We start from the raw sequence: 56117 nt of genomic DNA, 5'->3' as shown, positions 1-56117 counted from the left end.
GCGAAGTTCACCCGCATCCCGGCGCTGTCGGACGTGCCGTTCGCAGTGCAGATGGAGCCGCACCTGATCGTCGAATTCTATTCGCGCTGATCGGAGTACGGCTCGGAGATATCAAAGGCCCCGGTTTTGCCGGGGCCTTTTTGTATGCGAGTATGGCGTCGTCTCAACGCCGAGCCTCGCCGCGGGCTTAAATCAATTCGGGTCAACATGCGCTTGCGCGACTGCCATAACTTTCATGATTTCCGCAGGCTGGCCCGGCGACGGCTGCCCGGTCCTATCTTCGATTACATCGATGGCGCGGCTGACGACGAGGTGACCCATCGCCGGAACACCGCAAGTTTCGAGCACTGTGACCTGGTACCCAACATCCTGCGCGGCGTCGAAAATATCGATCTGTCGGTGACGGTCCTAGGCCAGAAGCTGGCGATGCCGATCTATTGCTCTCCGACCGCACTGCAACGTCTATTCCACCATACCGGCGAACGCGCTGTCGCCGCCGCTGCGGCGAAGTACGGCACGATGTTCGGCGTATCCTCGCTCGGCACCGTAAGCCTCGAGGAACTGCGCCAGGCGCACGACACGCCGCAGGTCTATCAGTTCTACTATCACCGGGATCGCAGCCTCAACCGCACGATGATGCAACGCGCAAAAGAAGCCGGCGTCCAGGTCATGATGCTCACCGTGGACAGCATCACAGGCGGCAACCGCGAGCGGGACAAGCGCACCGGCTTTTCGATTCCATTTCGGCTGACGCTTGCCGGGATGTACCAGTTCGGGATCAAGCCGGCCTGGGGCATCAATTATCTCACGCATGAGCGGTTCAAGCTTCCGCAACTGGACCAGCACGTCGACATGGGCAGTGGCGCGCTGTCGATCTCTAAATATTTTACCGAGATGCTGGACCCTTCGATGAACTGGGACGATGTGGCTGAAATGGTCCGGCTATGGGACGGGCAATTCTGCCTGAAGGGCGTCATGTCGGTGGCAGACGCCAGGCGCGCCGTCGAGATCGGTTGCACCGGCATCGTGCTGTCCAATCATGGCGGCCGGCAGTTGGACGGTTCACGCGCGCCATTCGATCAATTGGCCGAAATCGTCGATGCTGTCGGCGATCGAATTGACGTGATCATGGACGGCGGAATTCAGCGGGGCACCCATGTCTTGAAGGCATTGTCGCTTGGAGCCAAGGCCGTAGGCGTTGGACGCTATTATCTCTATCCTCTCGCGGCGGCCGGCCAGGCCGGCGTCGAGCGGGCTCTCGACCTGATGCGGTCGGAACTCGAGCGGGGAATGAAGCTGATGGGATGCACTGCGATCAATCAGCTCTCTCGCGAAAATCTGCGGTTCAGATAATTTCTGTCCCGCCATCAAGTTGAAAAGAGACGAGAAACTGCCATGCACTACACCCCTGCCCCGCGCGATCCTAAGGCCGATCCGATCCGCATCAACCTGTTGTCGGATACGCAGACGCGACCGACGCCCGCGATGCGGGAGGCGATGGCGCGGGCGGAAGTCGGCGACGAGCAGATCGGCGACGATCCGACCGTGAATTTGCTTTGCGAGCGCGTGGCTGAGCTGCTCGGCAAGGAAGCCGCCGTGTTCATGCCCTCCGGCACCATGTGCAACGTCGCGGCCACCCTCGCCCATTGCCGGCCGGGCGATGAAATTCTGGCCCATGCCACCGCCCATATCATCGCCCGCGAAGGCGGCGCGCATGCAGCGCTGGGCGGATTCCAGATCACGCCGCTGCCGGGCGAGGACGGACAATTCACGCCGGAAACATTCCGCGCTGCGCTGCACCCGCGCTCGCGTTATCAGCCGCCGCAGGCCGTCGTCAGCGTCGAGCAAACCGCCAATATCGGCGGTGGCACGATTTGGAAGAAGGCGGCGCTGGACAAAATCGTGGAGATCGCCAAGGCGAACAGGCTCATCACCCATATGGATGGCGCGCGGCTGTTGAACGCTTGCGTCGCCACCAAAATATCGGCGCGCGACATGGCCGCAGGATGGGATTCCGCCTGGATCGATTTCTCAAAAGGCCTTGGTGCGCCGATCGGCGGCGTGATCGCGGGGTCGCGCGCCTTCATCGACGATGTCTGGCGCTGGAAGCAGCGCCTCGGCGGATCGATGCGGCAGGCCGGCATTTGCGCCGCGGCCTGCGTCTACGCGCTCGACCATCACGTCGACCGCCTCGCCGACGATCACGCCAATGCGCGTGCGCTGGCGCGAGGGCTGTCGCAGATCAACGGCATCGAGGTGCAAGAGCCTGAGACCAACCTGGTGTTCTTCAAGCCTGATAGAGCGGGCGTCGCGGGCGACAAGATGATCGAGGCCTTGCGCAAGCGCGGCGTGCTGCTCGCGATGATGGACGGCCGCATTCGCGCCTGCACGCATCTCGACGTTAGCGCTGCGATGGTCGAGGAGACGGTCGGGCTGGTGCGCGAGATCGTCCGCGGCGCGTGAGAGGCGTCAGCCCGAGCCGTGAACTCAGGCCACGGCAGGCGTGCGCGCCCGCCACAGCGCGCTGCCGAGCAGCAGATACACTGCGCCGGTCCACATCGCCTGCCAGTTCTGGAAGCCTTCGTTAAAGACGATATAGATCGCAGCCAGCGCGAACAGCCCGGCAAACACGGCTTCGGCAAGCGGCCGCTCGCCGGATTTCGAACCCTTGAGAAACGCCAATGTCCAGAACGGCACCACGGCCATGGTCAGGGCGGCGAACGGGAAATCGCGCCAGCGCGCGTCGAATACCAGACTGAGCGCGGTCTGCGCGGCAATGAGCGTCGTCACGATCAGCGTCACGCCCAGTATGTTGCTCATGAACAATGGGGTCAGGCCCTTGCGCGGCCCCAACACTTCAAGAAACGCCGGAAGCCCCCGCCCCGACATCAGCGCGTAGGTGGCCAGCAGCGGCGCTGTCACTGCAGCCGTCAGCAGAAAACCCTGAACTAGCCAACCGCCGAGCCCGTAGCTTTCCTGGAGCATCTTGTCGATGCTGATGCCCAGCAACATCCCGCCAGCGGTCGCGGATGCGGCGACCGCGGCCCACGATGCCAACGGCGGCAACGCCGGCTGGCGCTTCCGCGTGAACCAGGCAACGGCGAACACACAGAGGCAAAGAAGCAGCCCGCCTGCCATCTGCAGCTTCCAGAACGGGTAGTTGCTGATGGCGACGCCGGCCGGATATTTCAGCTTGCGTTCGGCCCCGTCGAACAGTCCCCAATAGCCACCTACCGTTCCTTCCCAGCGGCGCTTCCACGGCTCGTCATAGGCCTCGAACAGATTGACGCGAAAATTGTCGCGCCTTGCCCGTTCGAGAATCTCGGAAATGAAACGTGCCTGGTTGACGCGGGAAGCCAGCGCGCCGTCGCGCATCCGCCCGTGGCTTGGCCAACCGGTCTCACCGATCAAAATCTCTTTGCCCGGAAAGGCCGCGACGACCTGCTTGCGGACATCATCGACATGCGCGGCCGCATCCTCGGCGCGCGGAGGAACGTCTTCCCAATAGGGCAGGAAATGAGCGGTGACGAAATCGACATCGGCGCCAACTTCACGGTAACGCAGCCAGAATTCCCAGACATCGGCATAGGTCACCGGAATGTCCACGCGCGGCTTGACCGACTGGATCGTTTGGCGAAGGTCGCCGACGGTCATGTCGCCGCGCAGCAGCACTTCGCTGCCAACGATGAGCGCTGCGACCGTGCCGGGATGATCCTTCACCAGCGAGACCGCAATGTCGGCGAGTTGCGCGTTCTTCGCGCGATCACGCCCGATCCAAACGCCGAGCAGAACCTTCAATCCGACCCTGGATGCAAGCTCGGGCACCTTGTCCAGCCCGTTATCGATGGAATAAGTGCGGATGCATTGGGAGACCTTGGCAAGCTCCTTCAGATCCTCCGCGATCTGCTCCGGCTTGACGATAAGCGTCGGGTCATGCGGCGTCTGATCGTTGCGGAACGGCGCGTAGGAAACGCACTCCAGCTTCGATGCATCATCAATCGGCGCGCGCGTCAGCGCTACCGGCGTGGCCAGCCACCACCACACTGCGACAACGATGCCCAGCGATAGAAATAAAAGCGCCAGCGGCGTGCGAAAGCCGATTGGTCCTGCTCCCCTAATAGGACGAATAGACGAGCCTGTTTAGCCGTGCGCGACAGGCATGTCGACCCGCTGGTCCCGCCATGTGTACAATTGCGCGAGAGCACGGAAGCCGTGATATTAAGCTCCTTCAAAAGTGAGCTTTGTTTGCGCAAAATTATCGCGCCTGACGAGTGAAATGATGGCATTCAAGAGATTTTCCCGGCGACAATTTGGCAGACTTGCAGGCTGGTCGGCGTTTGGCATGTCGATGCTGTCAGCCAAGTCCAGCACGGCGCAATCGAATCACGCGACCGGAATACATCAAAAGGCCTTGAGCTTTCCGAACGGTTTTCTGTGGGGCACTGCCACCTCGGCCTATCAGGTCGAGGGCGCTGTCAACGAAGACGGCCGCGGGCCGTCGATCTGGGACCGCTTTGCCCACACGCCCGGCACCATCTCCGATCGCAGCAATGGCGACACCGCGACCGACCATTATCGTCTCTACAAGCAAGACGTCCAACTCATGAAGTCGCTGGGCACAAAAGCCTATCGATTCTCGATCGCATGGCCGCGCGCCTTCCCGAATGGGATAGGGTCGGCAAATCCACAGGGCCTCGATTTCTATCACCGCCTTATCGACGAGTTGTTGGCGAATGGCATCGAACCGTTTGCGACGCTGTATCATTGGGACCTGCCGCAAGCGCTGCAGGATCGCTTCGGCGGCTGGACTTCGCGCGATACCTCAAAGGCTTTCGCGGACTACGCCGCCCATGTCACTGCCCGCTTGAGTGATCGCGTGAAGCATTTCTTCACAATCAACGAATGCTCCAGGCTCGTTCATCTCGGCCACGGCCTCGGTGCCGACGCGCCAGGCCTCAAACTGCCTCAGTCAGGATTGAACCAGGTCCGTCACCACGTTGCGCTGGGACATGGTCTCGCGGTTCAGGCCATCCGCGCCCATGGGCGTGCCGGAACGAAGGTCGGTCCGGCGGAAAATGCCGTGAGCTGCATCCCTGCCATCGAAACATCAGCCAACATCCGCGCCGCCGAGACCGCGACGCGCGAACTCAACGCCGGCTATCTGACCGTGATGCTCGAAGGAAAATATACCGAGGCGTATCTGGCGAGGTCCGGCCAAGACGCACCGAAATTCACCGCCGATGATCTGCGCGTCATTTCATCCCCGATCGATTTCGTTGGGCTGAATGTCTATACACCCGACCATTATGTCGTTGCCGCCGACAACGAGCGCGGCTTCACGCTGGCGCCGTTTCCCACCTCGTTTCCGCACATGAAAGCGAGCTGGCTCAGGCCCGGCCCCGAGGCCATCTACTGGGTTCCGCGTCATGTCGCAAAACTGTGGAACGTGAAGTCGATCTATATCACCGAGAACGGAACGTCAGGAAGCGACCAGCCGGCGCCGGACGGCACCATCTACGACGTCGATCGCATCATGTATCTGCGCAATTATCTCACGCAATTGCAGCGCGCGACATCCGAGGGCGTGCCCGTGCTCGGATACTTCCTATGGAGCCTGATGGATAATTTCGAATGGTCTGATGGCTATGAGCAGCGCTTCGGTATCTACCACGTCGACTTCGATTCCAAGCGTCGTACGCCCAAGCTGAGCGCGTCGTTCTATCGCGAGACGATCGCCAAAAACGCGGTTGCGTAGTCAGCCGATTGTCAATCCTTGCGCAGACCCTTGCCGAGCGCCTCATACATGATCGTCTTCAGCGCCAGTTGAATTCGCCCGCCTTGCGTCGGAGCCTGCACCATGAAGACAACGAGCAAGTCGTCCTGCGGATCGACAAAATAGAAACTTCCGCCTGCGCCATCCCACCGGTATTCGCCGAGCGGCCATGTCGTGTTTGGCGGCGGTGAGGTACGCACGGCAAAGCCAAGACCGAAGCCGCTGGACGGTCCCGGAAAATAAAAGGGATCGTGAATAATCTTGGTTTCCGGACCGATCTGATCCGACGTCATTAGCGCGACTGTTTCGGGCTTCAGGTATCGCCTGCCGTCCAGTTCGCCGCCGTTCAGCAGCATTTGCAGGAATCGGGCATAGTCGGCGGCCGTCGAGACCAGACCCGCGCCACCGGATTCCCACCGCCGCGGCACTGTCGGGTCTCCGATTCCGGCCACTCGAAAACGATCAACGGGAAATGGCTGGGCGATGCGCGGCCATTTCGCTTCATCTGCGACATAGTATGCGGTCTCGGACATGCCGAGCGGATTGAACAGTCTCTGCTTCTCGAATTGAAATAGCGTCTGCCCCGAGACCACCTCGACGACGCGGCCGAGCACGTCGGTCGAGTGGCTGTAGTTCCAACGCGTTGCCGGCTGATCGGCGAGCGGCAGTGTCGCAATGCGGTCAGCGAATTCGGCGTTGTCGAAGTCGCCGGCGTACAATTGCGGATTGGCATAGAGTTTCTGCACGGCGGTTTCGCCGAAGAAACCGTAGGTGATACCCGACGTGTGCCGGAGCAGATCCTTGATCGTGATCGGGCGCTTCAGCGGCTCGAGCTTGAGCGGATACTTTCCGGCTTCATCGGAAAGATCGACACCGACTTTCGCATCCGCAAAGGAGCGAATGTATTTCGACACGGGATCATCGAGGGCCAGCTTGCCATCGTCGACCAGCATCATCGCGGCAACCGAGGTGACGGCCTTTGACATCGAATAGATCTGGAAAATCGTATCCCGTCTCATCGGCTGGCTAGACGCCGGGTCCCGCACGCCAAAACATTCGAAATAGACCGGCTTGCCGTGCTGCTGGATCAGAAGCACCGCGCCGGGAATCTTGCCGGTCGTGACCTCGTTGCGAACGTGGTCTCCAATCCGGTCAAGGGCCGCGCGCGAAAAAGTTGGCGCGGCCGGCGCTTTCGGCTCAGCCCGCGCCTCCTGCGGTTGGCCGCCGACCAGGGAAACCACAAGCGCCGCCACAGCAAGGCAACGCCCGATAGCGCCGTCAGTTCTCCAGCGCTTCATAGACCAACTGCTTCAGCGTCCGCTGGATGCGCTGGCGTTCCGTCGGCGTCTGCTCGAGCAGCACGAAGAACATGTCCTGCTTGCGGTCGACCACGAAATAGCAGCCGCTGGCGCCATCCCATTTCAATTCGCCCAGGGAGCCCGGCGGCGGCGGCTTGGCTTTACCGGGATCGGTGCGCACGGCAAGTCCGAGCCCAAAGCCGAAGCCGTCCCCGGGGAAGTAGAAATAATCCCGATCGACCCCCGACCCGGGACCGATATGGTCCGTCGTCATCAGCTTGAACGTCTCCGGCTTCAGATAGGTCTTGCCCTCGAACGTGCCGCCGTTGAGCAGCATCTGCGTAAAGCGCCGGTAGTCCGCCATGGTCGAGTACATGCCGCCGCTGGCAAACTCCATTTTCTTGACGTTGGTCGGATTGGTGTCGCGGCCGACACGGAAATTGCTGTCGTTCGGCACCGGCAGCGCGATCCGCTTCTGCTTCTCCGGATCGGTGATGTAGAAGCCGGTGTCGACCATGCCAAGCGGGTCGAGCAGCCTTTCGCGCATGATCGTGAACAGGGATTTTCCGGACGCGACTTCCATCACCCGCGCCAGCACGTCGGTGGAATGGCCGTATTGCCAGAGCGCGCCCGGCTGATTGTGTAGCGGCAGTTTGGCGATCCGCTCGGCGAATCCGGCCAGATCGAAGTCTCCGTCATAGATATTGGCGGCCGCATAGGCCTTGCGGACCAGGGTGTCGCCGTAGAAGCCATAGGTGATCCCCGACGTATGCAGCATCAGGTCGCGGACGGTCATCGGCCGGCTCAGTGGCACCAGCTCGAGCGTCTTGGTGCCATCCTCGGCCTTCTTCTCGACACCGACCTTCACATTCGCGAAGGACGGAATGTACTTTGAGACGGGATCGTCGAGCTTGATCGTGCCGTCCTCGACCAATTGCATGGCCACGACCGACGTGATCGCTTTCGTCATCGAGAACAGGCGGAAGATGGTCTTGTCGGTGATTGGCTTCTTGGACTCCACGTCCTGAACGCCGAAGGTTTCGTGATAGACCGGCTTACCGTGCTGCTGGATCAGGACGTTCGCACCGGCGATCTTGCCGGTCGCCACCTCGTTTTTGAAGAATTCGGTGATCTTCGCAAGCTTGTCCTTGTTGAAACGCGCGCCAGCGGGAATATCGAATGTGCCTTCGGCGCGGACTTGCGGCGCAACCGCTAGCATCAGCGCGCCGCAGGCAAGCGCGCGCAGCATTTGACGTAAGTTCATGGGAACCCCCCTCCGGAATTCGGAGAGGAGTGTAGCTGCGGCGTCAGTCGGCGCAAGGGCTGCCAAAGGCTGCCAGCGCCTCTTCATGCAACCGAGCGCTGTCGCGGGAGAAGCAGCAGAAGATAACCCTTTTCACGGCAGGCGCCGCGGCCAGCCCATCGACGACCGTTGCGACTGCGATGCCCGCCGCACGGTCGGCAGGGAAGCGATAGACGCCCGTAGAGATCGCGGGAAAGGCCAGAGATGAGAGCGCGTTGGCCTGACAGAGTTCGAGGGAGCGCCGATAGCAGGAAGCGAGCAGCCCGTCCTCCCCATCATTGCCGCCGTGCCAAACCGGCCCGACGGCGTGGATCACATGGCTGGCCGGCAACCGGTATCCTCGGGTGATCTTGGCGTCGCCGGTCGCGCAGCCATTCAGCATACGGCACTCGGCAAGCAGTTCAGGTCCGGCCGCCCGATGGATCGCGCCATCAACGCCGCCCCCGCCGAGCAACGACGAGTTCGCGGCGTTGACGATGGCGTCAACGCGCAGTGTCGTAATGTCGGCGACAATGACTTCCAGCCGCGCCTGGCCGACCTGGCGCGCGATGCCGCTCAGGCGGAAGCCGCCGCGTTGACGGTGACGCCCTTCTCGGCGAAGAGCTGCTGCAATTCACCGGCCTGGAACATCTCGCGGATGATGTCGCAGCCGCCGACGAATTCGCCCTTGACGTAGAGCTGCGGGATGGTCGGCCAGTTCGAATATTCCTTGATGCCGTTGCGAAGCTCGGCGGATTCCAGGACGTTCAGCCCCTTGTAGCCGACGCCGATGTGATCGAGGATCTGGACCACCTGTCCCGAGAAACCGCACTGCGGAAACTGCGGCGTGCCCTTCATGAACAGCACGACGTCGTTCGACTTCACTTCGTTGTCGATGAATTGTTCGATGCTCATATTTGCTTCCTTTTGGGGCTCAGCCCCCTGCGGCGTCGCATAACGGGCCGGCTCGTCCATGTAACCCGGATACTTGCGATATATGTAGCCCAAACCGTTGTGCATCCAAAGCAAAATGGCGAGGAGCTGGCATGCGCGGGGCCGGCTCGCGGCACCCTTGGGCGACCGCCGCTCATAGTCTGACGGCATCAATATCATAGCGGGGCAGGCTTTTTTCCCGCACCGGAACCCCTATCTAGGACGGACCGCCCGTCGGGAACCAGTTTGCCAGCCTAACGTTCTCTCTCCCTCGACCGGAGACACCAGTGACGAAACCAGTATCCGCCGCCGCGTTCGCCACCCCTGCCCCGTCACTTTTCTCGGATTCCGGCACCCTCGCCCAGAATTTGGTGGAGGCCTATCTGGCCGTCCGCGGCGAGACCGAGCGCCGGGCCGCTCCGTTGAGCCCCGAGGACCAGCTCATCCAGTCGATGCCGGACGCGAGCCCGGCCAAATGGCACCGCGCCCATACCACCTGGTTCTTCGAGCAATTCCTGCTCGGTGAGCACTGCGAGGGCTATCAGCCCTTCCACCCTGATTATGCCTTTCTGTTCAATTCCTATTATGTCAGCGCCGGACCGCGGCACGCCCGTCACCAGCGCGGCCATCTGACCCGCCCGAGCGCGGACGAAGTCACCGCCTATCGACGGCATGTCGATGCCGCCGTAGTCAAGTTCTTCCAGACCGCCGGCGAAGCGCGTCTCACAAAACTGCTCCCGCTGGTCGAGGTCGGCCTCAACCACGAGCAGCAGCATCAGGAATTGATGCTGACCGACATCCTGCACGCCTTTGCCCAGAACCCGATCCCGCCGGCCTACGATCCGTCCTGGCGCTTTCCGGCGTCGCACCGTTCGGCAGAGGAGTGGACCACCCTCAACGAGGGCATCCACACCGTAGGCCACGCCGACGACAGCTTCCATTTCGACAATGAAAAGCCCGCGCACCGCGCCCTGGTCGGCCCGGTCGGGCTGGCCCGCAACCTCGTGACCAATGCGGAATGGCTCGCCTTCATGCAGGACGGCGGCTACCGCACCGCCACGCTCTGGCTGATGGACGGCTTTGCCACGGCGACCGGCGAGGGCTGGCAGGCGCCCGGCCACTGGCGCCAGATCGACGGCGAATGGCGGATCATGACGCTCGGTGGGTTGCAGCCGATCGACCCGGCCGCCCCGGTCTGCCACGTCAGCTATTACGAGGCGGATGCGTTTGCGCGCTGGGCCGGCCGCCATCTGCCGACCGAGATGGAGTGGGAGGTCGCCGCCCGCGCCGGCCAGCTCAACGATGCCTTCGGCATCGTCTGGCAGTGGACCCGCAGCTCCTACTCCCCCTACCCCGGCTACCGCGCCATCGAGGGGGCGCTCGGGGAGTACAACGGCAAGTTCATGGTCAACCAGCTGGTGTTGCGCGGCTCCTCGCTTGCAACTCCGGCCGGCCACAGCCGCGTCACCTACCGAAACTTCTTCTACCCGCACCACCGCTGGCAATTCACGGGGTTACGCCTCGCCGATTACGCCTGAGATTTCCGATGAATCTAGCGCGCCGGAAAGCGCGTTCAGGAGAGTATCATGAATGTGCATGCCGCCGCTTTGGCCCACACGCTCCCGTTCGACGAACAGACCTCCGCGTTTGCCGGCGACGTGATCGGCGACCTCTCGCAATTCCCCAAGCGCCTGTCGCCGAAATATTTTTACGACGCCACGGGCTCCGAGCTATTCGAGCAGATCACGGTGCTGCCGGAATATTACCCCACCCGCACCGAGCTCGGCATCCTGCGCAGCCGCGGCGATGAAATCGCCGCACTCATTCCGAAAGGCGCGGCCCTGGTCGAGTTCGGCGCCGGCGCGACCACCAAGGTCCGTCTGCTATTGGAGCGCTGCGATTTCTCCGCCTATGTCCCGGTCGATATCTCAGGCGATTTCCTGAACGCGCAGGCCAGCGGCCTGCGCAAGGATTTTCCCGATCTCGGCGTTTATCCGGTTGCCGCCGATTTCACCGCGCCGTTCGAGTTGCCGGCCGAAATCGCCGACATGCCCAAGGTCGGTTTTTTTCCCGGATCGACGCTCGGCAATTTCGAGCCGCACGAAGCGCGCGCCTTCCTGCGCAGCGCGCGCGATATTTTGGGTAAGAGCGCACAGATGATCATCGGCGTCGACCTCGAGAAGAACGAGCGGGTGCTCTATGACGCCTATAACGACGCCGCCGGCGTCACCGCGCGATTCAATCTCAACGTTCTTGTCCGTATCAACCGCGAACTCGGCGGCAATTTCGACGTCTCCGCCTTCATGCACCGCTCGGTCTATAATCGCGAGCGCCATCGCATCGAGATGCACTTGATTTCCAAGAAGGCGCAGAGCGTGCGCATCTTGGGACGGAATTTTTCATTCCGTCCCGGCGAAAGCATCCATACCGAATCGAGCTACAAATACAGCTTCGACCGCTTCACCAAGTTGGCGCGCGAGTCGGGTTGGTCGGTGCGGGAATCCTGGACTGATCGCGACCAGATGTTCTCCGTTCACGCGCTGGTGGCGTCGGACTAAGGATTGCGGGCTTTGCAGCTCACGTCTTGCAGACGGACCGCCTGCGGTCCGGCCGCGGCCTGCGTGTCGGCGCAATCCGCGGAGCGACAGATATCCAATCATCGGACAATCGGTCTGCACCCAACAACCACGCGTGAATGATCCGCCACTTGTCCTGTCCGCGGGATTGGAAATCCAGCAGCGGAGATCCTGCGTCCTGCAGTTCGTGAAAGAACTTCAACGAGTCTTTTCCGGTCGGTCCGTCCGGTTCAATCGCCTGCGTCAATATCCAGCGGTCCCACTCTTCAATAATCCGTACTCTTGCTTCACTCTGTTTCATAGGCGCGTATTCCCAGCCACGGCTCCCCCGTGGGCACTGACTGATCGCGCTGGTCAAGTTTAATGGAAGATGCCTACGCCGCCGCGCGTCCCCGCACCTTGCCGGGCCCAGTATAACCAAACTTCTTAACAAGTATTCATCTTTATTACCCCGCCCGCAAAACGGTCCATCTGCGCTGTCGTTTCCCCATCGAAAGGTCCAATTTTTGACGCGGACTCAGCCGAGCCTCCGCGGCAGCATGGCTTGGGGTGAGTTCGTGCCAGGGGATATCAGTTATGGGGAACGCATATCCAGCGTCCGGCAACCACAGGCAACGTTCGGGATCATCGTCTGTTCACAATGATACGGACACCGGCTGGGACGAGGGAGCAGACACCGAGCGGGCAGCGCTTCGCGAGGAGAATGCGCGGCTTCGCGCTCTCGTCGTCCAACTGTCAAATCTCGTTCTCAGAAATGTCGTCGATCAGCACAACTCGCCGCAATGGGTGCCGGTCAGGCGGCCCAGGCTGGATTAAAAGTACTATTCTGCCGGATCGGATCGCAGCGAGACCGTTTCCCACACCGCGACCGCGATCATGATCGCGGTGGTCAGGATCGACAGCATCAGCGGCGACAGTTCGCTTGCGAACCAGGCGAGCACGCAGAGCGCGATGACGCCCGCCCCGTGGGAGAGCTGAACGAAGCCGCGGAAGCTGAACTTGAACAGGACGGTCCCGAATAGAAACAGCAACGGACCGCCGATCGCGCTGGTTACCGTCTTGAGGTCGGAATGTCCGCCCGGGTGTTTCAGCACGAGCTCGTCCGCCACCGCCGCAACAATGATGCCGGCCACGATCGGCAGGTGCAGATAGGTATAGGCCAGCCGTGCCAGCCTTCCCGGCTCGCTCGATTTTGAAAGCTGCTCGGAGCCGGCCTCGGCGCCGATGTGGAAATAGATCCACCACATGGCGATGCTGCCGATCAACGCCGAGACGAATGCCAGAACGTTTTCGGTCGTCCAGGCGAGTTCGGCAAAAGTCGCGCCGATGACGACGATGGATTCGCCGAGCGCGATGATGATGAACAGCCCGCAGCGCTCGGCCATATGGCCGCCTTCGATCATCCAGTCCGCGACCGAGGACGCGCCATAGCGGGGAATCCAGAACCGCACCGCCGGCGAAATATACTCGATGACAAGCGCGACGGCCCATAGCGCCAACCGCGACTGGCCTTCGACTAGCCCGCCGGCGATCCAGAAGATGGCCGATACCGACAGCCAGGCGGCGATCCGGATGGCATTCATGCGCGTCCGCGGGCGCGACGGCGGCGTCGACAACCACAGAAATATCGTCTTGCCGACCTGCATCCCCGCGTAGGCGATGGCAAACCACAAGCCGCGCTCGTCAAACGCCTTTGGAATCGAGGTCGATAGCACCAGCCCGCCCAGCATCATCGCAAACAGCAGGAGACGGACCGGAGTCTTTTCGGGATTGAGCCAGTTAGTGATCCAGGTAGTGAAGACCCATACCCACCAGACCGCGAGAAACAGCAGAGTGACCTGCAACGCACCCAGCGGCGTAAAATGAGCCAGCAGCGTGTGCGATATCTGCGTGATCGCAAAGACGAAGACGAGGTCGAAGAACAGCTCCGCGTAAGTGACGCGGCTATGCTGGTGCGGCACGATCGGACGAAACAGCGCGCCGTGTGCGTTGTCTGTCATCGATGCCCCGCCGCCCGTCCGGGGACTATCTCTCCGGCACTCCGGGTCCGCCAGGTACCCCGGTCTGCAGCGCCAGCGCATGCAGCAAGCCGCCCATCTGCCCCTTGAGCGACTGGTAGACGATCTGGTGCTGCTGCACGCGCGACTTGCCACGGAACGACTCCGAGATCACGGTCGCGGCGTAGTGGTCGCCATCGCCTGCGAGATCGCGGATCGTCACCTCGGCATCAGGGATAGCTGCCTTGATCATCGACTCGATATCGTGGGCATCCATCGGCATTCCAGCATGTCTCCTCAGGTGTTTCGAATCACGGCCGGCTCGCGCGACCGTGACGGCCAAACCTAGCGCGTACGCTCTTCTAGGTCACGCCTGGCGGCACTATATTCCGGGCCGAAGCGTTTGACACCGCGAGATCGCGTCGCGCCCGATCATTTCGGGCTGACCGAAAAAAGAGGCTCAAAATCATGAAATTGCCCGGTCCCGACCATCCGATCACGATTACCGCAAACCCCAAGCGCGTCCGGGTCTCGGCCAACGGCGTGGTCATTGCCGATACCACCCGCGCGCTGACCCTGAAGGAAGCCAGCTATCCGGCAGTGCAATATGTGCCGCGCGAGGACGCCAATATGGCGTTATTGTCCCGCACCGAGCGGACCACGCACTGCCCTTACAAGGGGGACGCGAACTATTTCAGCATCAACGCCAACGGCAAGAGCCTCGAAAATTCGATCTGGACCTATGAGACGCCCTTCCCGGCCATGGCCGAGATCGCCGGCCATCTGGCGTTCTATCCGGACAAGGTAACGATCGAGGAAGTGGCGTAGTAAGCGGCGAGGTCATTCCGGGGCGCGCGAAGCGCGAACTATGGTGCGCAATTGCGCACCTGAGAATCTCGAGATTCCCCAGGGTGCAATTGCACCCCTGAGGTCTGGCGCTTCGCGCCATCCCGGAATGACTGACGTGCGTAGCTAAGCTCTGAATATCGTGAGCCCGAGAATCAGCAGAACGAGGAAGATCACGACGAAAACATAAAACAGGAAGCGGGCGATGTCGGCGGACGCCTCCGAAATGCCGGTGAAGCCGAGAATGCCGGCAACGATCGACACCAGAAAGAAGATCAGCGCCCATTTGAGAATTGTCATTGCTTGCTCCGCGACTTCCGGGGCCATGCCAGCGGCGGCCCTTAAATTCACCTGACCTAACGGCGGGTTGCCCCGTCGGTTCCGATACGACGTGGAGATGCGAATTCGCCGGCGCCCGATTGGGCCTTGCTGAATCGGGTTCGGACGGCAACAATTGACCAACATAGCCTGGCGGGGAGGCCCTCATGACATCGATTTCCACCGTGGGGCATGCCGACGTGAGCGCAGTGCCCCAAGCCAAATCGCGAAACCTTTCGCTTGATCGCGCCCGCACCTTCCTGACGCTGGTGGTGCTGCTCCACCATGCCGTCATCCCCTATACTTATTTCGGTCATACCGATCCGAAGTACTTCTTCGGCTTCGACATGATCGTGCTCGCCACTGATAGTTTCTTCATGGCGATGTTCTTCTTCCTGTCGGGGCTGTTCGCCTGGTCCGGCATCGCCCGGAAGGGACCGTTGAGCTATCTGGCAGATCGCCTGCTTCGGCTTGGCCTGCCGTTCGTGATCTGCGCCTTCACGGTTATTCCGCTCGCCTACTACGCGATCTCCCTGCGGCACCATCCCGAGATCGGCTTTTCCGAGTACTGGTGGAATATGATCACGAAGGGCCCGTGGCCGAGCGGGCCGATCTGGTTCCTTTGGGTCCTGCTCAGTTTCGACGTGGTGGCCTGCATCTTGTATCGGCTGTCACCCAACATGCTCGATCCGATCAACCGTCTCTCGCTGTACGGTCGTCGCCGCCCTGCAGTGTTCTTCGCGGTCATGCTTGCTGTCACCGCTGCATTCTACATTCCCGGGCTGATTCGCTACGGACATAGCAGCTGGTTCGAGTTCGGCCCGTTCTCGGTTCAGCACGGGCGCGTGATGCTCTATGCGAGCTACTTCTTTTTCGGTGCCGGCATCGGCGTTGCGCAAATGGATCGCGGGCTGCTCGCGGCTGACGGCCGGATGGCGAAGGTCAGCTGGGACTGGATGGTGCTGGCGATCGTTCCGTATTGCCTCTTGTGGGTGCTGATCTTCATCAAGCGCGAAATACTGGGCAACCCGTCGCCATTGCCGAACTGGTATGAGGCGCTTTATGCTATCTGCTTCACTGTCTTCAGCGTGGCCATCATGTTTCTGATCCTGGCCATTTTCCAGAGGTTCAGGCAATCAGGCTCAGCCAAGCTACTCGATCCGATGCAGGCGGACGCCTACGGCATGTTCCTGGTGCACTACCCGATCGCGCTTTGGCTGCAATACTGGCTGTTCGACTTTGACCTGCCGGCGATCGTCAAGGTCGCGATCGGGTTCGTGCTGACAGTCGCGGCGAGTTGGGCGCTGACGCGAGCATTGCGGCAGATCCCGGGCGCGACGAGGGTGCTTTAAGGTAAGGAAGCAGCACCGGCCTCACACCGTCATTGCGAGCGCAGCGAAGCAATCCATAGCTCCGCTCGGGGATAGATGGATTGCTTCGTCGCTTCGCTTCTCGCAATGACGTGGAAAGAGTGCCGCCTAAGCCGCCTTGCCGCTCATATAGGCCGGCAGCCAGTGTTCGAACGCCGACTTGAGCGCACTCACCGCCACCTGCCCCTCGCCTGCAACCTCAAGCGCATCGCCGCCCGTGGTACCGATCCGTGCGCACGGCACGCCCGCCCCCTTCATCTTCGCCAGCACCAGGCCGGCATCCGCCGCTGATACCGTTACGATGTAGCGCGCCTGGTCCTCTCCGAACCAGTAAGCGTGCGGCACGATCGCGTTCGGCGCGGCCAATAGCTGCGCGCCGATGCCACTGGCAATCGCCATCTCGGCCAACGCGATCAACAAGCCGCCGTCGGAGACGTCATGCACCGCGGTTGCCGTGCCGGCGTGGATCATGCCGCGCACCACATCGCCATTGCGCTTTTCGGCGGCGAGATCGACCGGCGGCGGTGCGCCTTCTTCGCGGCCGCAGATGTCGCGCAGGTAGACGGACTGTCCGAGCCAGCCTTGCGTATCGCCGATGAAAAGGATCGCTTCGCCGGCCGCCTTGAAAGCCAGCGTCGCCGATTTGGTGAAATCGTCGAGCAGGCCGACGCCGCCGATTGACGGCGTCGGCAAGATGCCACGGCCGTTGGTTTCGTTGTAGAGCGAGACGTTGCCCGACACGACAGGGAAATCGAGCGTGCGGCAGGCTTCCGAAATGCCCTTCAGACAGCCGACGAACTGACCCATGATCTCGGGCCGCTCCGGATTGCCGAAATTGAGATTGTCGGTGATCGCGAGCGGCCGGCCGCCGACCGCGGTGATGTTGCGCCAGGCTTCGGCGACGGCCTGCTTGCCGCCTTGATAAGGATCGGCCTCGCAATAGCGCGGTGTGACGTCGACGGTGAGCGCGAGCCCCTTCGGCCCATCCTCGACGCGCACCACGGCGGCATCGCCGCCCGGACGCTGGACGGTATTGCCCAAAATGACGTGATCGTATTGCTCCCAGACCCAGCGCTTCGAGCACAGCTCCGGCGTGCCGATCAGCTTCTCCAGCGCCGCGGCAATGCCAATTGGAGGCTCCACTTCGCGTGCCTGCACCATCGGCAGGGCTGCGGATGGGACGTGCGGGCGGTCATACACCGGCGCCTCGTCGCCGAGCTCCTTGATCGGCAGGTCGGCCATGACGTCGCCGCCATGTTTCACCACAAAGCGCTTGGTCGGCGTGGTGTAGCCGACCACGGCGAAATCCAGCCCCCACTTCTTGAAGATCGCCTCGGCCTCTTTCTCCTTCTCAGGCTTGAGCACCATGAGCATGCGCTCCTGGCTTTCCGAAAGCATCATCTCGTAGGCGCTCATGCCGGTTTCGCGGGTCGGCACCGCGTTGAGATCGAGTTCGACGCCGAGATCGCCCTTGGCGCCCATTTCGACCGCCGAGCATGTCAGGCCCGCCGCGCCCATGTCCTGGATCGCGATCACGCAACCTTTTTCCATGATCTCGAGGCAGGCTTCCAGCAGCAGTTTTTCCGCGAAGGGATCGCCGACCTGCACCGTCGGCCGCTTCTCGGCCGAATCGTCGTCGAATTCAGCCGACGCCATCGAGGCGCCGTGAATGCCGTCGCGCCCGGTCTTGGAGCCCAAATAGACGATCGGCATGTTCACGCCGGAGGCTGCCGCATAGAAAATCTTGTCGGTCTCGGCGAGGCCGACCGCCATCGCGTTGACCAAGATGTTGCCGTCGTAACGGGTGTGGAAGCGCACCTGCCCGCCCACCGTCGGCACGCCGAAGGAATTGCCGTAGCCGCCGACGCCGGCCACCACGCCCGAAACAAGATGCCGCGTCTTGGGGTGTTCCGGCGCGCCGAAAGAGAGCGCATTGAGGCAGGCAATGGGCCGCGCACCCATCGTGAACACGTCGCGTAAAATGCCGCCGACGCCGGTGGTCGCGCCTTGATACGGCTCGATGTAGCTCGGGTGGTTGTGGCTCTCCATCTTGAAGACCACCGCCTGACCGTCCCCGATGTCGATCACGCCCGCGTTCTCGCCCGGCCCCTGGATCACCCAGGGCGCCTTGGTCGGCAAGCCGCGCAGATGGATGCGCGAGGATTTGTACGAGCAGTGCTCGTTCCACATCGCCGAGAAAATCCCGAGCTCGGTGAATGTCGGCACCCGCCCGATCAGCTTGAGGATGCGCTCATACTCGTCCGGTTTCAGCCCATGGCTGGCGACGAGTTCGGGGGTGATCTGGGGCTCGTTCATGGGTGCCTTAATAGGAAGATCGACGGGGGGCGAAAAGGCCTTTTATGGCGCATTTCCGCCCTGTCCAGAGCTTTGCGCGGGGCGCCTTGCGGGATCGGCGTTTGCACATAGTTCCCGGATCGGATTTAAGGGCTGAAACATCGAATTGAAGGTCATTTTTAGTGAACGAACTCCCCCAAAATGCATTTCAGCGCCGCCCCGATCTGCATGTCGAAACCGAGGGCGAATTCAAGGGCTGGCGCACCTGGACCCGTGACAGTTTTGAGACCCATAACGGCCCGTTCTGGCACCGAATGGACGAAAACGGGCGTGTGCAATGCGCGTTCTGGGTCGAAAAGAAGCACCTCAACGGCCAGCGCAACGTCCATGGCGGCTGCTTCATGTCGTTCGCCGATTACTGCCTCTTTGCGATGGCCTCCTCTGTGCTGGAGGGACCCGGCGTGACGGTATCGTTTGCCTGCGAATTTCTCGACGCCGCACGCGAGGGCGAACTCGTCGAATGCGAGGGCGAAATCACCCGCGCTGGCGGTTCGCTGATCTTCCTGCGCGGCGTGCTGAAATCCGGCGAACGGTCACTGTTCACCTTCTCCGGCACGATCAAGCGGGTGAAGTGGAAGAAGCCGGCGGGCACAGGCGCCGTTGCCACCTGACGCGCCACAGGCACGTCGCGGCTGGCGCGACTATGCATTGCTGCTCGCGCTGGCGTGCTGCTGGAGCTCGACTTATCCGCTAACCAAGATCGGCCTCGGCTCGATCCCGCCGGTCACGTTCATCTCGGCGCGCTCGCTGATCGCGGCGGGCTTTCTGCTGGTGATCCTGCGTGCCCGCGGCTTGCGGCTGCCGACGGACGGCAAAGCCTGGAAGCTGTTTGCCTTCCAGCAGACCATCAACTCGACCATTCCTTTCCTGATGATCACCTGGGCGCAGCAATATGTGGCGGCGGCGCCGACCGTGGTGCTGGCCTCGACCACGCCGATATTCGCTTTCCTCATCACCTGGGCCATCACGCGCCACGAGCCGGCGACGCTGCTCAAGCTGGTCGGCGCCATTCTGGGCCTGGCCGGTACGGCCGTGACCATCGGCCTCGATACGCTCGGCGGGCTCTCCAGCAACTTGTTCGCCGAAATGGTCATCCTGATCGCCACCATCTCGTTTGCCTGCGCCACGATCTTCGGGCTCAAGCTGACCGACTACGACCCGATGGTGGTGGTGGCGGGCTCGCTGTTGTTCGGCGGCACCGTGCTGTTGCCGTTCGCGCTGATCGTCGATCATCCCTGGACCTTGCGGCCGACGACTGAAGCGCTGGTGGCTACCGCCGCGATGGGAATATTCTCGAGCGCCTTCGGCCTGATGCTGTTCTACATGTGCCTGACGCGGCTCGGCACGCTGACCACCAATGCGCAGGGATACTTGCGCATCCCGATCGGCGTCGGCCTGTCGGTGCTGCTGCTCGGCGAGCCCGTACCGCCGAATCTGGCGCTCGGCCTCGTCCTCGTGATGATGGGCGTCGCCGCGATGACCATCCCGCGCGGCCATTATCGCAAATGGATCGAGCGCCTGCGCGGGAGGCCGAAAGGCTGATGAAGACCGCGACTTCAAGCCGATAGTTGTTTTTCGGCGATCGAAAGCCACTCGGCCTGGGCTTCGCGCAGGTATTTCGGCGCGCGTCGCATCTGCAGCAGCAATTCGTTGAACACGATCCTGGCTTCCGCAGTGCGCCCCACCGTGCCCAGCAGCAAGCCGTAACGGACCTTGGCCTCGGCACCGGGAAAATAGGCGACGAGCGCGTGGTATTCGTCGAGTGCCTCCTCGATGCGTCCGACCTCGGCCAGGGCGCGAGCATAGAGCAGATGGCCCTCGGCCGATTCAAAATCGGGCCAGTGTTCTTTCAGATCATCCAGTGTCGCGAGCGCATCTGCCGGACGGCTGAGACCGAATTGCGCCTGCGCTTTGCCGAGCGCGTAGGCCGGCTCCCACCCCATCGGCAGCTGGAGAACGTGATCGTAGTGCCGCACGGCTTCGTCGAACCGCCCGATCTTCAGGCATTCGGCTGCAACCGCGGCGCGGTTGGCAATGGTGTCGCTGCCGGCCAGCCGATCGGAAAGCTCCCGATAGTGCTTTTCAGGATCGAGCCTGTCGGCCATGCGCTTGCGCGCCTGGCGGGCGTCGGGACTGCCGAACCATTCCGGCACCAGCTCGACGATGATGTAAGCAAGCGCGCCAACGAACGGGATCAACAGGATAATGAAGGCCCACGGCTGCAGGCGTCCGGTCTTCGATGCATGCCAGATCAGGGTGATGTCGAGCAGCAAAATGACGAGAGCAACGGGCATTGGCGCATTCCAGGCAAACCGGGCGGGACGGTTCTTAGTGGCCTTGATAGCGCGGCAAGTTCAATCAGACAATCTTCAGTTGTGATTTGAGCACGAAATGTATCGGCGCGATTTCAGAATTGTGGCCAGTGGGTCATCTCGGCGGAACAGCAACGAACTGTGATTGACAGACAGGAACGCATGCGAGCGCATCGTGTTGCGCCGTTATGCACCAATAAAAGGAGGAATCATGAAACTGGCAACAATGGGATTGGCCATGGCGCTGGCATTCACGAGCACCTTCGCCCTGGCGCAAGCCGGCGGCAGCGGCGCGGGCGGAAGTTCGGGTACGGGCGGCACGGCGGCAGGTGGTGCGCCAGGATCCACCAGCGGAACGACCGCCGGAAGTGGAGCGGGCACCACCGGTATGAGCAACGATGCCGGCAGCGCCGCAGCCGGCCGGAACAGCCCAGTGAACCCGTCGGGGAGCACCCACATCAACCCATCGCCGAGCGGTTCGACCCTGTCGCCGACAGGTCCGGGTTCGACTACTGGCCGATAACGAAAAGCCCCGCTCCGCGGGGCTTTTTCATTGCATGATCGCTGAATACTATTTCTTCTCTTCCAGCAACTTTTTGTATTTCTCGACGTCCCGGGTCACCAACTGACCGAGCACTTCGCTCGCATGCTCGTTGGCATCGGGCGCAACTGTGGAGAGATCGTGAAAACGCTTCTTCACCGCCTCGCTCTCGACGGCGGTCTTGGCTGCGGCGTTCAGTTTCGCGATGATCGCAGGCGGCGTCCCTTTTGGAGCGAACAGGCCGTTCCAGCCCTGCGCCTCGAATTCGGGAAGGCCAGCCTCGGAGGAAGTTGGCAGGCCGGGCAAGGTTGCAAGCCGCACCGTTGAGCCGACGACGAGGCCTTTCACCAGCTTGTCATCGATCGCCTGCGACACCGACGCGGCCGCATCGCAGACGCCGTCGATCTGGCCGCCGATCGCGTCCGTCAGCGCCGGCGCGGCGCCGCGATAGCCGACCAGCGTCACGTCGATGCCGGCCGCCTGCACAAAACTCTTGCAGATCAGGAAATTCGAGGACCCGACGCCGGCATGGCCGAGATTGACCTTGCCGGGATTCTTCTTCGCATAGGCGATGAAGTCTTGCAGGTTCTTGGCGGGGAAATCCTTGCGTAACGCGACGATGCCGAAGGTTTTCGCAACGACCGCGATCGGCACAAAGGATTCCGGCGTGAACGGCAGTTTCGGATAGATGGTGTAGGTCGCGGCGCTGGTGCCGGCATTGCCGATCGCGATGGTATAGCCGTCTGGTTCCGCCCGTGCGGCACGCGTCAGCGCAGTTGAGCCGCCGGCGCCCGCGACATTCTCGATCACGATCGGCTGCCCGAGCGACTTGGTCATTTCCTCGGCAACCACACGCGCGATCACGTCGGAGGTGCCGCCGGCCGCGAACGGCACGATCATGGTGATGGGACGCTTGGGATAATCCTGCGCGTGGGCTGCCACGGCGCATAACAGCGCCACAACGACAATCGCCAGGCGCGGCACCAAGAACCTCACGCGACTTTTTGCAGATGCGCGGCAAGGCCCGCGAACAGGCCGCGGCCGTCGGTGCAGCCCATGATGTCTTCGACGTGGTTTTCCGGGTGCGGCATCATGCCGAGCACATTGCCGCGCTCGTTGACGATGCCGGCGATCGACTGCGCGGCGCCGGCGATGTTGGATTCCTCATCGACGATGCCTTCCGCGGAGCAATAACGATAGAGCACGCGCCCCTCGCCTTCCAGCCGCTTCACCGTCTCTTCATCGGCTTCGTAGTTGCCCTCGCCATGCGCGACCGGCACGCGGATGACCTGCCCGGCATTGTAGCCGCGCGTGAACGGCGAATCCGAGCGCTCGACCCGCAGATGCACGTCCTTACAGACGAATTTCAGCTTCGCATTGCGCATCAAGACGCCCGGCAACAGGCCGGCTTCGCACAGGATCTGAAACCCGTTGCAGACGCCAAGCACGAGCCCACCGTCAGCGGCATATTTGCGGACCGCGTCCATGACCGGCGCCCGCGCGGCAATGGCGCCGCAGCGCAGGTAATCGCCATAGGAAAACCCGCCGGGCACGACCACGAGATCGGTGCCCTTGGGCAGCTCGGTCTCGGCATGCCAGACCATCGCTGCCTCCTGTCCGGAGACGAGCTTGAGCGCCCGCGCCATGTCGCGCTCGCGGTTGATTCCGGGGAAGACGAGAACGGCGGATTTCATGGCGGTTCCGGCTGGAAAGGAGATATGTCGGGGCCGAAGACATAACCATTTGACGCGGGTTTTTCCAGTGCTAGCGTCGCCAAAACGGCCTGCGTGGAAGCCACGCTCAACAACAATCGCTCAGGGATGGAAACCATGAATGTCCCGTCGCGGGCGACATCCGAAACCGAACCGATGACCTCCGAAGGCGTGGTCGCGGCCGGTGTTTACGTCGATGGCCGCCGCATCGCCAATATCGCCATCGAGGCGGCCTCGAGTTGGCGCAGCAAGCCCGGTCACGTCGTCTGGATCGGCCTGTATGAGCCGGATCTGGCGCTGCTGACCAGCGTGCAGCAGCAGTTCGACCTGCATGATCTCGCGATCGAGGATGCCAACCATGCGCATCAGCGCCCCAAGATCGAGCAGTACGGCGATGGCCTGTTCATCGTGGCGAGAACCGCGCAACTTGTTCAGGGCAGGATCGCGTTCGGCGAAACCCATCTGTTCGTCGGCGAGGGCTATCTGGTTTCGGTGCGCCACGGGGCATCAACGTCATACGCGCCGGTGCGCGAACGCTGCGAGAGCTGCCCCCGCGCGCTGGCGCGTGGCGAGGACTACATTCTCTACGCCATCCTCGATTTCATCGTCGACAACTATTCCCCGGTGCTAGAAACCATCCACGAGGAGATCGAGGAAATTGAGGATCACGTGTTGGCCAGCCCAATCACGCGAGCGCAAGTCGAGCGGCTGTACATGCTCCGACGCGATCTGTTGAAACTCCGCAACGCGATTGGACCGCTGGTGGAAGTCTGCCGCCGGCTCGAACACGACAATTTGCCGATGGTGCGTACGACCATGCAGGCGCTGTTTCGAGATGTCACCGACCACGTCAGGACCATTCAGGAGCGCACCGATTCAATGCGCGAGGTGCTGGCGTTCGCATTCGAGGCAAGCCTTCTGGTCGGCCAAGCCCAGGAGACCGCGGTCTCCAAGAAGCTGGCCTCCTGGCTGGCCATCATCGCCGTGCCGACGGCGGTCGCCGGGATCTACGGGATGAATTTCGAGCACATGCCTGAGCTGAAATGGCAGTACGGATATTTGATGGTGCTGGGGCTCATGCTTGCCGCCTGCAGCGGGCTGTACTGGCGCTTTCGCAGCGTGGGCTGGCTGTAAGCGGCAGACCCGCCCGCGCCTATCACGCGAGCGATGAACGCCAGATTCATCTCGAAGGGGCTTTTATACCTGCTGCGAAAATTGAGACAGCGATTTCAGCTGGACGGCATTTGCTGGTTGTGGATTCGCATCTCAAGCAAGCGTTCATCAACGGAGGTTTCAAGCCGAGCAATGTTACGCGAAATATCCAATGCCAAATCGTACACCTGCCGATTGGATATCTCACCCATCGCTCAGCTCAGAACTTCCACCCGATAATTCTCGATCACGGTATTCGCCAACAGCTTGTCGGCGGCATCCTTCAATGCCGCCTCGGCCTTGGCCTTGTCCGAGCCAGAAAGCTCGATATCGAACACCTTGCCCTGGCGGACGCTGGCAACGCCATCGACGCCGAGCGATTTCAGCGCGCCTTCGATGGCCTTGCCCTGCGGATCGAGGATGCCAGATTTCAACGTAACGGTAACGCGTGCCTTCACGAGATTGCCCCAGTCTTCTCAGCTCTTGACCAGCACCGGACCAGAACCGGCCGGGCGCTCGTTCTCCATCAGAATGCCCAGACGTTTCGCCACCTCGGTATAGGCCTCAAGCAAGCCACCGAGGTCGCGCCGGAAACGATCCTTGTCGAGCTTCTCGTTCGACTTGATATCCCACAGCCGGCATGAGTCGGGCGAGATTTCGTCGGCGACGATGATCCGCATCATCTCGTTTTCGAACAGGCGACCGCATTCCATCTTGAAATCGACCAAACGGATGCCGATGCCGAGAAACAGCCCGGTGAGGAAGTCGTTGACGCGGATGGCAAGCGCCATGATGTCGTCGATTTCCTGCGGCGTCGCCCAGCCGAACGCAGTGATGTGCTCTTCCGACACCATGGGGTCGTTGAGTTGGTCGTTCTTGTAATAAAATTCGATGATCGAGCGCGGCAGTTGCGTGCCCTCCTCGATGCCGAGGCGCTGCGACAGCGAACCGGCGGCGACATTCCGCACGACTACCTCCAGCGGCACGATCTCGACCTCGCGAATCAACTGCTCGCGCATATTGAGGCGGCGGATGAAATGGGTCGGCACCCCAATGTCATTGAGGTGCTGAAACAGGTACTCCGAAATCCGGTTGTTGAGGACGCCCTTGCCCTCGATCACCTGGTGTTTCTTGGCATTGAACGCGGTCGCATCGTCCTTGAAGTGCTGGATCAGGGTTCCCGGCTCCGGACCTTCATACAGGACCTTGGCCTTGCCTTCATAAATACGGCGTCGACGGCTCATTGGGATGTACCGTGTTTTGTTGAAATCCATGAAATTGGTGTGCTCCGGATGACAAGGGTTTGCGACCACGACGGAGCTGCCGTGAAGGCCAGGTCCTGAACTGAGCGACCGGAAACAGAACAAGAACCTCGCCTGATGGCAACCTATCCGATTGGCCCATGCAGCACAATCGACCCGGCCCGATTGGGGCCAACTTATCCCAGTTGCCTGCGGCCTAACGGCCCGTTGTTTTACCGATTCGCCCCCTTTATCTAGGTAGTCCACCGGGCCGCGACAACGCGGCCTTATTTACCGTTTGCGGGGATTGGAACCGAAGAATGACCACTTTCGACAAGCGCGAGGAAGGTTTTGAGAAGAAATTCGCCCTCGATGAGGAGCAGAAATTCAAGGCTGAGGTGCGCCGCAACAAGCTGCTCGGTCTTTGGGCAGCGGAAAAGCTCGGCATGTCCGGCGACGCTGCCAATGCCTATGCCAAGGAGGTGGTCTCGGCCGATTTCGAGGAAGCCGGCGACAAGGACGTTCAGAACAAGGTGATGGCCGATTTTGCCGCCAAGGGCGTCGCCATCACCGCTCAGGAAGTTCGCGTCAAAATGGACGAGTTGATGCTGCAGGCCGCCGCCCAGGTGAAGGCGGGGACCTGACACCTCACCGTCATTCCGGACGACGCGAAGCGGCGATCTCAGATGCGCAATTGCGCATCGGGGAATCTCGAGATTCCGGGTCTGGTCCTTCGGACCATCCCGGAATGACGTGCTAAAGTCCGAGCGCCTTCGTCCCGCGGTATTCCTTCCGCACAATCTCCAGCAACCGCCGCGCCGCCGCGCTCAAAAACCCGCCGCGGCGCGTTACCGTGACGACGTCGTGGCTTGCCTTGAGATCACGTACGCCGATTGTTGCGATCGTCTTGTGTCGCAGTTCCTCGGCAGCGTTGCTCTCCGACAATAGCGCAATGCCGAGCCCCGCTTCGACCAGCCGCTTCTGCGCGGTCAAGCTGTCGACTGGCGTCCAGTCGATTTCGCCGAGGCCATGGGTCTGAAACAACGCAAACACATGTGACGCCGTGATCTCGCGCCTGCCCGGCATCACAGGAAAAGCAATCCAGCGCTCGCCGCGCAGATCGGCAAGCTTCGCAACCCGGCGGCCGGCGCGCGGATGGTCCAGCGCGCACACCACCTGCAGCCACTCGGAGAACAGCAATTCGCAGTCGAGATCGCGCGAGCCGTCGCGGTCATAGCGCAAGCCGATGGTCACCTCGCCGCGCCGGACCATGTCGCTGACCTCCGCACTGGTCGCCGTGCGCAGGCTCAATTCGACCTCGGGATGTTCGGCCGCGAAGCGCTTCAATATCGCCGATAGCCGCCCGCCGGCCAACGTGCCGACTACCGCCAGTGCGACTGGCCCCGAATTCGGCCGCGCCAGCGCGCGCACCGCATTCTCCGCATCCTGCGCGGCGGCGACCGCGCGCTCGGCATACGGCACCATCACCCGCCCCGCATCGCTCAGCATCGTGCGCCCCGCGATCCGTTCGAACAGCGGTACGCCGAGCTCCTGCTCCAGAAGCGCAATGCGCCGCGAGATCGCCGGTTGCGAGCGGTGCAGCGCCTTCGCGGCGCTCGAAATGCCGCCGCGGCGGTGAACGGTCAGGAAGGTGAGAAGCGCATCGCTGTCCATGTTTCGTCCATGCAAAAAGCTGATGATGCATAGAGAAATAACAAATTTGGCTGATGCCGGATAGCCCGCTAGTTTCGCCGCCAACCAAAACGCGGACATTCAACGGAGCCAGCGATGCGCAGTCAGATGGAAAAGGCGGAACTGTTTCGTGCACTTCACGCGCGGCCTGGTGCGTTCGTTATCCCCAATCCCTGGGACGCCGGCACCGCAAAATTGCTCGCCGCGATGGGGTTTGAAGCGCTCGCGACCACGAGCCTCGGCTTTGCCAATACGCTCGGCAGCGTGACCGTAAGCCTCGATGCCATCATCGAGAATTGCCGGATGATTGCGGAAGCAACTGACCTCCCCGTCAACGCCGACCTGGAAAATTGCGGCGCCGATGATCCGAAGACCGCAGCGAAAGCAATTACGCGCGCGGCCGAAGCCGGCGTCGTCGGCGGCTCGATCGAGGATTTTACCGGCGATCCGGGCAAACCGATCTACGACTTTTCGCTCGCGGTCGAGCGCGTGCAGGCCGCGGTCGAAGCAGCGCGCGCACTGCCCTTCCCGTTCACGCTGACCGCGCGCGCGGAAAATTTCCTGCACGGCCGCAAGGACCTCGACGATACCATCAAGCGGCTGCAGGCGTTCGAGGCTGCAGGCGCCGACGTCCTGTACTCACCTGGCCTCTACGACATCGGCACCATTCGCACCGTGTTGTCCTCGGTCGGCAAGCCGTTCAACCTGGTGATGGGATTTGCCGATCCGACGCTCACGGTCGATCAGCTCTCAGCCGCAGGCGTCAAGCGCATCAGCGTCGGCGGCGCGATGGAGCGCTACGCGCTCGCGGCGTTCTTGAAATGCGCCCGTGAGATGAAGGAGCGGGGTGCGTTTACGTTTGTGCGCGACATGGTGCCGATCGGGGAGATCAGGGCGGCGTTCGGGTGATCGGGGCCTCTCCCCGTCATTGCGAGCGCAGCGAAGCAATCCATTCCTCAACACGGAGATAAATGGATTGCTTCGTCGCTTTCGCTCCTCGCAATGACGGTGGAGAGATGAGTCACCCCTCCTTGAATCCATACTCCGGCACATTGCCACTCGCGCCGTAATATTTGTACGGCAGGAATTTTCCGGACATCGTGATCTTGACCCGGTCGCCCTTGGGATTGGCGACGCGCTCCAACGCCATGTCGAAATCGATCGCCGACATGATGCCGTCGCCGAATTCTTCCTCGATCAGCGCCTTCCAGGCCGGCCCGTTGACCATCACCATTTCGTAGAAGCGGTAGATCAAGGGATCGGTCGGCGGCATCGGCGTGCCGGTGCCGCGCATCGGCACCTCGTTGAGCATCGCTGTTTCCGATTTCGACAGACCGAACAATTCGCCGGCGTTGGCGGCCTGCGGTTTGGTCAGCTTCATCTGGCCCATGATGGCGCCGACGATCAGCACTTCCGAATAGCCGCCGATCTTTTCGCAGATATGTTTCCAGCTCCAGCCCTTCTCGCGCTTGATGTCGAGCAACTTTTCGGTGAGGTCTTCGCGCTTCATGCTTCGTCTCTCCTTCAACACCCGTCATGCCCGGGCTTGTCCCGGGCATCCACGTACTTGTTTGGCTAACCTTGGGAAGACGTGGATGGCCGGGCCAAGCCCGGCCATGACGCCTGCGTTGACTCTTCTGCCTCCGCTGCAACCACCAGTTCCGGCTTGCCCGGCCGCACGACCGGCACGTTGCGCGGATCATGATCGGTCACGGTGGCGGCAAACGTCTTGCTGCGGCTGACCAGGAAATCGACGATGTGATTGCGCACCGCGTAATAGAGCGGATGGCGGTGCAGATCGATGCGGCCGCGATCCTTCGGCAGCGGATTTTCCACGATCTCCGCCAGCACGGCGCCCGGACCATTGGTCATCAGAAAAATCTTGTCGGCGAGATAGATCGCCTCATCGACATCATGGGTGATCATGAACGCGGTCTGCCCGGTCTCGAGGCAAATGCGCCGTACCTCGTCCTGCAGCGTACCGCGCGTCAGCGCATCCAGCGCCGAGAACGGTTCGTCCATCAGCATGATCTTTGGCGTGATCGAGAGCGCCCGCGCGATCCCGACCCGCTGCTTCATGCCCCCGGACAGCTCGGACGGGCGCTTGTGCTCGGAGCCGGTCAGTCCGACCAGGTCGATGAACGTCTGCGCATGCGCCTTCACCTTGGCGCGATCCCAGTTGCGCCATTTCGAGGTCACGGCATAGGCGACGTTGCCGAGCACCGTGCGCCAGGGCAGCAGCGCATGGCTCTGGAAGATCACGGCGCGATCAAGGCTCGTGCCTTCAATGGCCTGTCCGTCGACGATGACCGCGCCCTCGCTCGGCTCGTCGAGACCGGCCAGAATGTTCAGCACCGTGGTCTTGCCGCAGCCGGAATGCCCGATCACGCAGCCGAATTCGCCGCGCTTCATCGACAGCCAGAGATCCTCGAAGATGGTGGTCTCGCCGCCACCCACGCCCGGATAGCGCCGCGCGATCCCTTCGATGGAAATGAATTTGTCGGTCATCGCCATCACTCCGGGAACGTGACCATGCGCGTGAACCGCGCCAGGATCTGGTCGAGCAGCATACCGACGATGCCGATCATGAGGATCGCGATGATGACGTTGGTGATCGAGAGATTGTTCCACTCGTTCCAGACGAAATAACCAATGCCGGTGCCGCCGACGAGCATCTCGGCCGCGACGATCACGAGCCAGGCGATGCCGATCGAAATCCGCATGCCGGTCAGGATCGTCGGCGCCGCTGCCGGCAGGATCACCGTGAAGGCCCGCCTGACAGTGCCGACTTCCAGCGTGCGCGCGACATTGATCCACTCCTTGCGCACCGCGGCGACGCCGAACGCGGTGTTGAGCAGCATCGGCCACACCGAGCAAATGAAGATCACGAAGATTGCCGAGATCGAGGAATCCTTGATGGTGTAGAGCGCCAGCGGCATCCAGGCCAGCGGCGAGATCGGCTTCAGCACCTGGATGAACGGATCCAGCGCCTTGCTAATCAAAGGCGACATGCCGATCAGGAAGCCGAGCGGGATCGCGACGATGACGGCGAGAAAGTAGCCGAGGCCGACGCGCGCGATGGAATAGCCGAGCTGGATCCCGAGCCCCTTGTCGTTCGGGCCGTTGTCGTAGAATGGTTGCCTGAGGTGCTCCCACAATTTCGCGCCGACATCTGATGGACCCGGCATCGCCGACTTCCCCTGGGTCGCCGTCAGCCCCATCAGCTTGGCGTATTCCGGCGACATGTTGCCGACAGCGCCCGTCGAACGGGTGGCGAGATGCCAGATGCCGAGGAACGCCGCGAACAGCGCGATCGAAACCACGGCCGCGCGGAAGCGGAGGGATGAGGTCATGGTTGCGATATCCGTGTCCCGGGCGCGGCGCAGCACGAAGCGCAGCGCAGTGCTGCGCTGCTGAACCGGGACCCAACGAGTGCGAGGCGGTCCCGGCTTAGCGAAGCATCGCTACGCACTCCGTGCTGCGCGCTGCGTCGCATCCGGGACACGAAACCGGGCTTCATCACGACGCCTTCCTGATCTTGAAGCTGGCGAGATAATCCTCGGGCTTCGCAGGATCGAACGTTTTGCCCATCACCGAGAAACTCTTGGTGGTTGCCGTGGGCGGCGTCAGTCCTGCTTGCTTCATCAGCTTGGCGGCGTCGGTGGCGAGATAGACCTGCGCGGCAATGCCGGCATAGTCGATATCGCCCTTGATCTGCCCCCAGCGCTTCATCTGGGTCATGATCCACACCGCAAACGACTGCCACGGGAATGGATCGAAATCGACGCGGTTCGGCTGCGTGACGATGTTGCCCAGCCCATCGGCGAAGGTGCCGGTCAAAACCTGCTCCAGCACGATCGGCGGCTGATTGAGATAGTTCGCCGGCGCGATCGCAGCGGCAATCTCCTTACGGTTCTCCGCCTTGTGCGCGTACGCGGTGGCTTCGATGATCGATTTGAGCAGTGCGCCGTAGGTATTCGGCATCGAGGTGACGAATTCCTTCGACGCGGCGAAGGCGCAGCACGGGTGGCCTTCCCAGATGTCCTTGGTCAGGATGTGGATGAAGCCTGCCCCGTCAAACACGGCGCGCTGGTTCATCGGGTCGGGCCCGAGGAAGCCGTCGATATTGTCGGCGCGCAGGTTGGCGACCATTTCCGGCGGCGGCACCGCGCGGATCTGCACGTCGGCATCGGGATCGATGCCGTGCTCGGCAAGGTAATAGCGCAGCAAATAGTTGTGCATCGAGTAGTCGAAGGGCACCGCGAACTTGAAACCCTTCCAGTCCTTCGGATTGCGCTTGTCCTTGTGCTTGATCGACAGCGTGATCGCCTGGCCGTTGATGTTTTCCACCGCCGGCATGGTGTAGGGAATCGGATTCGAGCCGGCGCCCATCGTGATGGCGAGCGGCATCGGCGACAGCATGTGGGCCGCGTCGTATTCCTTGTTGATGGTCTTGTCGCGGATGACGGCCCAGCCGGCGGTCTTGATCACTTCGACGTTCAGGCCGTTCTTGGCATAGAACCCCATCGGCGCGGCCATGATGATCGGCGTGGCGCAGGTGATCGGGATGAAGCCGACCTTGAGGTCCTTCTTTTCCAGCGGCCCGCCTTGCGCGAATGCTTCAGTCGCGGTCTTGAGCGGGAAGAATTGCGATAATGCCGCCGCGGCGGTTGCCGCGCCAACCGATTTCAGAAACGAACGTCGCGCGACGTCCTGCGGGAACATCGCGCGCATCACGGCGGAGGCGACCACCCCTTCGTAGCGTTTCTGTTCGCTCGCGATGGCGGCCTGGGCCTGCAGTTGCGCGGCCTGGTGCTCGGCCTCGCTGACATGCTGGCCGCAGCTACAGCCACCGGCATGAAGACGACGGTTGGGATCGAATGGATTGTCGAAGGTAGACATCAGCCCTCCTGCGCGACGTTTGCCCCCTTATTAAGCAAGCCACATGCCAGCCCCGTTCTGCGGCGATGGCTCTGAGATCACAGGCATTCTGCTGACATTGGCGGCTACGAAAACTCGTGATACACGAAATGTCGTAGCTGAATTACGAGATTTCGGAGTATCAACCGGATGGATCTGGCCCTCGGCTCAACCGCGCCACCGCAGGATATCGAACTGCGCGCGGCGGCGTTCGAATTCGCGATCGAGCCCGCACTGCTGCTCGATCCCCATGCCGACCAGATCCTCGACGCCAATCCGGCCGCCTGCACCCTGCTCGGCTACGATCGCGCCTTGCTGCGCCAAACCAAGGTCAGCACGCTGCATGCCGGACAATTGCCTGTCCTGATCGTGTTCACGCAAGCCGTGCTCGACAAGGGCGCGTACTGGACCAACGCGCTGACCCCGCGCCATGCGACGGGACAAAGCCTGCGCCTGGAATACGCCGGCTCACTCGTGCCCGGCGACGGCCGCTCGCTGGTGCTGCTCACGATGAGCGATCTCGATGCGCGCCGCCGGCGCTATGTCGATGCAGCGGCCGAAGATCATATGCGCGGCGGGATCGCGACCTGGCAACGCGTCGAGCGGGTATTCCAGGACATCGAGCGCGAAAACCAGTTGATCCTGCGCGCCGCCGGCGAAGGCATTTACGGCGTCAACGCCGAGGGCAAGACCACCTTCGTCAATCCGGCCGCCGAGCGCATGCTGGGCTGGGGCGCGGAAGAATTGGTCGGCAAGGCAATCCACCCGATCGTTCATCACACCCATCATGACGGGCGGCACTATCCCGATCATGACTGCCCGATCTACGCGGCGTTTCGCGATGGCGCCGTGCACCAGGTCGAGGGCGAGGTGTTCTGGCGCAAGGATGGCACGCCGGTCTGGGTCGAATATACCTCAACGCCGATCCGCGACCGCGGCGTCGTGGTCGGCGCGGTCATCGTATTCCGTGACGTCAGCCAGCGCCGCGAGGCCGACGAGAAGCTGCATGCAGCGCTTGCCGAAGTCGATCGCCTGCGCGAGCGGCTGGAGCTGGAAAACGCCTACCTCCAGGAAGAAATCCGCATCGAGACTAATCCGCGCGGTATCATCGGCCAGAGCGAGGCCATCCAGAAGACGCTGCGCCAGGTCAAGCTGGTGGCGCCGACCACCGCCGCCGTGATGATTACCGGCGAGTCCGGCACCGGCAAGGAATTGATCGCGCGCGCCATTCATGAGGCGAGCAGCCGCCGCGACCGGCCGCTGATCCGCGTCAACTGCGCGGCAATCCCGCGCGAACTCTTTGAAAGCGAGTTTTTCGGCCATGTCCGAGGTGCCTTCACCGGCGCTATGCGCGACCGCATCGGACGGTTCGAGCTTGCCGACGGTGGCACGCTGTTTCTCGACGAGGTCGGCGAGATCCCGCTCGAGCTGCAGGGCAAGCTGCTACGGGTGCTGCAGGAAGGCAATTTCGAACGTGTCGGCGAAGAGCGCACCCGCGCGGTGGACGTGCGCGTGATCGCCGCCACCAACCGGGATCTCAAGCAGGAAGTGCAGCGCGGCCGGTTTCGCGAGGATCTCTACTTCCGCCTCAACGTGTTTCCGGTGGAATCGGTGCCGCTGCGCGAGCGGCGTGAGGACATTCCGCTGCTGGCGCAGCATTTCTTGACGCGCGAGAGCAAGGCGCTGAAATCCGAGTTGCGATTGTCGGAAGGCGATGCCCGCCGGCTTTCACGCTACGATTGGCCCGGCAACGTCCGCGAATTGCAGAACGTGATCGAGCGCGCGGCGATCCTCGCGCAGAATGGCCGTTTGCGCATTGACCTGCCCGAGGCGTCGGGCGCGCAGCCCTCCCCCGGCGCGGCGCGCGTGAAGGCCGATGCCCGACCGGTGGTCATGACCGCAACGGAAATACGCGCCCACGAACGCGCCAATATTCTTGCCGCGCTTCAGGCTTGTTCCGGCAAGGTGTTCGGCCCCGGCGGCGCCGCCGAGCTGCTCGACATCAAGCCGACCACGCTGGCCTCGCGGATCAAGGCGCTGGGCATTGCCCCGCGGCCGCGCGGATCCGCTTGCCCCAGCGGATAGACGCGGCCCTCGGGCTGACCCGGCACGTCGGTCATATGACCTGGCCGCCGGAGACTTCGATCCGCTGGGCGTTGATCCAGCGGTTGTCGTCGGTCAGCAGCTTCGCGATCATCGGGCCGATGTCATCAGGCACACCGACACGACCAAGGGCAGTCATGCCCGCGAACGTCTTGTTGAGATCTGGCGTGTCGCGGACGGCGCCACCGAGGAAGTCTGTCTCGATCGCGCCCGGCGCCACGGTATTGACTGCAATGCCGCGGCTGCCGAGTTCTTTCGCCATGTAAACGCTGAGGACCTCGACCGCCCCCTTCACTGCCGAATAGACGGAGAAGCCGGGGACAGAGATGCGGGTAAGACCGGAGGACAGGTTCACGATCCGGCCGCCGTCAGCGATCAGCGGCAACAGCGCCTGAGTGAGGAAGAACACGCCCTTAAAATGGACGTTGACCAATTTGTCGAACTGCGCCTCGGTCGTCTCCGCAATCGAAGCCATGTCGCCATGGCCGGCGTTGTTGACAAGGTGATCGAACGTATCGCGCTGCCAGGTCTTCCGCAGCGCCGTCCGCAGGTGCTCGGCGAAAGGCTTGAAAGCAGAGACATCGCTAACGTCGAGCTGGAGTGCGATCGCCCTGCGCCCCATCGCCATGATCTCGGCGACAACGGCTCGAGCGCCTTCCTCACGGCTCTGATAAGTGATGATGACGTCGCTACCCTCGCGGGCGATATTGAGCGCAGTGTTCCGGCCAAGCCCGCGGCTTGCTCCGGTGATGAGAGCGATCTTGGTCATGCTAGGCTCCTGTTGCTTGTGTGGCCGCGCTGATATGCAGCCCGGGAGCTGGCCTTTGTTGCCGGAACCTCGACGTTCTTTGCCTATTCCTACAGATCGAATTTACGCATCGGTTCAGGGGCGATAGGATCGCCGCATGACCGACACCCTCCTCAAGGCTGTTCGCCGCTATGCGGAAAACTATGCCGATCCGGCCGGGGTCGCTCGGACTCCGATTTCTGGCCTGACGACCATTCGTGCGACCGCACCGAGCGGCCTGGACTACGCGATCTCCCGACCGCTCGTGTGCCTCGTGCTGCAAGGAACCAAGCACGTGACGATGGGCAATCGGGCTTTCACCTTCCGCGCCGGCGACTCTCTGCTGATCACAGCTGACGTGCCAACGGTGAGCCGGATCACGCGGGCGAGCATCGCCGTGCCTTACTTCTCGCTTGTATTGGACCTGGATCCGGCGGTGATCGCGGAACTCGCCGTGGAGATGAAGGCGGTGCCGATCGCCGAGGGCGCGCCGGTGCACCACGAGCCGACCGATGCTGAGGTCACCGACGCGGCCCTTCGGCTGATGCGCCTGATTGAGCGCCCAGCATCGGTGCCGGTGCTGCGCGCGCAGTTGGTACGTGAGATGCACTACTGGCTCCTGGCCGGACGGCACGGGGCGGCGATCCGACGCCTTGGCTGGCCGGACGGCCATGCGCAGCGTGTAGCGCGCGCGGTCGCGGTGCTTCGAGCCGAGTTCACTCAGCCATTGCGGGTCGCGCGCCTGGCGGCTGTTGCCGGGATGAGCCCATCGTCCTTCCACCAGCACTTTCGCACCGTGACATCTCTTTCTCCGCTTCAGTTCCAGAAACAATTACGTCTGATCGAGGCGAGACGGCTGATGCTGTCGGATGGAGTAACCTCGAGCAGCGCGGCATTCGCCGTCGGCTACGAGAGCGTCTCTCAGTTCACCCGGGATTACGGGCGCATGTTCGGCTTGCCGCCCGTTCGAGACACCAAGGCGGCAAGGGGCAATGCCCAGGCTGCCTAAGCCGGCGATTCTTCCAGACGGAAGGCGCTCCGGGGCGCGGCAGCCGGCCAGTCTTCAATTTTGCATGCCACCTCCAGGATTCGGATCGCGAATAGGTACTTCCAATTCGATACAGTCCGCTCATCGATGCTTAACCCTGCTCCGCACCACGCCCTGCCCGCCAGCCCAAATTAACATTGTACTGGGATTCCCCATGCAACCTCTCCGGGCACTCCGGGGACCCGCATGCCATCCACCAATGACGAACCGCAACTCGAACTTCCGTTGCCGCTCCCTGCCCGGCAATCGTCGCGGCTCACGCCGGCGTTGCTGCTGCTCGGGCTGATCGGTGGCGGCGTCTATGCCGCAACCGATGCCGATCCGAAGTCCGCCGCGAAGATTCCCTCCCAGCCCGAAGACCTGTCGGCCAGTGTCGTCACCTTCATTTCGCCGGACGATCGCGCGGCCGTCGCTTCGGCGGTTGCCGCCCTGAAGGTCGCGCCGCCGCAACGTGCCGAGATCGAGCAGGCCGTCATCGAGCGTCGCCAACGGCTCGGCTGGATCGTCTTTACCGACAGCATGGACCCGGATGGCGACACGGTCGCGGTGGAAGCTTCCGGGCTGACGCAGCAGATCGTGCTGACCAAGAGCTGGACGCCGGTCGCGGTTGCTCTCACCGATAGCGGTCCAATCGGCGTTACCGCGGTCCGGGATGGACAAGGCGGCGGGATCACGGTCGCGTTCGCAACCAGCACCGGCACGATGCCGATGCGCATTTTGCGGCCCGGTGATCGGATCGAGGTGGTGCCATGATGGGAATGTCGCCCTGGCTCGGCCGGCTGATCCTGCTGCTGGCCCTCATCACCATCGACCACGCTTCGCCTGCGCTCGCCGTTACGCTGGTGATCGGCGCCGCGGTCGCGGCCACAGCCATCTTTCTCTATTGCGGTTCTTATCTCCCGAGGTTCGTCATGGATATTCTGGATCGGCTTTCCAACAAGAACAGTCTGCAACAGGCCTACGAGCAGCGAACCCAGAGCCTGATCACGATCAACGCCGACGATCTCGCCGCGCGCATCAGCGCCCGGGTCGTCGGCCAGGAGGACGCGATCAGGGCCATCGCCCAGCAATTGCGGCGGCGCATCGCGGCGCGACGGCTCGACAAGCCGGTGGCGGTGTTCTGCCTCGCCGGCGCGCCCGGCGTCGGCAAGACGCATTTCGCCAAGGTCCTTGCCGAGGAGCTTTACGGCGGGCGCAGCCATTTGCATTTCTTCGACATGAGCCAGTTCGGCCAGCCGCATGCGGCAGCGAGCCTGTTCGGCCAGGCCCGCGGCTATGTCGGCTCAAACAGCTACGGCTCGATGACGGCGGCGCTACGCGACGTTCCCAATGCGATCGTGCTCTTGGACGAGTTCGAGAAGGCGCATTCGGAAGTGCACAAGCGCTTCCTGACGGCGTGGAACGACGGCTTCATCACCGAAGTCAGCGACGGCGCCCGGGTCGCGACCAATGAAGCCATATTCATTCTCACCACCAACGCCGCCTCGCGGCGCATCGGCGAGATCGCCGAGCAAACCAACGAGACCGCGGAAGAACAGGGCCGGCTGGCGAAGGCGGCGCTTGGCGACGCCCAGTTCGCACCCGAAGTGCTGTCGCGGGTCGACGACGTCTTTGCTTTCCGCCCGTTGAAGGGATTGGACATCGCGCGCGTGGTCGCGCTGGAAATCGAAGCCATCGCACAGCAGTTCGGCTTGCGGATCGCGGGCGGCGGCATCGATCCGCAGATCCTGATGCGGGCGATCGACGTCCTCTCCGGCCGGATGCAGGGCGGCGTTCGTGACATGACCCGCGCCATCGAACGCCAGATCACCGACGGCCTGATCGACGCCCGCGCCGCAGGTGCCGCTGAAATCCGCCTGGTGCAAGACGGCGAGCGCGTCCGCATCGAGACCGTTCGCGGCAGCCGGGAGACGTCGGTGCCGAGCCTACAGCGCGCCAACGTTGGCTGACCATGGCTGGCCACTCTCATATTTTGCAGAGCGAACGGAAGAGCGCCCTCCGCGTTCTTCTCAATCTCTATACGACCAACGCCACCTTCCGCGGCTTCAGCGAATTCGCCGTCATCGGCGCGATCGTGCTCACGTTCATTCACGGGTTGCAGCCGTTCTCGATGATCGGCAATGCGGCGCGCAGCGCCGTCACGCCGCCGAAGCTGACCGATCAGGACATCAAGACACAAGGCGATATTACCAAATTCGCCCGCCGCGACAGCAGCATGATGCCGCAACTGGCCGACCTCGGGCTCGACGAGCGGTATTTTGCCGGAGATGCGGAGCCGCAAAGGGCCACGCTGACGGAGGCGTGGCGCGCCTATCGCGGCAAGAACTCACTCAAGGCGCTGGAACTGCTCGCGACGGCCGGATCGGATAATCCCCACGTGCTGCTGATCCGCGGACTGGCGATGATGGCGCAACCGCAAGGCGCGGCGCTTCGCAGCGGCGTTCTCACTCTCGAGCAGGCCGCGGGCAAAGGCGACGTTAAGTCCATGGCGGTCCTCGCCGTGCTCCACATCATAGGCGTGCCCGGCATTCAGCACGATCTGGAAAAAGGCCAGAAGCTCATTCTGAACGCCGCCGCCAAAGGTGATGTCGATGCCGCCCGCGTCGTCGGCCAGGGATATCTTTCGGGCTGGATGGGCAGCATCGATCCCACACGCGCCGCTAAATATTTCAGGTTCGCCGCCGATCGGGACGATGCGAAGGCCGCATTCTATCTCGCCGTCCTCTATTCCACGGGCCGGGGCGTAGCGAAGGACGATCTCGAGGCCGACCGGCTGACCGAAAAGGCCGCCGGGCTCGGCAACCGCGAGGCGCTGACATTCGTCGGAGTTCGCCGAATGCAGGCCTACGCGCAGGGCATTTCCGACGATCCGTCCGATGCCCTTAAATGGCTCGAGCGCGCTGCCGACCTGAATGAACCAACGGCGATGCTGACGCTCTCGATGTACTACACCGAATTTGCAGCCCGCTCTGGCAAGGCCGACGTCGCGAAAGGCGTTGGACTTCTGAAACAGTGCGTCGATCGGACGGCACACCCCTCTTGCGCGATGTCGTATGCCACTTTCCTGGACAACGGCTTCGGAAAACGCGACGTCAAGCAGATCTATGCGACGTATATGATCGCCAATCGCGACGGCCGGAACGACAAGGCCCGCAACCGAATCGCCGAGCTATCCAAGGAATTGTCCTCCCAGGAATTGATGCAAATTCATATGGAAGCGAACATGCGTCCGATGGAAGCAAACTCCAACCTGCCGCGATTTAGGGATGTCGCATCGCCATGATAATCAGGGCTGAGAAAATCGCCGCGCTGCTGTTCGCACTCTGTTTCGCCTACTTGCTCAAGAGCACGATCCTGGACTACGCGACAGAACCAAAAGTGATCGGCGGAGTCGATTTCGACAAGCCGATTCCGCAAGCCGTGCCCTGGACCCCAGTCTATTATCCGATGCTGCTATCGGCCGCCTTCGCCTATTGGATATGGCCAACGAGGTCGTATCAAAGCTTGGCGCTGAAGATGGCCGTCGGATCTTTTGCAACCGTTCGGACTGCCTATTTCACCTTGTTCGCTTCATTCCTGTGCGCAATCTTCGGGGAGTTCTATTCGTCTCTTCCGCACCTGACGAAGATGGAAATCCTGCTGGGGCCGGTGGGCGTTTTGCTGGGGGCATTGGGAGGAACGGCGATATTTGGCATCTTCTTCGCCATGGCCTTCATCTTGATCAGTGTTGTCGCCGGATGCCTGATCGTCCTCGTTGCCCATGCCGCATCAAAGTGCCTCGCATTGGCTTCGTCGGGACATTCGGACGAACCAGTGCGACTGGACGTTACCGATCCGGACGGAAACGGTTCTAGCGACGGCCGCCGATGGCGAATGGCGAGGCGCCAGGCAGCGAATTGATCTCGCTGTCGATGCGGCCCGACTGCTGGACATAGCCGACTCCAAGCGACAGGCTGAGATTCGACGTCGCCTGGAATTCGACGCCGGCATTCACGCTGGAGATCGGCAGCGTGCCGGACTTGGAGTCGAACGGCGCAAACGGGCCGCCGATGCCGGTATTGTATTTCAGCGTGTCGAACCCGGCATAGAAGGTGACGGGCAAGCCGCTGTTCTTGAGGCTGTAGCCGAACTGCACGCCTTCCCTGTAGAGCGAGCCGAAACTGCCGAACGCACTCTGGCTGAGGCCGTTGAAAGCGATGTTGCTGCGCTGGCTGCCGACAAACCAGCCGCTCGGAAAATTGTAGCGCGCATAGGAAGAGCCGTTTCCGGCATCGCGAAAATCGAAGCTCGGAAAGTTGCCGTAGCTGTCCGCGCTCTCGCCCGCATCGCCGCTGAAGCCCATCGGCCAGCCCGGGATCCAGTAATTTACCGGCGAGGCCTGGGCGTGGGCCGTTCGCGCGCCCAAGCACAGCATCGCCACGACCAATGCGAAACCCAATCTGCCTGAGAACATAGACATCCGCGCGACCACCAACTGCGCCGCGATTATACGCATTGGATGTCGGGAACGCCAGAGCGGCGCTGTGGCGCGGTTCCACCAACTCGCGCCGTGAGGCCAAGGCCGCAGGCCGGTGGCTGCAGTCCGATCTACAGAATCGGACTGCACCATCGGAGACTTCGTTACGCCGCCTTGGTGGTGAGCTTGGCCTCCATCGGCAAGCTTTCCTCGATCGGCAGCGATGGATCGCGCGACCATTCGTTCCAGGAACCGAAATACATCCGGACATCCTTCACGCCGGCGTTCTTCAGCGCGAGGAACGTGTTCGAGGCACGCGCGCCCTTGAAGCAGTAGAGATAGACCGGCGTACTCTGCGTGATGCCGACGGTGGCGCATTCCGCCAGAATCTCGTTCTTGGACTTGAAGCGTGGCCCTTCTGCGGTCGGCTTCATCATGCGGTACCATTCGAGCCAGACGGCGCCGGGGATGCGCCCCTTGCGCGGGCAAAAATCCTTGCCGTAAGGGGAAGAGCTTTCGCCGATCCACTCGTCGATGTCGCGCACATCGAGCAGCGCAATGCCCGGTTTGCCGACAGCGGCCAGCATGGTCTTGGCGTCGATCAGGATGTCGCCCGCTTCAGGTACGATCGCGAACGACGCCTTCAGCGGCGACGGCACGTCCTGAGTCACCGGCAGGCCGGCCAAGACCCAGGCATCGTAACCGCCATGCAGCACCTTGATCTTGGGATAGCCGAGCATGGTGAGAAGATAGTAGCCGCGGCAGGATTGCCCGAAGCCGGAATTCATCGATTGCTCGTAGATGACGGCGGTCTCTTTCCCCGAAAGTCCGGCGGCGCCGAACGCGTCGGCAAATTTCGTCTTGAGCTCGTGAATACCTTCCGGCGTCGACGTTGCGAGGTAGGTGAAGATTTCATGGACGTTGACGGCGTTCGGCAGATGCCCCGCGCCGTAAGCCTCGGGATTGCGGGTGTCGATGACGACACACGGCTCTTGCGTGAGGAATTCCGCGAGTTCGCCGGCAGTAATCAGAACGTCCGTCATGGCAGGCCTCTCCTGTTGTGTGGTTGCTGGTTGGGTCGATCGAAAATCCTTTAGTGCTCGTCGCCGGCCAGCATCTTGCGAAGCTGCTTGGTGGCGGGGGTGACGATGGCGACGAAATAGGCCTCGCGCAGGCGCCGCTGGGCGCGGTGGCTCTTCAGGTAGCCGCGCGCGCCGCAATGGAGCATTGCTGCATGCGCAGCCGCGACGCTGGCGTCGCCGAGTCTGAGCCGCAGCGCGATGACGCGGCGCCAGTAGCTATCGTCGGAATTGTAGGGGTCGCGCGCCAGCGCCATCGTCTCCCTCTCGAATTCGGCGTGGAGTTCACGGAACTGAACAGGTTGCTGCGGCAGATAGCGGTTGACGTGGCCGAGCGGCGCCTCGACTTCATCCATGATCTGGATGCAATCCTTGATCAGGCCGAGCGCCATGCCGGCCTGCAGCAGGATGAAGCCGGCGCGGATCTTCTTGACGAACGGTCCGGCCGGTTCGGCCAGGATCAATTCATCCGGCACGAACACGTCGCGGAACTGCACGGCATAGGTGCCGGTGCCGTCCATGGCGAGGAACGGCTTGCACGGCTGCAGGGTAATCGCGGGATTCGAACAGTCGGCGAGGAACATGACAATGCCGCCCGCCTCGTCCTCGCGCTCGAAGATGGTGCCGAAGAAATGGTCCGCGCCCAGGTTCGAGACCCATGGCAGCGCGCCGCGCACGACGTAGCCGCCCTCGACCTTGCGCCCCCTGAGTTTCAGTCTCTCGATACCGAAGAAACTCTTCATCGGGTTGGAGAGCCCGGTGCCGCCGAGAATCTCACCGCTGGCAAACTTGCCGGCGAATTTGGCGATGAGTTTTTGATTGTTCGAATTCGAGGCGTACCAGACCAGCGTGTTCTGGCACCACGCCATGAAGGCGGTGGCGCCGCAGACCTCGCCGAGCGTGGCGGTCGACTGAATGGCGCAGCGCAGATCGGCTGTGCCATTCGCAGGCTGATGACTGCCCCACGCGCCGGCGCCGCCTAGACGGCGCAGCAAGGCATCCGGGTAAACGGTGCCTTCGTCGATCGCCGCAGCCTGGGGTGCGAGTTCTCGACGCGCAATCGCCGCGACTTGATCGACGATCGATGCCGATGGGAGATCGTCGTCGACTGCGAGCCGCGATACCGCCACTGAACCCATGAGACCCTCCGCACCCGGTGTTGCTGCTGCCGCTTATGCGCTGACTTCGAGATTGACGGGGCGCGTAAACGTGTTGGCGACCGGCGACCATTTCTTGACGTGGGCGACCAGCGCATCGATCTCGCTCTTCGGAATGCCCTCGCATTCCATGTCGACCCTGACGCGGACATCGGTGAAGCCGACCGGCTTCTCGCTGACATCGCCGGTGCCCCATACCGCGGTGATATTGAGGTCGCCCTCGAGTTCGAGTTCGAGCTTGTTGACGATCCATCCGCGATGAACGGCGTTGGCGTGCAGGCCGACCGCAAGGCAGGAGCCGAGCGCGGCGAGCGAGGCTTCGGAAGGATTGGGCGCGGTGTCGTCGCCCAAAAGGCCCGGCGGCTCGTCGACGATATAGGGCGCGAGATTGCGGATGTAGTTGGCGTGACGGAACTTGCCCTCCGCCACCGTCTTGCATTTCAAGGTCTTGATGACCTTCGGATTGGCCTTGCCATTGGCGATTAGCTGCTCGAGCCCGTTTTTGTCGATCGGGGCCAGGCAGCCCGTAAGCACCGTTTTCTGAGCGACCGCGGTCATCTTTTTCTCTCCCTGGTATAGGATACCGAACGTTCTGTTTCCTGCATGAAGCGTGCCAGATCAGGCCGAAATCAAAAGCCGAACGTCTCTCGTCGCTTAGGGATGCCTGCCCGGAAATTGATCAGCGCCGCGCTGCTCACGCGCGAAGCAATTGCCGCGCCGGCGCGATTATTTTCGGCGCAAAGATGCGACTTGATGATTGCGCCGCGCTCCGATTAACTGGCGCGCATGGGCAAATCAGTTTCCAAGAGGAAGGCTGTCGCGGCGTCGGCCGCAGGCGACGAGGAGTCCGCGCGCGGCCGCCTGCTAAGCGCGGCGACGCATCTGTTCTGCAAGAACGGCATCAACGCCACCGGGATCGACGCCATCATCGACGAGGCCGGCACGGCGAAGACTACGCTCTACAAATTGTTCGGATCGAAGACCAACCTCGTCAATGCCGTCCTGGAGAGCGAAGGCAAGGCGTGGCGCGAATGGTTCATCGGCGCGATGGAGGACGGCGGCGGCGATGCGCAGGCGAAGCTGAAGCGGATTTTTCCGGCGCTGAAGCGCTGGTTCGCCGAGGAGCGCTTCTACGGCTGCCCCTTCATCAACGCGGTCGCCGAGCACGACAAGGACGCCAAGCATTTCCGCAACATCGCGCTCCGCCACAAAAAGGTGGTGCTGGCGCACATCGAAAAGCTCGCCACCGAGATGGGCGCATCTGAGCCGCAGGTGCTCGCCCATCAACTCGCGCTTCTGATCGACGGCGCCATCGTCGCCGCCATGGTCTCGCGCGATCCCGGCGTCGCGGATACGGCAGGTCTTGCCGCGAGCAATCTGTTTGGGCCGTCCAAGGTGAAGAAGGCGAAGCGGCCAGGTAACGCGCCTGCGGAGTTGGTCGCCGTCTGAGGCGGCCGCGGCGACGAGGTCGCCGATCGAGCTAGAGCATAATGATTTTTGGTTAGATCGATTTGGCCGCAGACGCGCTTCACCTCTCCCGCTTGCGGGGGAGGTCGGCGCGAAGCGCCGGGTGGGGGCTCTCTCCACTCGGGCAGTGTCGCCCGCGGAGACACCCCCACCCCAGCCCTCCCCCGCAAGCGGGAGAGGGAGCGCACCTTCTTCGCGGTCGAAATCAAACCTAATTTCATTTTAGAGAGACGCGGAAGCCGTGGCGGTCAGGCCGCGCGCGAGGACAATTCCACCGGCTACAATCAAGCCCGCGCCCGCGGCGCGGCTGAGCCATGGGCTGCGCGCCAGCAGCTTCTCGAAGGCGACATAGATCGCGACCGCCGCGATCCACACCAGGTTCATGACGCCGGCAACGAACAGCAGCGCCATCAGAAACCAGCAACAGCCGACACAGTAGCCGCCATGCCGAACGCCCATGCGCAGCGCGCCCATGGCGCCCGGTTGCCAGTATTGGCTCAGGAACAACAGCGGATTCTGGCAGTAGCGCAGGCAGGCGCGCTTGATCGGCGTCAGTTGATAGAGCCCGGCGGCAAGCAGGATGATCCCGGCGAGCATGGTGCTGGTGCTTGCCATCATGCCGGACAGCAGCCCGGCCTGATCAAGTGCCCACTGCACCGCGACCGCGGCCAGGCTGAAGCCGGCCCACATCAGGAGATAGCCGGCGAGAAAGAGCCAGCTTGAGATGACGGGACTGTCCGTCGCCTGCCTGCGCTTGATTGCCGTGAACAGCAACACCATCGGCGCCGCGCTCGGCACCATCATCGCGATCATCATCACCCACCACATCGCGAAGATCAGCGCGGCCTGCGAGGGCGACCATGGCTCGGGGTCCATCGGCATATCGGCCATGCTCATGTCAATGCTGGCGCCGGCGACCAGATAGCCCCAGGCAAAAGCGACAACGGCAGCCATGCCGAATGCCACGATCAGGCGATCGTGGCGCAAGGCCTGTTCGAGCGCAGAGGTCCCGGGCATGGACTTAACCTCGGTCACCGAAACGGCACGTCGAAATGCGTCTCCAATGCAGCGTCAGGCGGCGACGCCCTCCGGCGTCTGGATGACGTTCGCCAGCGAGCTGTGCGAGCCCGTGGTGTCGAACTTGATCGCACCGGTCGAGTGGATATTGGCCGAAGCAATTTCGGCAGCGCGGTGTTCGAAGCCCTCGGGCATCACGACCTGAATGCGGTGAGGCGCTCCGGTTACCGGATTCTTGATCGGCTCAACCTCGGTCTCCAGCACGCCCTTGGCCACCATACGCGCAACGCGGCCATCCTTGTCGAATGAGAACTCGATTGGCACGAACAACGGTTCATGCATCTTGGTGACGATCAGGCTGAGGATCTGAAACAGCGTGCCTTCGGCGGAGTTCTTGCCCGACATGATGCTGAAAAGCGCTTCGCGCTGTTCCGGCGTGGCTCGCTCGTCGATGATCGGCTGCAGCTGGCCGTTGCCCTCGTGCAGCGCCCCGGGGAAATCGACGGTGGCCGCAAAGACGAGGCCGTCGAGTTTTGTCGTCTCGAAATGGCCCTTGGTGATCCGCATGCCGACCAGGCCCTTGCAATAGCCCTGGGTGGGCCGCGCGTTGAAATCGCACGGACAGCCAAACGCGCAATTGCAGTTCTTGATCCATTCGCCTTCGAGACGCCAGTCAGATGTAGCCATCGCACACCTCCGATTTGCGTTGTCGATTGGACTGCAGCCGCTTGAATTTCTCCTTGGGCATCAAACGCCCGATCAATGCGAGCGGGACCAGATCGCGGTCAAAGCATCGCGCCATGGCAATTGGCGCTTGCGACGTGCTGTCCCGGGCGGCGAGCTTACTCCGTTTGTGCGCCAAGGGACAACGACGCGTTGGTGGGCAAAGCGCAGCGTGCCCACCATTCAGAGCAGTGCTCCGGGGACGAATAGTGGGCACGGCGCTAACGCGCCTTTGCCCACCCTACCGCTTTCTCGAGCCGCTCCAGCTCGCTCGCCAGATCCCGCTCGATGTCGGCGACCCGCATCTCGATGACGCGGTAATCGCGTGCCTGCAGCCACGCCTTCCGTCCGGCGCGGTCGGCCACAATCGCCTCCGACTCATTCGGATTGACCAGCTCGATCGCGAGGCGATGCACAAAGGACACAAAGTCGGGGATATGGCGCCCGACGGGAGTCTGGCGCTTGAACTGACCGGCGAAGCGGCGGTCGCGGGTCAGCGCCTGCCACAATATCCGCTCGGCATCGGTCGGGTTACGCCGCAACAGCCGGGCGAGCCCACGCACGGTAGAGCTGTCGCCGGGCACCGCCGGTCCCTGCCCGTGCTCTGCCAGCAGCGCCCGCAGCCGGGTCGCCTGTTCGCCGTCCAGCACGCCGCCCTTGGCCGGCCCCTTGCGGCCTTCCGCGATCGCCATCACCACGCCGTGCAGGGTATGCATGTCCTGCTTGGTCGGGTCCATCCGGGTGAAAATGTTGCGCAGATTGACGAGCATGGTCTCGCGCTTCTCGCGCGGGCGGAGGAATTCGACCTTGTCGAGTTCCCGAACCAGATTGTCGAAGAAGGCCTGCATCTGGTGCTGCGAGGCCGGCTCCGACCGTTCCGGCATCCCGAACGGCAAGGCGCCGCCGGTCGAGTGCTTGAACCACTCGTAGCCGATCAAAAGCACCGCCTGCGCCAGATTGAGGGAGGCGAAGCCGGGGTTGACCGGAAAGGTGATGATCCGGTTGGCGAGCGCCACCTCCTCGTTCTGCAGGCCGTAGCGCTCGCGGCCGAACAGGATGCCGGCCCCGCCGCCGCTTCCGACATGGGCCACGATCTCGCCTGCCGCCGCTTCCGGCGAGACCACCGGCTTGGCCTGGTCGTGCGCACGGGCGGTGGTCGCGAACAACAGTGTGAGATCGGCGACCGCCTGCTCCACCGTGTCGAACAACTGCGCCTGTTCCAAAATCTGGTCGGCGCCGGCCGCCGCCCGTTGCGCCGCGATGTTCGGCCAGCCGTCGCGCGGATTGACGATCCGCAGGCGCGACAGCGCAAAATTGCCCATCGCGCGCGCGGCCATGCCGATATTCTCGCCGAGCTGCGGCTCGACGAGGATCACAATGGGTCCGGCTAAGTCCAACCCAGACTTGGTTTTATCGGTGCCCGAACCGGACATTCGTAGCTTCGCTTTCTAGTTCAAGTGGAGGTTTTGGATCGGTTTGCAAAGCGCCTGATCAAAACCCCATGGCTGGTCGCTTTTCACCAAAGCGGCCAGAATTCTCAAGCAAAATAGTGGGGTTAGTACCCCTATTTGAGACTTGGTCAAAACTTCAAGGCGCAGCACTTCGTGCGGTAAGGGCGATCGATGGGAACCTCATCGAAATGCCGATTAAGGCCGGTTAGGATACGTCGATGAGTTGGAATGAACCCGAGATCCTGAAAGTCCGTCACGCGATCTTTTGACGCCGCGCAAGGCATGCTGGCGGGTAGGCTTACGTACATCGAAGGTGCGCGAAAGATTTTTGAAGCCTGGTGGATATCAAAGCTCGATGAATGGGACGCGGATTTCCTGCCCTTCGTCTGCATTCATTCTGAAACTGAAGCTCTGCCGTTTGGCAAGATGAGAACGCATTGGCAGCCAGCGGCCTTGGAGGCCCTGCAGCCTGAGATCGACCGCATGGAGACTTGGGCTCGACAGTACGGCGAACCCCACTGCCGAAATCTCGTGGCGCGGTTTTCAAGCGGCCAGATCAAGCTTGAGAAGCTCTGACTGGCGGCATTATCCGCGACTGCGGCGTCGCCGCTTGCGCGTGTTCGACGCTCGATCCTCTGGTACGTGGCGGGGACGGCGACCAGGCGGCGTTCTGACCCAAGAAATGGGCTGAAAGTGCATAACGGCTTGGCTTCCGCCGGCCGGTTTGCGGTGCTATAGGCCGCACATAATCACTCCACCCCGCCCGTATCAGCGGTTTTCCGAGAAAAGGCCCCCTCCATCATGGCAAAAATCAAGGTGACCAACCCCGTCGTCGAACTCGATGGCGACGAGATGACCCGGATCATCTGGCAGTACATCAAGGACAAGCTGATCACCCCGTTCCTCGATGTCGAACTGCTCTACTTTGACCTCGGAATGGAGTACCGCGACGAGACCAACGACCAGGTCACGATCGACGCCGCCAACGCCATCAAGAAGGTCGGCGTCGGCGTCAAATGCGCCACCATCACCCCCGATGAAGCCCGGGTGAAGGAATTCGGCCTGAAGGAGATGTGGAAGTCGCCGAACGGCACCATCCGCAACATCTTGGGCGGCGTGATCTTCCGCGAGCCGATCATCTGCAAGAACGTGCCGCGCCTGGTTCCCGGCTGGACCAAGCCGATCATCATCGGCCGTCACGCCTATGGCGACCAATACCGCGCCACCGACTTCAAGTTCCCGGGCAAGGGCATGCTCTCGATGAAATTCGTCGGCGAGGACGGCACCGTGATCGAGAGGGAAGTGTTCAAGTCCCCCGATGCCGGCGTCGCGATGGGAATGTACAACCTCGATGACTCCATCATCGACTTCGCCCGCGCCTCCTTCAACTACGGCCTGTTGCGCGGCTATCCCGTGTACCTCTCGACCAAGAACACGATTCTTAAGGTCTATGACGGCCGCTTCAAGGACATCTTCCAGGACATCTACGACCGCGAGTTCAAGAAGGAATTCGAAGCCAAGCGGCTCACCTACGAACACCGCCTGATCGACGATATGGTGGCGTCGGCCCTGAAATGGTCCGGCGGCTACGTCTGGGCCTGCAAGAATTACGATGGCGACGTGCAGTCGGACACGGTGGCACAGGGCTACGGCTCGCTCGGCCTGATGACCTCGGTGCTGCTCACGCCCGACGGCAAGACGGTCGAGGCCGAAGCCGCCCACGGCACGGTGACCCGGCACTACCGCGAGCACCAGAAGGGCAAGGAAACCTCGACCAACTCGATCGCGTCGATCTTTGCCTGGACCCGTGGCCTCGCCCACCGCGCCAAGCTCGACAACAACCCGCAGCTCGCCAAATTCGCCGACACGCTGGAAAAGGTCTGCGTTGCGACCGTCGAGGAAGGCTACATGACCAAGGACCTCGCGCTCCTGGTCGGCGCCGATCAGCGCTGGTTGTCCACGACCGGCTTCCTCGACAAGGTCGCCGGCAACCTTGAGAAGGCGATGGCGGCATAAGCCGCCTTCGATAGCTCCCTCCACGTCTTTGCGAGGAGCAAAGCGACGAAGCAATCCATCAAGCCGTTATGCCGCGCTATGGATTGCTTCGCTCCGCTCGCAATGACGAAGATCAACGACGGAGGACCACCATGTCGTTGCTTAACAACACCGCCCTGGCTGCATTCCTGCTGACTGCTTCATTCGTCACCGCCTCCGCCCAGACACCGCTTCCCGACGCCATCGCGGCGCCGGGAGAGAAAACCGTGCTCACGCTGCACGCCGAGGGCGCGCAGGTCTACGAATGCAAGGCTGCCGCCGACGGCAAGCTGGCCTGGGCATTCCGCGAGCCGATCGCGACACTATTGCTCGACGGCAAGACCGTCGGCCGGCACTACACCGGTCCGAACTGGGAGCACATCGACAGCAGCGCCGTCGTCGGCAAGGCAATCGGCAACGCCCCCGGCGCTACGCCGAACGACATTCCTTGGCTCAAGCTGGAAGTAACGTCCGGGCGCGGCACCGGGATTCTTAACGGCGTGACCACTGTGCAGCGGATCAACACGGCAGGCGGAAAGCTGGAAGGTGCCTGCGACAGGCCGGGCACCTATCGCAACGTGCCCTACTCAGCGGATTACGTGTTTTTGCGCAAGAGCTGAACGCTGTCCGTCATGGCCGGGACACGTGGCGCGAAGATGCGCTTCGCGCTTTGCCCAGGCATGATGAGCTTCAAACGAACCAGCGCGCGCACTCATGAAGAAGCTTGATTGGCGCACCTCAATCGATGTCTGCTATTGCTCCAATAGCGACCAACTTCCGCGCGCGGTGAGATGAAGCGATGTGCCAATAGCGTCGGCTGCTCTAGCCGATAAACTTCAAGGCTTTCAAAGTTGGCTTGCCTCAAGAACTGAAATCGGCTGACCAGTAGAGATGACGCGCTCAAGGCGCAGTCCCGCCGCAGTAAACAAAGCTGCATATTCGGCTTCGGTACGCTCGACGCCCCCGGTGACGACAAGCATATTTGCGTCGATTAATTTAATCGTACTTGGTTCGTTCCCAGGGGGAATAATTGTCTCCGCAACAAGCACTCTTCCGTGTGGCTTCATCGCGTCCCGGCAATTGCGTAGGATGTGCACCGCCCGTTCGTCATTCCAGTCGTGAATGACCTTCTTCAGAATATAAGCGTCCGCGCCCGTTGGAACAGAGTCGAAGAAACTCCCGGCCGCGAACTCGGTATGTGGTGGAAAATCCCCCGCACCGGCCCGCGCCATCTGAACGCCGGCTGGTAGATCGAATAGCACGCCCGACAGGTGGGGATGTCGCATGAGGATCTTGGATAGGAGCTGCCCATGGCCGCCACCCACATCGACGACCCGAGCAAAAGGCCCAAAATCATATGCCTCGGCTACGGCTTCGTTATCACCTTGACTTAGGGCGATCATAGCATGCTGAAAAAGCGCAGCATCGTCGGGATGGTCGGCCAACCAATCGAACCTCGGCTTTCCGAACACTTTATCGAATGCCGGTAGGCCGGTGCGCACCGAATGGTCGAGCTGCGCGAAGGCAAGGTATGGCTCCCGGTTCATAATTCGGATCAGGTCGCGGGGACTTGAGGGCTCGTCGGAACGCAACGCCGCGCCTAATTCGGTTAGTTCGAAACGACGGTCCGCGGTTTCGCGAAAGATGCCTTCGGCGGCGAGAACCCGCATGATCCTATAGAGCGCGTCAGCGCGACAGCCCGTCTCTGCCGCCAAATCGTCCACGCTCCGTTCTCCAGCGGCCAGGCGATCCGCAACGTTGAGGTCTGCAGCAACATTCAATGCCTGAGAGATCATGAAGCCAAAGCCGAGTCGAATGAGTTGTTGAGAGGGACTGAGCATGATGTTCTTTCCAAGCGGCCAGAGCCTCACTGGATTTACGTTTAAATGAAATACTGAAGTAGCGGTGACGCTCGATCATTATCTTGGATTGCCGGATTGATCTCGCGTTCCATGCTGTCCATAGGCATGCCGAGCTTCAAACGATCCAGCGCGCGCTCATAAATTGGGCTTGAGAGGACTGAAGCAAACCTTCTCCGGCCCCCCTGAGTCGGGAGGAAAACGAGCGACTGAAGCCCGTGAAGTTTGTCGCGGCCTCGGTTATACTTCGTCGTCACGGTCCCGACTTTCGAACGAGGCGACAGTGATGGGCACCGCAGAAGTTGAACGCAAGCTCGCCGCCATCCTGGCGGCCGATGTGGCCGGTTATTCACGGCTTATGGGCGTCGACGAGGAAGGCACTCACGCCGCGCTCGTGGCACATTTTCGAGAGTTGATCGAACCTAAGATCCGGGAGAACCGCGGCCGGATTGTAAAGACCACGGGGGATGGCTTTCTCGCCACTTTCGAGAGCGTTCTCGGCGCGGTCCGCTGCGCCGTCGAGGTGCAGCGCGGAATGGCCGAGCGGAATGCCACCGTGCCGGAGTCGCAGCGCCTCGTGTTCCGGCTCGGCATCAACGCTGGCGATACGATGATCGACGGCGGAGACATTTATGGCGACGGCGTCAACATCGCAGCGCGGCTCGAGACCATGGCCGAGCCGGGCGGCATCTGCGTCTCCGCCCGCGTCCAGGAGGACGCGAGTGGGCGGCTCGATCTCGGCTTCGAAGACCTCGGCGAGCGGCAGCTCAAGAACATCGTCCGGCCGGTGCGGCTTTACCGCGTCGTCTTCGATCGGCCCCAGGCACCGGTCGGTTCCGTCGCAACTGGCGCGCAACTGCCGAACCTCACCGATCGCCCCACTTTTGCCGTGCTGCCGTTCGCCAACATGAGCGGCGACCCCGAGCAAGAGTACTTTGCCGACGGCATCAGCGAGGATCTCATTACAGCGATTGCGACGTGGTGCCGATTCCCGGTGATCGCCCGCAACTCCTCCTTCGTCTACAAGGGCCGTTCAATCGACATCAAACAGGTCGGCCGGGAGCTCGGCGCCCGCTACGTGTTGGAAGGAAGCGTCCGCAAGGCGGGGAACCGGGTCCGCATCACCGCCCAGTTCATCGACGCGCTGACCGGACACCACATTTGGGCGGAGCGCTACGATCGCGAGCTCGGCGATCTGTTTGCGATTCAGGACGACATCACGACCAGCATCGCGGCCGCGGTCGAGCCGGAGATCATGGAAGTAGAGGAGCGCCGGGCAACGACGCGCAGAGGCCTCACCGGCTACGATCTGGTTCAGCGCGGCAATTGGCACCTCTATAGATTCAATCCGGAAAGCATAGCCGAGGCGCAGCGCCTGTTCACGGCAGCCATTGAGGCGGATCCCAATTATGCTCCGGCCTATGCCAGCATGGCTTACAGCAAGTACATTTCGGCGCAGTTTGGTGCGGACTTTGAGTCAAAGCTGCAAAGCGCATTCGAGTTCGCCCGCAAGGCAGTCGCCCTCGACGAGAAGGATGCGCGGGCGCACATGTTTTTCGCCCAAAGCTCGCTTTGGCTGCGCCGGCACGAGGAGGCCATAGCGGCGGCCCGGCAGGCGATTGCGCTTAATCCGAGTCTCGCGCACGCCTATTCGGTGCTTGGCTATGCGCTCGACTGCGTCGGCGAATTCGAGGAAGCGCTGAAAACCGTCGCTCATTCGTTTCAGTTGCGCCCGCACGATCGTACCGTCGGGCGCTGTATTCCGGCGATGGCCGTCGCCCACTACCAACTCGAAGCCTATGAAGCCGCGGAGGAGACCGCCCGCCGCGCCGTGACGCTGACGCCACTCTACTGGCTCGGTCATCAGATGTTGGCTGCCAGTCGTGGGCAGCTCGGCCGCAAGGCGGACGCGGCGCAATGTATCCAGGAAATCCGCCGCCGGGAGCCCGAGATCTCGCGAAGCGCGTATAGCGCGAGGCTTCCGTTTCGAGACGCTATCTACGCCCAGCGCATCGAAGAAGGTCTGGCGAAGGCTGGGTGGAACGGCTGAGCGATGTCGCAAAGTCTTCTCGTTTCGGCGCCCGACGGCGATCTCAAGTGATCGCAGCTATCGGGGGATCGAGAACTCGCAGTCGCCACCGCGATGGTGCGGCGAGATCTGGCGCTGTTTCCTAAAACTCCCGGGTTCTGATTTCCCGGAACGACACCAAGCGGCGCTGCGCCTCGTCCCACAACACAAGCCGTACACACCGAAAGCTCTGCAGCAGCGTTATGCGACCGACGTCACCTAGTTCAGGGTAGTCGCGCAGCACGCGCGGCAGCCGGTAATAGGGAATTCGACTGGAGAGGTGATGCACATGGTGAATACCGATGTTGGCAGTGAACCAGCGCAGCAGCGCCGGCAGATCGTAATGCGAGCTGCCGTGCAGAGCGGCTTGATGCAGGTTCCAGCTCTCGTCGCGCTCCCATGCGGTGTGCTCAAATTGATGCTGTACGTAGAACAGCCATACGCCGGCCGTGGCGGCGAGCAGCATAATCGGCAGATGCACGAGCAGGAACGCCTTGATGCCGATAAACCATGTGAGCGTAGCGACGATGACGGCAATCGCGAGATTAGTTGCCATCGTACTGACCCAGGGCTGCCAACCGTTGCGCATGAGGCCGACCGGAATCCTGTGTTGCAAAAGAAACAGATAGGCTGGTCCGACCCCGAACATGATCAGCGGGTGGCGGTAAAGACGGTATTTCAGACGACCCCACCAGGAAAGGGCTCGGTATTCGCGCACTGTCAGCGTATCGAGATCGCCGATACCGCGGCGATCGAGGTTGCCGGTGGTGGCATGATGAATCGCATGCGTGCGGCGCCAACAGTCGTAGGGCGTGAGCGTGAGCACGCCAAGGACGCGGCCGACCCAGTCATTCGCCAGGCGGCCGGCAAAAAAAGTGCCATGACCGCAATCGTGCTGGATGAGGAACAGGCGTACGAGAAAGCCGGCAGCCGGAATCGCAATGAGTAACGACGCCCAGGCATAGCCGAGGGAGAATGTGAACCAAGCCGCGGTCCAAAGCACGACGAGCGGCAAGGCCGTGATCGCCAACTCGGCAATGCTGCGCAGCCGAGTTGGCGTGCTGTAGTTGGCCAAAATGCGCTTCCAACGCCGGGCGTCGACCGCGTCATCGCCGTCATTAGAAGGTTGAATGGAGGAAGGTTGAATGAAGCCGAAGCCCTCTTGCCCGTTGAACCGCTGCACAGTGCTCTTAGGCACAGAGATATCCCCTTCTGACCGGTGCACGTAAGATCGAAGCGCCGATTGATCGGCAGCTCCGTCGGTTGATCGATTTTTGGAGAAGGGTCTGAAACGTGCGTGCCTGTCGGGAACAAGGCAAAGCGGCCAGTCGTCCGCCCAAGTGTCGATTTCCCGACATATGGACACGAACTGAGGCGACGTCAAGGACTGCAGCCCCGCGTCACCGCTGTTCCCGTTGGGTAATTCGCGTCGGTTTGACGCGACGGATATTCTCTTTGTGAATGAAGCACTCCATGGGGTGCGCCCCCAATGCTCTCCGCGCTGGATGCTCTAGACAGCCATCCGACGAAAGTTCAGATCGGACTAATGCTATCCGTATTTGCACGGGTTCGCCGAAAACGAAATTGGCCACCCCATTTTCAAACTAGCCTCCAAGGTCGAGAACAGGCAGCACCGCCTGGGCTGTAGGAACACGTCCGCTATTGCTTCAATAGCGACCAAATTCCGCAGCGCTGTGAAATGACAGGATGTGCCAAATGCAGTCATTCGTACGTGCAATCCTACTGACCCATCTCGAAACAGAATGCCGGTTTGCCAATCACCTTTCCGGTAGTCCTGCATTGCGCATGCCCTCGGCAATCCGCGCACGCTGTACGAGACAGGTCGGGTTGTCCGTTGGCGAACTGGCGCGGAAGTGGGTGAGAGTGAAATTGGGGTCGATGGCCAGTCCCGTCTGTATCGAAGCCCGCGCTTCCTCGATCCGCCCGAGATGAGCCAACGCCGCGGCAAGGTACACGTGAACGAACGCAGCGACATTCCGATTGGTCTCGATGGCCCGCTTGAACCAGTCGACAGCAGCTTCATCGGCCGCAAGATATGACTGCGCGACGCCGGCATTAATCATCCAGGTGAACGCCCTGTTATCGCGGGGAGAAAGCCGAAATGCCTGCATGATGTGGGCTTCGGTTTCCTCGGCTCGACCCAGATAACATTGGCCAAGCCCAATCCACGCGTAAGCGGTGGCCAGATTTCGATCCAGCGCCAACGCGCGCTCACATTCGGCGATGCCCTGAGCGGCGCGTTTGGTAAAAATCTGGACAACGCCCATGAGGCAATGCGCCATGGCGTGGTTTGGCGTCTGTCCAAGCACCTTGGCCAAAGACATCTCGGCCGCCATGAGGCGTGCAGTCCGGTCGCCAGTCTGCATGGAGGTTCCCCGCATGGCATCGACAAACGCCATGCCAGCCATTGCTTCAACGTTGCCGGCGTCCCGGCAGAGGGCCTGTTCGAAGAACTTACGCGCTTGCGATAGGTTTACGGGGTCCGATCCCCGGTGCACACTCGCCATGCCCTGGAAATATAGATCCATC

The 56117-nt window shown here is 62.0% G+C and carries 55 protein-coding genes (2 of these 55 cut by a window edge); 25 read left to right on the top strand and 30 right to left on the bottom strand.

Annotated elements, in window-relative coordinates; translation table 11 throughout:
• The 3 genes from rpsD to RX328_RS19920 all read left to right on the top strand — a co-directional run.
• Nucleotides 1-90, top strand: partial view of a 30S ribosomal protein S4 gene (gene rpsD / locus RX328_RS19930; RefSeq protein WP_213245957.1) — the 3' end only. The gene continues 528 nt to the left of window position 1, outside the view; the window shows 90 of its 618 coding nt (coding positions 529-618); its start codon lies off the left edge, out of view; its stop codon occupies nt 88-90.
• 117 nt (nt 91-207) lie between these two features.
• Nucleotides 208-1353 (top strand): alpha-hydroxy acid oxidase, encoded by a 1146-nt coding sequence (locus RX328_RS19925; RefSeq protein WP_213245959.1) that lies wholly within the window; start codon nt 208-210, stop codon nt 1351-1353.
• 42 nt (nt 1354-1395) lie between these two features.
• Complete coding sequence (locus RX328_RS19920; protein WP_213245961.1) at nt 1396-2463, top strand: threonine aldolase family protein; 1068 nt, start codon at nt 1396-1398, stop codon at nt 2461-2463.
• A 24-nt stretch (nt 2464-2487) separates the two neighbouring features.
• On the opposite strand, the gene RX328_RS19915 is transcribed toward RX328_RS19920, so the two are convergent.
• Nucleotides 2488-4044: a glycosyl hydrolase family 17 protein gene (locus tag RX328_RS19915; RefSeq protein WP_312017921.1), complete on the bottom strand. Its 1557-nt coding sequence runs from the start codon at nt 4042-4044 to the stop codon at nt 2488-2490.
• Nucleotides 4045-4342: 298 nt separating this feature from the next.
• On the opposite strand from RX328_RS19915, the gene RX328_RS19910 reads away from it, so the two are divergent.
• Complete coding sequence (locus RX328_RS19910; RefSeq protein WP_249725981.1) at nt 4343-5755, top strand: GH1 family beta-glucosidase; 1413 nt, start codon at nt 4343-4345, stop codon at nt 5753-5755.
• Between the two features lie 11 nt (nt 5756-5766).
• Here the strand turns inward: RX328_RS19910 and RX328_RS19905 are convergent, their stop codons facing one another.
• The 4 genes from RX328_RS19905 to grxD are packed head-to-tail and all read right to left on the bottom strand — an operon-like array spanning nt 5767 to nt 9268.
• Nucleotides 5767-7071, bottom strand: coding sequence for a serine hydrolase domain-containing protein (locus RX328_RS19905; protein WP_213245965.1), 1305 nt, complete (start codon nt 7069-7071; stop codon nt 5767-5769).
• On the bottom strand, nt 7052-8335 hold the full coding sequence (locus RX328_RS19900) for a serine hydrolase domain-containing protein (RefSeq protein ID WP_213245967.1): 1284 nt from the start codon (nt 8333-8335) through the stop codon (nt 7052-7054). Before RX328_RS19900 ends, RX328_RS19905 begins: the two co-directional genes overlap by 20 nt.
• A 43-nt stretch (nt 8336-8378) precedes the next feature.
• Nucleotides 8379-8933 carry an O-acetyl-ADP-ribose deacetylase gene (locus RX328_RS19895; RefSeq protein ID WP_213246337.1) on the bottom strand — a complete coding sequence of 185 codons (555 nt, stop codon included), beginning with the start codon at nt 8931-8933 and terminating at the stop codon, nt 8379-8381.
• Nucleotides 8930-9268: a Grx4 family monothiol glutaredoxin gene (gene grxD / locus RX328_RS19890; RefSeq protein ID WP_213245969.1), complete on the bottom strand. Its 339-nt coding sequence runs from the start codon at nt 9266-9268 to the stop codon at nt 8930-8932. The genes RX328_RS19895 and grxD overlap by 4 nt, the downstream gene beginning before the upstream one ends.
• 305 nt (nt 9269-9573) lie before the next feature.
• On the opposite strand from grxD, the gene egtB reads away from it, so the two are divergent.
• A complete protein-coding gene (gene egtB / locus RX328_RS19885; protein WP_213245971.1) occupies nt 9574-10824 on the top strand; it encodes an ergothioneine biosynthesis protein EgtB in 1251 nt (416 codons plus the stop codon).
• A gap of 48 nt (nt 10825-10872) precedes the next feature.
• Nucleotides 10873-11844 carry an L-histidine N(alpha)-methyltransferase gene (gene egtD / locus RX328_RS19880; RefSeq protein WP_213245973.1) on the top strand — a complete coding sequence of 324 codons (972 nt, stop codon included), beginning with the start codon at nt 10873-10875 and terminating at the stop codon, nt 11842-11844.
• An 839-nt stretch (nt 11845-12683) separates the two neighbouring features.
• Here the strand turns inward: egtD and RX328_RS19875 are convergent.
• Together RX328_RS19875 and RX328_RS19870 are read right to left on the bottom strand one after the other, a co-directional pair.
• The gene (locus tag RX328_RS19875; RefSeq protein WP_213245975.1) at nt 12684-13862 is read right to left on the bottom strand and encodes a low temperature requirement protein A; all 1179 of its coding nucleotides are present in this window, start codon (nt 13860-13862) and stop codon (nt 12684-12686) included.
• A gap of 25 nt (nt 13863-13887) precedes the next feature.
• Nucleotides 13888-14142: a BolA family protein gene (locus tag RX328_RS19870; RefSeq protein ID WP_025590827.1), complete on the bottom strand. Its 255-nt coding sequence runs from the start codon at nt 14140-14142 to the stop codon at nt 13888-13890.
• A gap of 185 nt (nt 14143-14327) precedes the next feature.
• On the opposite strand from RX328_RS19870, the gene RX328_RS19865 reads away from it, so the two are divergent.
• Nucleotides 14328-14687, top strand: coding sequence for a DUF427 domain-containing protein (locus RX328_RS19865; RefSeq protein WP_213245977.1), 360 nt, complete (start codon nt 14328-14330; stop codon nt 14685-14687).
• Nucleotides 14688-14831: 144 nt separating this feature from the next.
• Here RX328_RS19865 and RX328_RS19860 read toward each other — a convergent pair whose 3' ends face one another.
• A complete protein-coding gene (locus RX328_RS19860) occupies nt 14832-15005 on the bottom strand; it encodes a DUF1328 domain-containing protein (RefSeq protein ID WP_065732717.1) in 174 nt (57 codons plus the stop codon).
• Nucleotides 15006-15190: 185 nt separating this feature from the next.
• On the opposite strand from RX328_RS19860, the gene RX328_RS19855 reads away from it, so the two are divergent.
• A complete protein-coding gene (locus RX328_RS19855) occupies nt 15191-16375 on the top strand; it encodes an acyltransferase family protein (protein WP_213245979.1) in 1185 nt (394 codons plus the stop codon).
• Between the two features lie 126 nt (nt 16376-16501).
• On the opposite strand, the gene purL is transcribed toward RX328_RS19855, so the two are convergent.
• A complete protein-coding gene (gene purL / locus RX328_RS19850) occupies nt 16502-18709 on the bottom strand; it encodes a phosphoribosylformylglycinamidine synthase subunit PurL (protein WP_213245981.1) in 2208 nt (735 codons plus the stop codon).
• 161 nt (nt 18710-18870) lie between these two features.
• Here purL and RX328_RS19845 point away from each other — a divergent pair, with 161 nt between their 5' ends.
• Both RX328_RS19845 and RX328_RS19840 read left to right on the top strand, forming a co-directional pair.
• Complete coding sequence (locus tag RX328_RS19845; RefSeq protein WP_213245983.1) at nt 18871-19359, top strand: PaaI family thioesterase; 489 nt, start codon at nt 18871-18873, stop codon at nt 19357-19359.
• A complete protein-coding gene (locus RX328_RS19840) occupies nt 19349-20290 on the top strand; it encodes a DMT family transporter (RefSeq protein ID WP_213245985.1) in 942 nt (313 codons plus the stop codon). Before RX328_RS19845 ends, RX328_RS19840 begins: the two co-directional genes overlap by 11 nt.
• A gap of 14 nt (nt 20291-20304) precedes the next feature.
• On the opposite strand, the gene RX328_RS19835 is transcribed toward RX328_RS19840, so the two are convergent.
• Nucleotides 20305-21042, bottom strand: coding sequence for a tetratricopeptide repeat protein (locus RX328_RS19835; RefSeq protein WP_213245987.1), 738 nt, complete (start codon nt 21040-21042; stop codon nt 20305-20307).
• Between the two features lie 229 nt (nt 21043-21271).
• Between RX328_RS19835 and RX328_RS19830 the strand changes: the two genes are divergently transcribed.
• Entirely contained in the window at nt 21272-21583 is a 312-nt protein-coding gene (locus RX328_RS19830; protein WP_213245989.1) for a hypothetical protein, read from the top strand.
• A gap of 48 nt (nt 21584-21631) precedes the next feature.
• Here RX328_RS19830 and RX328_RS19825 read toward each other — a convergent pair whose 3' ends face one another.
• Both RX328_RS19825 and purQ read right to left on the bottom strand, forming a co-directional pair.
• Nucleotides 21632-22585 carry a tripartite tricarboxylate transporter substrate-binding protein gene (locus RX328_RS19825; protein WP_312017922.1) on the bottom strand — a complete coding sequence of 318 codons (954 nt, stop codon included), beginning with the start codon at nt 22583-22585 and terminating at the stop codon, nt 21632-21634.
• Between the two features lie 8 nt (nt 22586-22593).
• Nucleotides 22594-23295: a phosphoribosylformylglycinamidine synthase subunit PurQ gene (gene purQ / locus RX328_RS19820; RefSeq protein ID WP_213245991.1), complete on the bottom strand. Its 702-nt coding sequence runs from the start codon at nt 23293-23295 to the stop codon at nt 22594-22596.
• A gap of 135 nt (nt 23296-23430) precedes the next feature.
• On the opposite strand from purQ, the gene corA reads away from it, so the two are divergent.
• Nucleotides 23431-24447 (top strand): magnesium/cobalt transporter CorA, encoded by a 1017-nt coding sequence (corA, locus tag RX328_RS19815; protein ID WP_213245993.1) that lies wholly within the window; start codon nt 23431-23433, stop codon nt 24445-24447.
• A 233-nt stretch (nt 24448-24680) separates the two neighbouring features.
• Here corA and purS read toward each other — a convergent pair whose 3' ends face one another.
• Nucleotides 24681-24923: a phosphoribosylformylglycinamidine synthase subunit PurS gene (gene purS, locus RX328_RS19810; protein WP_213245996.1), complete on the bottom strand. Its 243-nt coding sequence runs from the start codon at nt 24921-24923 to the stop codon at nt 24681-24683.
• An 18-nt stretch (nt 24924-24941) separates the two neighbouring features.
• Nucleotides 24942-25709 carry a phosphoribosylaminoimidazolesuccinocarboxamide synthase gene (purC, locus tag RX328_RS19805; protein ID WP_008974302.1) on the bottom strand — a complete coding sequence of 256 codons (768 nt, stop codon included), beginning with the start codon at nt 25707-25709 and terminating at the stop codon, nt 24942-24944.
• Nucleotides 25710-26026: 317 nt separating this feature from the next.
• Between purC and RX328_RS19800 the strand changes: the two genes are divergently transcribed.
• The gene (locus tag RX328_RS19800) at nt 26027-26350 is read left to right on the top strand and encodes a DUF1476 domain-containing protein (protein WP_213245998.1); all 324 of its coding nucleotides are present in this window, start codon (nt 26027-26029) and stop codon (nt 26348-26350) included.
• A 112-nt stretch (nt 26351-26462) separates the two neighbouring features.
• Here RX328_RS19800 and RX328_RS19795 read toward each other — a convergent pair whose 3' ends face one another.
• Nucleotides 26463-27380 carry a LysR family transcriptional regulator gene (locus RX328_RS19795; protein ID WP_213246001.1) on the bottom strand — a complete coding sequence of 306 codons (918 nt, stop codon included), beginning with the start codon at nt 27378-27380 and terminating at the stop codon, nt 26463-26465.
• 114 nt (nt 27381-27494) lie between these two features.
• On the opposite strand from RX328_RS19795, the gene RX328_RS19790 reads away from it, so the two are divergent.
• A complete protein-coding gene (locus RX328_RS19790; RefSeq protein ID WP_213246003.1) occupies nt 27495-28307 on the top strand; it encodes an oxaloacetate decarboxylase in 813 nt (270 codons plus the stop codon).
• Between the two features lie 112 nt (nt 28308-28419).
• On the opposite strand, the gene cynS is transcribed toward RX328_RS19790, so the two are convergent.
• From cynS to RX328_RS19770, 4 genes are all read right to left on the bottom strand, one after another.
• Complete coding sequence (cynS, locus tag RX328_RS19785) at nt 28420-28908, bottom strand: cyanase (RefSeq protein WP_213246005.1); 489 nt, start codon at nt 28906-28908, stop codon at nt 28420-28422.
• Between the two features lie 65 nt (nt 28909-28973).
• Nucleotides 28974-29906 carry an ABC transporter ATP-binding protein gene (locus RX328_RS19780; RefSeq protein WP_213246007.1) on the bottom strand — a complete coding sequence of 311 codons (933 nt, stop codon included), beginning with the start codon at nt 29904-29906 and terminating at the stop codon, nt 28974-28976.
• A gap of 5 nt (nt 29907-29911) precedes the next feature.
• Complete coding sequence (gene ntrB / locus RX328_RS19775) at nt 29912-30751, bottom strand: nitrate ABC transporter permease (protein WP_213246009.1); 840 nt, start codon at nt 30749-30751, stop codon at nt 29912-29914.
• Between the two features lie 166 nt (nt 30752-30917).
• Complete coding sequence (locus RX328_RS19770; protein ID WP_213246011.1) at nt 30918-32300, bottom strand: CmpA/NrtA family ABC transporter substrate-binding protein; 1383 nt, start codon at nt 32298-32300, stop codon at nt 30918-30920.
• Nucleotides 32301-32468: 168 nt separating this feature from the next.
• Here RX328_RS19770 and RX328_RS19765 point away from each other — a divergent pair, with 168 nt between their 5' ends.
• Nucleotides 32469-34403, top strand: coding sequence for a sigma 54-interacting transcriptional regulator (locus RX328_RS19765; protein ID WP_213246014.1), 1935 nt, complete (start codon nt 32469-32471; stop codon nt 34401-34403).
• A 31-nt stretch (nt 34404-34434) separates the two neighbouring features.
• Here the strand turns inward: RX328_RS19765 and RX328_RS19760 are convergent, their stop codons facing one another.
• On the bottom strand, nt 34435-35190 hold the full coding sequence (locus tag RX328_RS19760; RefSeq protein ID WP_213246016.1) for an SDR family oxidoreductase: 756 nt from the start codon (nt 35188-35190) through the stop codon (nt 34435-34437).
• Nucleotides 35191-35326: 136 nt separating this feature from the next.
• Between RX328_RS19760 and RX328_RS19755 the strand changes: the two genes are divergently transcribed.
• From RX328_RS19755 to RX328_RS19735, 5 genes are all read left to right on the top strand, one after another.
• Nucleotides 35327-36217, top strand: coding sequence for an AraC family transcriptional regulator (locus RX328_RS19755; RefSeq protein WP_213246018.1), 891 nt, complete (start codon nt 35327-35329; stop codon nt 36215-36217).
• Between the two features lie 225 nt (nt 36218-36442).
• A complete protein-coding gene (locus tag RX328_RS19750; RefSeq protein WP_213246020.1) occupies nt 36443-37009 on the top strand; it encodes a hypothetical protein in 567 nt (188 codons plus the stop codon).
• Nucleotides 37006-38205, top strand: coding sequence for an AAA family ATPase (locus tag RX328_RS19745; protein WP_213246021.1), 1200 nt, complete (start codon nt 37006-37008; stop codon nt 38203-38205). The genes RX328_RS19750 and RX328_RS19745 overlap by 4 nt, the downstream gene beginning before the upstream one ends.
• 2 nt (nt 38206-38207) lie before the next feature.
• Nucleotides 38208-39539 carry a tetratricopeptide repeat protein gene (locus tag RX328_RS19740; protein ID WP_213246022.1) on the top strand — a complete coding sequence of 444 codons (1332 nt, stop codon included), beginning with the start codon at nt 38208-38210 and terminating at the stop codon, nt 39537-39539.
• 53 nt (nt 39540-39592) lie between these two features.
• A complete protein-coding gene (locus RX328_RS19735; RefSeq protein WP_213246023.1) occupies nt 39593-40156 on the top strand; it encodes a hypothetical protein in 564 nt (187 codons plus the stop codon).
• On the opposite strand, the gene RX328_RS19730 is transcribed toward RX328_RS19735, so the two are convergent.
• From RX328_RS19730 to RX328_RS19715, 4 genes are all read right to left on the bottom strand, one after another.
• Nucleotides 40107-40751, bottom strand: a complete 645-nt coding sequence (locus RX328_RS19730) for a hypothetical protein (protein WP_249725982.1) — start codon at nt 40749-40751, stop codon at nt 40107-40109. The two genes, RX328_RS19735 and RX328_RS19730, sit on opposite strands and share 50 nt — an antisense overlap.
• Nucleotides 40752-40876: 125 nt before the next feature.
• The gene (locus RX328_RS19725; protein WP_213246024.1) at nt 40877-41755 is read right to left on the bottom strand and encodes a sulfurtransferase; all 879 of its coding nucleotides are present in this window, start codon (nt 41753-41755) and stop codon (nt 40877-40879) included.
• Between the two features lie 50 nt (nt 41756-41805).
• Entirely contained in the window at nt 41806-42930 is a 1125-nt protein-coding gene (locus RX328_RS19720) for an acyl-CoA dehydrogenase family protein (protein WP_213246025.1), read from the bottom strand.
• 33 nt (nt 42931-42963) lie between these two features.
• Entirely contained in the window at nt 42964-43506 is a 543-nt protein-coding gene (locus RX328_RS19715; protein WP_213246027.1) for an OsmC family protein, read from the bottom strand.
• A 228-nt stretch (nt 43507-43734) separates the two neighbouring features.
• Between RX328_RS19715 and RX328_RS19710 the strand changes: the two genes are divergently transcribed.
• Entirely contained in the window at nt 43735-44397 is a 663-nt protein-coding gene (locus RX328_RS19710; protein WP_213246029.1) for a TetR/AcrR family transcriptional regulator, read from the top strand.
• A gap of 240 nt (nt 44398-44637) precedes the next feature.
• Here RX328_RS19710 and RX328_RS19705 read toward each other — a convergent pair whose 3' ends face one another.
• From RX328_RS19705 to RX328_RS19695, 3 genes are all read right to left on the bottom strand, one after another.
• On the bottom strand, nt 44638-45432 hold the full coding sequence (locus RX328_RS19705; protein ID WP_213246031.1) for a DUF2182 domain-containing protein: 795 nt from the start codon (nt 45430-45432) through the stop codon (nt 44638-44640).
• A gap of 54 nt (nt 45433-45486) precedes the next feature.
• Entirely contained in the window at nt 45487-46119 is a 633-nt protein-coding gene (locus RX328_RS19700; protein ID WP_213246032.1) for a DUF1326 domain-containing protein, read from the bottom strand.
• A gap of 257 nt (nt 46120-46376) precedes the next feature.
• Nucleotides 46377-47588 carry a TrmJ/YjtD family RNA methyltransferase gene (locus RX328_RS19695; protein ID WP_213246035.1) on the bottom strand — a complete coding sequence of 404 codons (1212 nt, stop codon included), beginning with the start codon at nt 47586-47588 and terminating at the stop codon, nt 46377-46379.
• A 300-nt stretch (nt 47589-47888) separates the two neighbouring features.
• Between RX328_RS19695 and RX328_RS19690 the strand changes: the two genes are divergently transcribed.
• The 3 genes from RX328_RS19690 (at nt 47889) to RX328_RS19680 (ending at nt 50260) form a co-directional block, all read left to right on the top strand.
• Nucleotides 47889-48182, top strand: a complete 294-nt coding sequence (locus tag RX328_RS19690; protein ID WP_213246037.1) for a hypothetical protein — start codon at nt 47889-47891, stop codon at nt 48180-48182.
• Nucleotides 48183-48407: 225 nt separating this feature from the next.
• Complete coding sequence (locus RX328_RS19685) at nt 48408-49622, top strand: NADP-dependent isocitrate dehydrogenase (protein WP_213246039.1); 1215 nt, start codon at nt 48408-48410, stop codon at nt 49620-49622.
• Nucleotides 49623-49753: 131 nt separating this feature from the next.
• Nucleotides 49754-50260 carry a DUF3455 domain-containing protein gene (locus tag RX328_RS19680; protein ID WP_213246041.1) on the top strand — a complete coding sequence of 169 codons (507 nt, stop codon included), beginning with the start codon at nt 49754-49756 and terminating at the stop codon, nt 50258-50260.
• Between the two features lie 225 nt (nt 50261-50485).
• Here the strand turns inward: RX328_RS19680 and RX328_RS19675 are convergent, their stop codons facing one another.
• Complete coding sequence (locus RX328_RS19675) at nt 50486-51481, bottom strand: methyltransferase (RefSeq protein ID WP_213246043.1); 996 nt, start codon at nt 51479-51481, stop codon at nt 50486-50488.
• A gap of 304 nt (nt 51482-51785) precedes the next feature.
• On the opposite strand from RX328_RS19675, the gene RX328_RS19670 reads away from it, so the two are divergent.
• Nucleotides 51786-53549 (top strand): adenylate/guanylate cyclase domain-containing protein, encoded by a 1764-nt coding sequence (locus tag RX328_RS19670; RefSeq protein ID WP_213246045.1) that lies wholly within the window; start codon nt 51786-51788, stop codon nt 53547-53549.
• Nucleotides 53550-53670: 121 nt separating this feature from the next.
• Here RX328_RS19670 and RX328_RS19665 read toward each other — a convergent pair whose 3' ends face one another.
• On the bottom strand, nt 53671-54699 hold the full coding sequence (locus tag RX328_RS19665; protein ID WP_213246343.1) for a fatty acid desaturase: 1029 nt from the start codon (nt 54697-54699) through the stop codon (nt 53671-53673).
• A gap of 646 nt (nt 54700-55345) precedes the next feature.
• On the bottom strand, nt 55346-56117 hold the final stretch of the coding sequence (locus RX328_RS19660) for a winged helix-turn-helix domain-containing tetratricopeptide repeat protein (protein WP_213246344.1). The gene runs 800 nt beyond the window's last position; only the last 772 of its 1572 coding nucleotides appear in the window; the start codon falls outside the window, past its right edge; the stop codon is at nt 55346-55348.

The organism is Bradyrhizobium sp. sBnM-33 (assembly GCF_032917945.1).
Lineage (GTDB): Bacteria > Pseudomonadota > Alphaproteobacteria > Rhizobiales > Xanthobacteraceae > Bradyrhizobium.
This window is presented reverse-complemented; position numbering and strand designations above follow the sequence as displayed.

What these genes read in the sequence shown, in the direction of transcription:
- RX328_RS19925 (WP_213245959.1), top strand. Translation starts at nt 208, where the DNA reads ATGCGCTTGCGCGACTGCCATAACTTTCATGATTTCCGCAGGCTGGCC.
- RX328_RS19920 (WP_213245961.1), top strand. Translation starts at nt 1,396, where the DNA reads ATGCACTACACCCCTGCCCCGCGCGATCCTAAGGCCGATCCGATCCGC.
- RX328_RS19910 (WP_249725981.1), top strand. Translation starts at nt 4,343, where the DNA reads ATGTCGATGCTGTCAGCCAAGTCCAGCACGGCGCAATCGAATCACGCG.
- RX328_RS19905 (WP_213245965.1), bottom strand. Translation starts at nt 7,071, where the DNA reads ATGAAGCGCTGGAGAACTGACGGCGCTATCGGGCGTTGCCTTGCTGTG.
- RX328_RS19900 (WP_213245967.1), bottom strand. Translation starts at nt 8,335, where the DNA reads ATGAACTTACGTCAAATGCTGCGCGCGCTTGCCTGCGGCGCGCTGATG.
- grxD (WP_213245969.1), bottom strand. Translation starts at nt 9,268, where the DNA reads ATGAGCATCGAACAATTCATCGACAACGAAGTGAAGTCGAACGACGTC.
- egtD (WP_213245973.1), top strand. Translation starts at nt 10,873, where the DNA reads ATGAATGTGCATGCCGCCGCTTTGGCCCACACGCTCCCGTTCGACGAA.
- RX328_RS19875 (WP_213245975.1), bottom strand. Translation starts at nt 13,862, where the DNA reads ATGACAGACAACGCACACGGCGCGCTGTTTCGTCCGATCGTGCCGCAC.
- RX328_RS19870 (WP_025590827.1), bottom strand. Translation starts at nt 14,142, where the DNA reads ATGCCGATGGATGCCCACGATATCGAGTCGATGATCAAGGCAGCTATC.
- RX328_RS19865 (WP_213245977.1), top strand. Translation starts at nt 14,328, where the DNA reads ATGAAATTGCCCGGTCCCGACCATCCGATCACGATTACCGCAAACCCC.
- RX328_RS19860 (WP_065732717.1), bottom strand. Translation starts at nt 15,005, where the DNA reads ATGACAATTCTCAAATGGGCGCTGATCTTCTTTCTGGTGTCGATCGTT.
- RX328_RS19855 (WP_213245979.1), top strand. Translation starts at nt 15,191, where the DNA reads ATGACATCGATTTCCACCGTGGGGCATGCCGACGTGAGCGCAGTGCCC.
- purL (WP_213245981.1), bottom strand. Translation starts at nt 18,709, where the DNA reads ATGAACGAGCCCCAGATCACCCCCGAACTCGTCGCCAGCCATGGGCTG.
- RX328_RS19835 (WP_213245987.1), bottom strand. Translation starts at nt 21,042, where the DNA reads ATGCCCGTTGCTCTCGTCATTTTGCTGCTCGACATCACCCTGATCTGG.
- RX328_RS19830 (WP_213245989.1), top strand. Translation starts at nt 21,272, where the DNA reads ATGAAACTGGCAACAATGGGATTGGCCATGGCGCTGGCATTCACGAGC.
- purQ (WP_213245991.1), bottom strand. Translation starts at nt 23,295, where the DNA reads ATGAAATCCGCCGTTCTCGTCTTCCCCGGAATCAACCGCGAGCGCGAC.
- corA (WP_213245993.1), top strand. Translation starts at nt 23,431, where the DNA reads ATGAATGTCCCGTCGCGGGCGACATCCGAAACCGAACCGATGACCTCC.
- purC (WP_008974302.1), bottom strand. Translation starts at nt 25,709, where the DNA reads ATGAGCCGTCGACGCCGTATTTATGAAGGCAAGGCCAAGGTCCTGTAT.
- RX328_RS19800 (WP_213245998.1), top strand. Translation starts at nt 26,027, where the DNA reads ATGACCACTTTCGACAAGCGCGAGGAAGGTTTTGAGAAGAAATTCGCC.
- RX328_RS19795 (WP_213246001.1), bottom strand. Translation starts at nt 27,380, where the DNA reads ATGGACAGCGATGCGCTTCTCACCTTCCTGACCGTTCACCGCCGCGGC.
- RX328_RS19790 (WP_213246003.1), top strand. Translation starts at nt 27,495, where the DNA reads ATGCGCAGTCAGATGGAAAAGGCGGAACTGTTTCGTGCACTTCACGCG.
- cynS (WP_213246005.1), bottom strand. Translation starts at nt 28,908, where the DNA reads ATGAAGCGCGAAGACCTCACCGAAAAGTTGCTCGACATCAAGCGCGAG.
- RX328_RS19780 (WP_213246007.1), bottom strand. Translation starts at nt 29,906, where the DNA reads ATGACCGACAAATTCATTTCCATCGAAGGGATCGCGCGGCGCTATCCG.
- ntrB (WP_213246009.1), bottom strand. Translation starts at nt 30,751, where the DNA reads ATGACCTCATCCCTCCGCTTCCGCGCGGCCGTGGTTTCGATCGCGCTG.
- RX328_RS19770 (WP_213246011.1), bottom strand. Translation starts at nt 32,300, where the DNA reads ATGTCTACCTTCGACAATCCATTCGATCCCAACCGTCGTCTTCATGCC.
- RX328_RS19765 (WP_213246014.1), top strand. Translation starts at nt 32,469, where the DNA reads ATGGATCTGGCCCTCGGCTCAACCGCGCCACCGCAGGATATCGAACTG.
- RX328_RS19760 (WP_213246016.1), bottom strand. Translation starts at nt 35,190, where the DNA reads ATGACCAAGATCGCTCTCATCACCGGAGCAAGCCGCGGGCTTGGCCGG.
- RX328_RS19755 (WP_213246018.1), top strand. Translation starts at nt 35,327, where the DNA reads ATGACCGACACCCTCCTCAAGGCTGTTCGCCGCTATGCGGAAAACTAT.
- RX328_RS19750 (WP_213246020.1), top strand. Translation starts at nt 36,443, where the DNA reads ATGCCATCCACCAATGACGAACCGCAACTCGAACTTCCGTTGCCGCTC.
- RX328_RS19745 (WP_213246021.1), top strand. Translation starts at nt 37,006, where the DNA reads ATGATGGGAATGTCGCCCTGGCTCGGCCGGCTGATCCTGCTGCTGGCC.
- RX328_RS19740 (WP_213246022.1), top strand. Translation starts at nt 38,208, where the DNA reads ATGGCTGGCCACTCTCATATTTTGCAGAGCGAACGGAAGAGCGCCCTC.
- RX328_RS19730 (WP_249725982.1), bottom strand. Translation starts at nt 40,751, where the DNA reads ATGCGTATAATCGCGGCGCAGTTGGTGGTCGCGCGGATGTCTATGTTC.
- RX328_RS19725 (WP_213246024.1), bottom strand. Translation starts at nt 41,755, where the DNA reads ATGACGGACGTTCTGATTACTGCCGGCGAACTCGCGGAATTCCTCACG.
- RX328_RS19720 (WP_213246025.1), bottom strand. Translation starts at nt 42,930, where the DNA reads ATGGGTTCAGTGGCGGTATCGCGGCTCGCAGTCGACGACGATCTCCCA.
- RX328_RS19715 (WP_213246027.1), bottom strand. Translation starts at nt 43,506, where the DNA reads ATGACCGCGGTCGCTCAGAAAACGGTGCTTACGGGCTGCCTGGCCCCG.
- RX328_RS19710 (WP_213246029.1), top strand. Translation starts at nt 43,735, where the DNA reads ATGGGCAAATCAGTTTCCAAGAGGAAGGCTGTCGCGGCGTCGGCCGCA.
- RX328_RS19705 (WP_213246031.1), bottom strand. Translation starts at nt 45,432, where the DNA reads ATGCCCGGGACCTCTGCGCTCGAACAGGCCTTGCGCCACGATCGCCTG.
- RX328_RS19700 (WP_213246032.1), bottom strand. Translation starts at nt 46,119, where the DNA reads ATGGCTACATCTGACTGGCGTCTCGAAGGCGAATGGATCAAGAACTGC.
- RX328_RS19695 (WP_213246035.1), bottom strand. Translation starts at nt 47,588, where the DNA reads ATGTCCGGTTCGGGCACCGATAAAACCAAGTCTGGGTTGGACTTAGCC.
- RX328_RS19690 (WP_213246037.1), top strand. Translation starts at nt 47,889, where the DNA reads ATGCTGGCGGGTAGGCTTACGTACATCGAAGGTGCGCGAAAGATTTTT.
- RX328_RS19685 (WP_213246039.1), top strand. Translation starts at nt 48,408, where the DNA reads ATGGCAAAAATCAAGGTGACCAACCCCGTCGTCGAACTCGATGGCGAC.
- RX328_RS19680 (WP_213246041.1), top strand. Translation starts at nt 49,754, where the DNA reads ATGTCGTTGCTTAACAACACCGCCCTGGCTGCATTCCTGCTGACTGCT.
- RX328_RS19675 (WP_213246043.1), bottom strand. Translation starts at nt 51,481, where the DNA reads ATGCTCAGTCCCTCTCAACAACTCATTCGACTCGGCTTTGGCTTCATG.
- RX328_RS19670 (WP_213246045.1), top strand. Translation starts at nt 51,786, where the DNA reads ATGGGCACCGCAGAAGTTGAACGCAAGCTCGCCGCCATCCTGGCGGCC.